The following is a 57671-nucleotide window of genomic DNA, read 5'->3' on the forward strand; positions in this document are numbered from 1 at the left end:
CCGGGCCGTTAATACCCCGTCCGGGCTTACATAGCCCCGCCATTGGCGCACAGAAATGCGCCACCGCGCGATAAGGGCCAGGGTAGTGGTCGGTAATGGACCGATGGCGTTTTCCACCCATGCCGCCAGGTGTTGGGCCGTGACCCAGGCATAGGGCTGGCCGGAAGATGCGGCGGCGAATGCTTTCCCCGCCCCCGGCGCGCCCCGCCCGCCCATACCCTGCTCCAGAATGTTTCGCAACCGTTTGGCCATGGGCAAAGGTATCGCCTGCAATATATTGCCAAGGGCCAACTGGTATTTTTTGCCGAAGGCTTCGCCGGTCTCGGGATTAAAACGGACATAAACGTCCTGGCCCGCCAGCTTATCGCCCCCGAGTTTTACCACCGGCAGTTCCTTGTCCAGCCCCGCCAGCCGAGCCATTATTACCGGTGTAGCGGGCGGCGCCATTACCGGCGGTAGACGCTGTTCAAGCCCCAGGCGTATTTTTTGCCATACCGGTAGTCGGCCGTTCATGAATTCGGCGATGGAGACCAGCTGTTTAAACGTCCGGGCGCCGGCGAAGCCCGCCAGTTCAACGCCGGGATCCATGGCCCTGATGGCCGTCAGGCCAAGCGAAATCATGGCCTGGCGGTTCAGCTCGCGCGACGCCGGCAGCACGGCGAAGTGGACGACATCCGTTCCGGCCCGGCGCAGCGTTTCCCTGAATGACGCGCGCACAACCAGGGCGCCGAGGCTGGCGCGCAGGGCAACTATGCCGCCCATGGCGCCGCGTTGTGCAAATCGGGCCGATAGCGCCACGCCCTGCCCAGCCAGGGGAACCAGGGAAAACGCGTCCGTCAGGCAGGGGATGATCGCCTCCCTGCGCCCTTCCTCGAGTCCCGTTAAGCAATCATGAAACGGAACCAGTGACAGCAGGAACTTTTGTGTTTTTTCCCATGACGTTTCTTCAAAACCGAATTGATGCAATTGGTCCATCAGCCGCTGCTTATGCCGCATGACCAAATTTTCGATCAACGGCCCCAGCGTATCGCCGGCACTTTTCATCAGCGGCGCATTGACGGCCTTCTCATAAATTTCCAACTGATAGTCCGGATCTTTTCTCGCCGTCGTGGGGTCCGTCATCAGCGCATAATAATGTGCCGTTATCTTATCCACGCGCTCAAGGCTATAACCCGCCTGCGAGGGTCGCAGGGCAAAAATCCGTATTTCGCTCCCCACGGACGCGGCCAGCAGGTCTACCTCGGGCAATAGCGCGATGGAATAAGCGTGTCGGGGAATATGCCTTGCGCCCATGAGATGCTTCAGGCTTTTAAAGGCGCTGAATTTTGCCGATATTAACCTCACCGCTGCGCCGGCGATAAATTCAGACGCCACCGACGCCCGATCCTCCAGCAACCGCGACAGCATTAATGCGTCCACCACGGCGTATTTAGCGGCAATATCCTCATTTTGACTCTGGAACAGCGCCGTAGCCTGCGCCAGATCCGGCGACAATGCGGTACGGGTTTGGTATTTCCCCAGCGCCGAGAGTAAAATTTCCGCCGGATTATGGTCGTTTTTATATTTTTCGCCGGCGGCAAAGAACGCCTCGAGGGCAACAGAGGAGGCATTCGTCCCATGGAAGATATTTTCCACCTGCCGCTCTGTCGCCGGCAACCTTTGTTGCCGGCTATAAAAAATCCTGGCCGGCGCGTCAAATAAAAACAACACTTCGGCATCAATCACCGCGGCGCTTAGCATCTCTTCCAGCGAATACCCTAGCTGGAGCAATTCTTCTTTCGACAGGAGAGAACCGTCCAGCGCCAGGCTGTCGGCATAACGCAGCCCGGCATGCAAATAGACCCATTCCACGCTGCCAACATCCATGCCGGCAAAAGGCGCGGTTTCGTTATAAAACCGCAAGGTCGGCATGTCGGCAAAGACCACATTGTCCAGGATATAGCGCTGGGCGGATTGGCTTAACGCCTGGCCCGCGTCCGGGGAAGCCGCGTCCTCTTGCGCCGTGGCGGGGGCCGCCAGCTCAGCTTCGATGGCGGAAAATAGGTGCCTTATGGCCGTGCGCGAGGGGGGATTTTCATCGTCGCCGGACCTGTCGCACACCAGGGCGCGGGCAATAAACTCGCCGATGCCGGGTTTAAAGACCACCGCATCCAGCCACTGGCTGAAAATACGCTGCTGCTGTTTTTCAGATAATAGCTCCGCGCGATATGATCCAAAATCACCCGACGGCTTGCTCAGTTCCCTGGCCAGGCTGGGTAATATGCCGGGATTATCCTGTAAAGAATCAATACATCGGTTGATCAAGGGGTAAATATGATTGGCGACATCGTCAACGGCGGCGAGACGTTCTTTTATCAGCCACGCCGTAATCCGGCGGGTTTGGGCTTTCACTTTATTGGCCGCCGGATCATCCACGCCGGACGGGCCGCGCAGGTTTATGCCATGATCATGCCTGGTTTTTAATGCCGCATGCCGACGCTGGCGCCGCGCGAGCGTGGAGCGGCCGGCGATTACGTCACCGCGCCCCATTTCGGCGTCGCCGGATTTTATCCACGCCGGGTTGACCATGGCGGGCAATATGCCCCCCTCACCCGCTTTCGCATCGGTTCGGGCGAGAATAAGGCTGGCGTGCCAATAATGGCGGCGATCGCCGGCGTTCCCCGTCTGGCGTTCAGCGGCGAGCGGGGCAGCCGGCGATACCGGCGAATGTGTGTTCTTTTTATGCGCCGCCGGCGGCAAAATGCGGGTCGACGTATGAGCCGTGATATTCGTTATAAATAGCAAACTTTGCAGCAGCAGATCCGCGCGCGCGCGTTTAAGCGGGTCGCCGGGGTGCTCGGATAAATAGCGAATGATTTGACGCTGATATTTTTGATCCGCAACGGTAATGGCGGTTTTATTATGATAAATACCAATGCAATTTCTGCTGGCAAGGGGACATTGCGGCATAATTAACTCCGGCAGCGGACATTAAAGAACCTTGGGATATTGATTATAACAGGGGGGAACCTCAATATTACCTAGCGGGACACTGTAAATGACGTGATTTCATTATCAGAGCCCATAAATAAAAATATTATATTTGTTTTAATGAAAGTAGTGTGAAGATAAGTAATTAATAAAATACCTCCCTAAGACGCTTCACGCCGTCATTCGCCTTTTACTGGCATCGGCGCGGCGCATTGATATATGCCGCGCGCCGATGCCTGCAAATATTGCACCAGGCGGGAGGCGCTAGGCTTTATTCGCCTCGTTTAGGCGCTTGCGACGATTCTCGCCCTGGCGCTCCAGCATCCAGCCGGGATATTCCGCCGGCAGGGCGCTGACCTTATCCAGCCGGGCCAGTTCATCCGGCGACAGGGTGATGGCGGTGGCGGCGATATTGTCTTCCAACTGCTCGATTTTTTTCGCCCCGATGATAACGCTGGTCACCACCGGCTGATGCAGCAGCCAGGCCAGGGCGATCTGCGCCACCGACACCCCTTTGGCATCGCCGATTTCGCGCATGACGTCAATACAGTCATACGCGCGTTCCTTATCAACCGGCGGAAAATCAAAGGTGGTGCGGCGGCTGCCTTCCACCCCGGCGGTATGGCGGTCGTATTTGCCGCTTAGCAAGCCGCCGGCCAAGGGGCTCCAGGTCAGCAGGCCGACCTTCTCGCTTTGCAGCAACGGCACCAGTTCCCGTTCCAGGTCCCGGCCGGCGATAGTGTAGTAGGCCTGCAGCGATTCAAACCTCGCCAATCCCAGGCGCGCGGAGATGCCCAGCGCCTTCATGATCTGCCACGCGCTCCAGTTTGAGACGCCGATATAACGCACATGCCCGTGCTGCACCAGATTATCCAGGGCATACAGCGTTTCCTCGATTGGCGTGGCAGGGTCGAAGCCGTGCACCTGGTAGAGATCGATATGATCAAGCTGCAGGCGCTTCAGGCTGGCCTTCACGCCCTCCATAATATGAAAGCGCGACAGTCCCGAGGAATTCACGCCCTGGGTGCCGCTGGCGCCGAAGACCTTGGTGGCCACCACCACGTCTTCCCGCGCCACCTTCAGGTTTTTCAGGGCCTGGCCGGTAATGGTTTCCGACCGGCCTTCCGAATAGACGTTGGCGGTATCGATAAAATTGATGCCGGCGTCCAGGGAGCGGCCGATAAGCCGTTCGGCGTCCGCCTGCTGCAGGTTGCCGATCTGTCCCCACATGCCGCCCTCGCCGCCAAAGGTCATGGTGCCCAGGCAGAGCTCGGAAACAAATAAACCGGTATTGCCGAATGTGCTGTAACGCATAATTCCTCCGAAAAAAAATCTCCCCGCCGTGGCCCGCCGCAACATGGACATCCGTGTTTAAATTAAACAAATGCGACGCGCATCAGCGGCAGGCACGGCAGGGAGGGAACAGAGAGGGGATGGATAACAGAACGCGGGGCCGGTGGTAGCGCGCCTACGCTTTGCCGATCCTGAGTATAGACCAGATTAATTTATACCGGATCACGCCGGTAAGCATGGCGGTTTAAGTAACTTTTTGTGTTTTTGTCAGGGGCGGTGCCGGCAGTGTGACGTCGATCCCTCTATTTTCCTTATTAATGACTATTCTGAAAATACTTTATATTCAATAGAATATATTTACCTGCATATAATTGGCATCGGTTTTTTTAGGAAAATATCAATGAAAAGAACACTCCCCGGTTATGCCCTTGGCCTGCTGGCGCTGCAATGTGCCATGTCTTCCGCCCCCCTGCGGGCAGCCGAAAACAACGCCCGGATCCCCGCGGGTTATACCCTGGAGCAAGTGGTGGCGCTCAGCCGCCACGGTATCCGCGCGCCGCTGGTGAATTATGGCGACGCGCTGGCGGAAGCGACGCCGCAAAAATGGCCGGTATGGCAAACCGACGGCGGACTGCTCACCCCCAAGGGCGGCGAAGTGGAACAACATGTCGGCCGCTATTTCCGGCAATGGCTGGCGCAAACCGGCCTGCTTCCCAGGGAGGGTTGCCCCGCGGACCAGCAGGTGTTTATCTATGCCAACAGCCTGCCGCGCACCATTGATACCGCAAAAGCATTTATCGCCGGCGCCTTTCCCACCTGCGGCATTGACGTTACCCATCAGGCCGCCGTCGGCACCATGGATCCGACGTTTAATCCGATCATCACCGCCGAGGTGACCGATAGCTTTAAGCAAAACGCGCTGGAATCGGTTAACCGGCACGCGGGGGACGGCGGCATCGACGGCCTGAACCAGCGGCTGCAGCCGAACTACCGCCTGCTGGAAACCGTATTGGATTATCGGCAAAGCACGGTCTGCCTGCGGGACCATACCTGTGATCTTGCCGCGCAACCGTCGTCGGTGACGCTGACCACCGGCAGGGAACCGGGCATCAACGGCCCGCTGCGCACCGCCACCGGCGCCACCGATGCGTTTATGCTGCAATATTATGAAGGCTTTCCGCTTAAGGATGTCGCCTGGGGCAAAGTGACCACCGATAAGCAATGGCGACAGTTGGAGACAATTAAAAACCTGTACCACGAAACGCTGTTCGGCTCGCCGGCCATCGCCGCCAATGCGGCCAAGCCCCTGCTGGGCTTTATCGCCGGCGCCCTGGATGTCCAGCCGGCGGCGGATGCCAATCAACAGGCCGCGCAGCGGGCGAAGCTGACGGTGCTGGCAGGTCATGATTCCAATATCGCCTCGCTCCTGGCGGCGCTGCGCACCGGCGATTATCAACTGCCGGGCCAGTTTGAACGCACCCCCATCAGCGGCGCCGTGGTATTTCAGCGCTGGCACGACGCTCGACACAATCGTGATCTGATGAAAATCGAATATGTGTATCCCACCGCCAGGCAAATTCGCAATACGCGTGCGCTGTCGCTTTCCGCGCCGCCGCAACGTGTCACTCTACATATTGCGGGATGTCCGGTGGATGCCCGCGGGTTCTGCCCGATGGCGCAGTTCAAACAGGCAGTACTCAAGGATTTACAGGGCTGACGCCGCAGGCGCGGCGGGAGGCAGTCACCCGGCGCCGCCCGGTGGCGCGGCGCCGGGATCGGTTTTAAGGGGGTAAGCATCATGGAAAACGCCAGACGCAAATCAACCGCGCCGCTGCTCTATGTTATCCGCAATCAACGCCTCACGCCCCCACCGCATTTGCTGGCCGGCGAGCGGGTGATCCTGTTTGACGGCGAATGCGTGTTATGCCAGCGGCTGGTGCGTTTTCTGATCCGCGCCGACCGGCGCAAAAAAATCCATCTGGCCACGGTGCAATCGCCGGCCGGCCAGGATCTTCTGCGCTGGGCCGGATTGCCCACCGATAACTTCAGCACCATCGCCTATATCGCCAACGGCGAGGTATCGACCCGCTCGACGGCCTTTTTCGCCGCCCTGGCCGAGCTTGGCTGGCCATGGCGCGCACTGCTGATCCTGCGTTTTTTCCCGCAGGTGATCAAAGACGGCATCTATAACGCCGTCGCCCGCAATCGCTATCGCTGGTTCGGCAAGCTGCCCGCCGGCACCCCGCCCCCCGATGACGGCCAGGGTCGTCGCTACCTGGATCACGGCAGGGGCTGAGGTGTTGCGCTTTACCCGTTGCCATGGCTGAACCCGGGCGCCGTAATGTCATAACAAGTTACCGGCATTAACATCCGCGCGCACTATTTATGAAGGATACCTTTGTAGTTTACCTGTATATCTGCTATTCATTCCGTTATGAAAACCCAATTGCTACCCAACGATGCCGATGCCGCGCGTACCTTGACCCTGGTCAGGGATTTTCGTGTCCTGATCGGCCAGCTGAAACGCCGGCTGCGCGAGGAAACTCGGCCGGGCGGACTGACGCCGGCGCAAACTGCCGTTATTATCCGCCTGGAGCGCGAGGGCCCCATGACCGTCACCGGCCTTGCCCGGTGCGAGGGCATGCGCCCGCAATCCATGGGCGCCACCGTGGCCGCCCTGCAAACGGCCGGACTGGTCGGCGCCACGGCGGACCCGGCCGACGGACGGCAGACCTTGCTCTCATTGACCGACGCCTGCCGGCAGTGGGTTGCCGACAATCGGGCGGCCCGGGAGGACTGGTTGTTCCAGGCCGTGCGGTCCAAATTCTCGCCGCAGGAACAGCGGGAACTGGCCAACGCGGTAGCATTGCTTCAACGCCTTGTCGACGACCCGCGCCCATGACCGGCCCAGGCGGTACGGCCACGGGGATGTTCCGTTCATTACGCAATGTCAATTACCGGATATGGGCCGGCGGCGCGCTGGTGTCCAATATCGGTACCTGGATGCAGCGCACCGCACAGGACTGGCTGGTGCTGACGCAACTTACCCATAATAACGCCACCGCCGTCGGGGTGGTGATGGCGCTGCAGTTTGGCCCGCAGATCCTGCTGCTGCCCCTGACGGGATTCGCCGCCGATTATGTCGACCGGCGAAAACTCCTGATCGCCACCCAGGCGTCCATGGGCATCTTGGCTCTGGCACTGGGTCTCCTGACGGTGACCGGGTTGGTGCAGTTATGGCACGTCTATGTATTTGCGTTCTTACTGGGCTGCGCCACGGCGTTCGACGCGCCGGCGCGCCAGACATTTGTCGCCGAGCTGGTGGCGCAAGCCGACCTGCCGAATGCGGTAGCGCTGAACTCCACCTCGTTCAACACGGCGCGCATGGTCGGCCCGGCCCTTGCCGGGATACTGATTGCCGTGGTGGGATCGGGCTGGCTGTTTCTTATCAATGCCGCCTCCTTTATCGCCGTGCTGGGCTCGCTGCATGCCCTGCGTCACGGTGAACTGTATGCGCGCGACCGGACGATGCGCGCGCCGGGAAGCTTCGCCGGGGGATTTCGTTATGTCTGGGCCCGGCCGGAACTCAAGACCATCCTGCTGATGATCTTTTTAATGGGTACCTTCGGGCTGAATTTCCCTATTTTTATCGCCACCATGTCGGTCAGCGTATTTCATACCGGCGCCAGCCAGTACGGATTGTTAACCTCGACGATGGCATTTGGCTCGGTTATCGGCGCGCTGCTCGCCGCCCGGCGCGCCACCACCGGCATCTCACTGCTGTTCACCCATACCCTCATCTTTGGTCTCGGCCTGGCGCTTGCCGCCGTTATGCCCAATTATCTGCTGTTCAGCGTCATGCTGGTGTTTATCGGCGTGACGGCGCAAACGTTAACCACCTCGGCAATCAGCCTGATGCAACTGACCACCGAACCCGCCATGCGCGGGCGCGTTATGGCCATTTTCCTGGCCATCGCCCTGGGCGGCACCCCCATCGGCGCCCCGGCGGTGGGCTGGGTGGCCGACAGGTTCGGCCCGCGCTGGGCAATGGGCATCGGCGCCGCCGCGGGACTGGCCGCCGCGCTGGTCGGCATGTACTACTTGGTTAAATATCGTCACCTGCGCGTGCGTGTCGAACAGCGGCGCCTGCGCTTTATCCTCGACGACGATCCCCTGGCCGCGCCGCGTTAACCCGGCCAACGCGTTTAGCGTACCTCGCCATAACCCACCGGCGTCCAACGGTATCCCTGTTGCCCGTTTTCGCTGACATAACCGATGCCGGGAAAGGTGATATGGGCGCCGGCAATCAGTGTTCTCTGATGCGCCATCAGTTTTAACAGGCCGGCACGGGTTTTCACCGCCTGGGCGCCGTCGGCGTCAAACCCCACCGCCAGCTGCGGATGGGCGAACTGCAGGGCGGAGTAGTGCACGATGTCGCCCCAGAAAAAAATACGCTGCCCGCTTTGTTCCAGGACAAAACCGCTGTGTCCCGGCGTATGGCCGGGCAAGGCAATGGGCTGCAGGCCGGGGAGCAGGTCTTTGCCGGCGGTAAAGGTTTTCAGTTTGCCTGCGTCTTTCAGCGGCGTCAGGATATCCCGCGCGCGCTGGAAACCCGCCTGCTGCGCCTGCGGCGCCTTGGCGGCCCGGCTTGCCGACAGCCAGTAGTCCACCTCCGGCTTAGCCGCCCAGACGGTGGCGTTCGGATAGGCCGGCCTGCCGTCGGCGGTCACCAGCCCGCCGATATGATCGCCATGCATATGGGTTAATAAAATAGTGTCCACTTGCTCCGGTGCGTATCCAGATGCCTTCAGATTGGCCATTACCTGACCGAAACCCGGGCCCAGCAGTTTGCCGCCGCCGCTGTCGATCAGGATCAGGTGTTCGCCGGTATTGATCAGAAAGCTGTTAACCGATCCGTTAACCACCTTGGGCGCGTCGCCGTCCACTTGCGCGACATAACGTTGCAATTCTTCAGGCGTGGCGTTTTTAAACAGGGTCAGGGGAAAGGTGGAGCTGCCGTCATACAGGGCGGTGACTTCCGCATTGCCGACCATAATCCGATAGTAGCCCGGGGCCTGGCTTTTGATCTGCGGCGTGGCGGCAGCCCACGCAAACGGCATCATTGCCGCGGCGCAGAGCAGGATAGCGGCGCGGGTAACGGCTTTAATCATCATGATAAGTCCTCCGGCGATGGGTTCAGGTAGTGAGAAGCCTTCCTACCTTACCTGCAATCGCTCACTTTTACATCAATATCATGACTAATCAATGCCCTATCCCTATGCCGGCGTGGCTTAGCGTGGGCCGACATCCCTAGGGAATACCGGCTTGCCATGCTGCCCAACGGCGCGCCTGCCGGGTGTACGGGCAACTATAGCCGGAAGGCCGCCCCGGTAAAGCGCCATGCGCGTGTTGCCTTCGCTACTGCGCCCGCTGTTGATGACTGGAGATAAACTGCCGGAAACGTTCGGACGGGTGGTGATTAAATAATTCCTCCGGCGTGCCCTGCGCCTCGATAGCGCCCTGATGCATAAACACCACTCGATTGGAAACGCCGCGGGCGAAACCCATTTCATGAGTGACCACCAGCATGGTGCGGCCCTCCTCCGCCAGCGCCCGCATGACCTTGAGCACCTCGCCCACAAGTTCTGGATCGAGCGCGGAAGTCGGCTCATCGAACAACATCACTTCCGGATCCATGGCCAGCGCGCGCGCAATGGCGACCCGCTGCTGCTGGCCGCCGGACATCTGGGACGGATAATAATTGCGGCGATCATATAACCCCACTTTCGCCAGCAGCTGTTCGCCCCGTTCGATACAGAGCTTGCGCGTTCGTTTCAGCACATGCTGTGGACCTTCGATCACATTTTGCAGCGCGGTCATATGGGGCCAAAGATTAAAATTCTGGAACACCATTCCGAGCCGGGCGCGGATCTTATCAATCTGGCGCCGATCGGCGGGCTGCTGATGCCCGCGCCGGTGTCGCTTCATGACGATGGTCTCGCCGCCAATGGCCACGGTGCCTTCATCCGGCGTTTCCAGCAAATTGATGCAGCGCAGAAAAGTGCTTTTGCCGGAGCCGCTGGCGCCCAATAGGGAAATCACCTCGCCCTGGCGCGCATCCAGCGATATGCCTTTTAATACTTCCTGGTCGCCAAAGGATTTGCGAATGCCGATCATCGACAGGGTTATGGGGGAAGGCATACGGCGGCTCCATCAGAAAATAACGCGAAGGTGGGACTTGTATAGACAAGAGCAAGCAATTACAGGGCCAATAATGAGCACAAAAAACACTCATGGTAACCGTATGATTAATCATGTTATTCGTGGATTTTTTCCAGGATGGCAAACGTACGCGGCGGCCATACTTCCGCTTTTGGTGCAAGAGAGGGGAGGAATGCACTACGGTGAGGCCCGGTCATAACGCATTGCGGCTCAGCGTGGCCCAAATGCCGCTGATCGGCCGCGCATCATGGCCCGGACGTTGAAAAAGGGCGGAGCTGCCCGCTCCGCCCTATGCGCTGCCGGTGCAAGCAACGCGGTTCCGTCAGCTCATCTGGCGGTCGTCGACATACTTACGCTTATCGGGAGGCGGCGGAAAATACTGGTACAGCCAGGTTTCGCTCAGCACATTGCCGCGCGTGCGCAGGAACATGCGCAGCTCCACCGGGTCAATCGAATCGCTGTCCGGCGTCCAGTCGAACAGGATACGATACCCGTCCATCGGTTCGACAAACAGGATCTCGATATTATCGATCTTGCCGCGCGTGGGGGTAATCACCGGTTCTATCCCCTGGGACGCTGCGGCCTTGATGTCGCCGCCGACAAAATCGATGGCGAAGCGGCGCGCCCAGGTGGCGGGATAGTGCTCGCCCGGCGCCCAGCCTTCAGGGAATCCGCCCATGCCGGTACGGGTGGCCTTAACCCGCGCCAGGGGACTGCTGACCGGCGGTTCGCCGCTCCAGTACAGACGATAGCTGAAGCTGAGCTCTTGCCCGGCCTGGATAGGCTCGGCGGGTTGCCAAAAGCAGACGATATTGTCCAGGGTTTCGCCGGTGGTCGGGATCTCCAGCAGGTTGACCGACCCTTTGCCCCAGTCGCCCACCGGCTCTACCCACAGGCTGGGCCGCTTATTATACCAACCGATCACATCCTGGTAATTGTCAAAATCATGATCGAGCTGCAGCAGGCCGAACCCCTTGGGATTTTCATCAAGGTACTCGTTAAACTGCAGTCGCTGGGGATTATTCAGCGGGCGGCAGATCCATTCGCCGTTGCCGCGCCACATCGCCAGGCGATCGGAATCGTGGATTTGCGGATGGATGGTATCGCAGGTGCGCCGTTCGTTGGTGCCGCAGCTGAACATACTGGTTATCGGCGTCACGCCGAGCTGCTTGATGGCCGTGCGGGCATGGATATGTTTCTCGATATCCATTACCACCCGTTCGGCCTCGCAATGGATGACAAAACGATAGGCGCCGGTGGCGCTGGGGCTGTCGAGCAGCGCGTACAACGTAAAGGTGGTATCGGCGGGCTGCGGTTTATCGAACCAGAAAGCGACAAAATCAGGAAATTCTTCCCGTTGATCGGTAAAGGTGTCGATGGCCAGCCCGCGCGCCGACAGGCCGTACTGATAGGTATCGTCCACCGCGCGGAAATAGCTGGCGCCAAGGAAGGAAACCACGTCGCGTCGGGTCAGCTCCGGCGCCTTATTGACTTTAAAACCGGCAAAACCCAGGTTATCGCGCCCCTGGAGCTGAGCGGTGTCCACCCCGGCGTTATGGTAGTTAAACAGCTCGGGCCGAAAATGGATCTCCTTGGCCAGATGGGCCTGCGGATCAACGGAATACATCCGCACCCGGCGCTTGAATCCCATGCCGACATGAAACAGATGCACATCCAGCTGACGGCCGGGGACGTCATGCCATAGCGAATGGTTGGCATCGTACTGGATATCGTTATAAGCCTGGGGAGTCAGTTCGGCCAGGGTCTTCGGCAGTTCTGCCGGAGGACCGCCAAAGGCCTGCCCCGCCAGATTGGCGGCCATGGTCTTCAGCCTGGAAAAATCAAACGCGGTTGCGCTGCCGTCGGCGACGGTGTCGGCGGCCTGCGCCGAGCGCACGAATAATGATGCCATGGCGGGCACGCCGCAATAGGCGGCCAGGGCCAATGAAGCTTTGATAAATGATCTTCGTTCCATGCCGGAAAAGGTTCCTATGACTGGCAGTATAGTGACCGCGCGGAGCCGTGCGCCGACAGGCGTCGCGGCGGGCTTCGGGCACTCGGCTCCTCCCGGGTTCGACTTTTTCGACAGCGGGCGGGATAAAAAATTCCACGGAAAAAAATTACAGCGCCAATGAGTTTACGGGAAATACGTCGCGGATGCGCGGGTTGGGCAAAAATATCTCTCTGCTTTGGGGTTAACGTAGCCATGAAGATAAATGAGACTTGGATCACTTTTTAAACCCCGGCGGCAATGTTAATAAAATGTTTTTGATTGCATGGGTTATTAATTATGTCTTCACCTGACTCCCACGCCGGGATTCACCAGGCCGGCATCATGACCGTCTTTCGCGTCACCAGCGGCAACTTCCTGGAAATGTACGATTTTATGGTCTTCGGCTATTACGCCAGCGCCATCGCCGCGGCGTTTTTCCCGAATAATAATCCGTTCGCCTCGTTAATGATGACCCTGATGACCTTCGGTGCCGGGTTCCTGATGCGCCCGCTGGGCGCCCTGGTGCTTGGGGCCTATATCGACCGCCACGGCCGCCGCAAGGGGCTGTTGCTTACCCTGGCGCTGATGGCGTTCGGCACCCTGACCATCGCCTGCGTGCCCGGCTACGCCACCCTGGGCGTGGCGGCGCCGGCGCTGGTGCTGCTGGGACGCCTGCTGCAAGGGTTTTCCGCCGGCGTGGAGCTGGGCGGCGTATCGGTTTACCTGGCCGAGATCGCCCCGCCGGGCAAGAAGGGCTTTTATGTCAGTTGGCAATCCGCCAGCCAGCAGGTGGCGGTTATCTTTGCCGCCCTGCTCGGCGTGGCGCTGCATCATCTGTTTGGCGAGGCCGTCATGGCGGCCTGGGGCTGGCGGGTACCGTTTTTTATCGGTTGCCTGATTGTGCCGGTGCTGTTCTGGATCCGGCGCATGCTGGAGGAAACCAATGCATTCAAACAGCGCCCCCACCATCCCCATACCGCCGATATCATGCGCTCAATGGCGGAAAACTGGCGGCTGGTGCTGGTGGGCATGTTTATGGTGACCACCACCACCGTGGCGTTTTATATGATCACCGCCTTTACGCCCACCTATGGCAAAAGCGTGCTGCATTTCAGCGAGCAGCAAAGTTTTATCGTCACGATGTGCGTCGGCGTTTCCAATCTGTTCTGGCTGCCGGTCATGGGCGCCATGTCGGATAAAATCGGCCGGCGGCCGCTGTTGCTGGCCTGTAGCGCCCTGATGTTGCTGACCGCTTATCCAGTGCTGCACTGGCTGGTGGTCGCCCCGGCGTTCGGCCGGCTGATGATGGCCCAGCTGTGGCTGTCTTTTCTCTACGCCAGCTATAACGCCGCCATGGTGGTCACGCTTGCCGAAGTCATGCCGGCCGACGTGCGCGCCACCGGTTTCTCCATGGCCTACAGCCTGGCGACGGCCATTTTCGGCGGTTTTACGCCGGCGGTTTCCAGCTATCTCATCCATGCCAGCGGCGATAAGGCCATGCCGGGGGCCTGGCTGTCGCTGGCAGCGCTGCTGGGCCTTATCGCGGCGCTGTTGTTGCCGAGGATGCGTCGCTACGGCGCGGTGTTCCGACGTGCACGGGCCATGCCGGCGGGCGTGGGACAAAATGACTAGCCGGGGCCAAAATGCGGCGGTACCCTGTTTTGCTTATGGCGTCGATAAGAGAAAGCGGCTACCCGGCGCGGAATTTCTGCATTATGCTGAACGCCTGATGTATTTGATTGACAGGCCGATAACGTGTCCATTACCCCCTTAAGCATCACCGACGCCACCGACGCGGATATGACCGCCATCCAGGCGATATACGCCTGGCATGTCCTGCACGGCATCGCCTCTTTCGAGACCGAACCACCCTGCCTGGCGGACATGGCGGCGCGGCGCGCCGGCGTGTTGGCGAAGGGATTGCCCTGGCTGGCGGCAAGGCTCGACGGTCGGGTGGTCGGCTACTGTTACCTGGGATTATATCGTCCGCGCCATGCCTACCGTTTTACCGTGGAGGACTCGGTCTATATTCATCCGGAAATGGGCGGCCAGGGAATAGGTTATGCCCTGCTGGCCGAGGCCATCGAGCGGGCGCAGCGGGGCGGCTGGCGCCAGATGCTGGCGGTTATCGGCGACAGCGGCAATATTGGTTCCATTCGTCTGCACGAAAAACTGGGATTCCGGCTTATCGGCACCCTGGCCGCCGTTGGGTTTAAGCATGGCCGCTGGGTCGACACGCTGCTGATGCAGCGGCCGCTGGGTGAAGGACAGGATACCTTGCCCGGGCCGGCCGCATAGCGGCCATGCCATAACGGATCCCCCGCCGCCGGGCGCCAGGCCCGTCATTGCCGACGCCGCGGTTTTAACGGGCTACTGGGCCGTGGTGTCCAGTATGCCCGGCGCCGACGGCGGCGAATTCTCGAAAATCATTTTCTGCGGCGTAGACAGCACGATGCCGGCGGCGCGCATGCGTTTAAGCATGTCAAACAACAGATCGCTTTTGGTGCCCGCCACGATACGCGGACTGCTGACGAACCCGGTTACGCTTAGCGTAATACCGCTGGGGCCAAGCTGGCTGAAGGTCACCGAGGGCGCGGGCGTATCCTGGATGGACTCATGATCGCGGTAGGTCTCAAGCAACAGATTACGCACCTGCTCCGGGTCGATATCCAACGGGAACGTCAGGGCGATGGTCGCCACGCCCTGGGCGTTGCCCATGGTGGCGTTACGCACGTTCTGGGAAATGAACTGTGAATTCGGCACGATAACGGTAGACCTGTCGCCCAGCTGGATTTCGGTGGCGCGCACGTTAATACGCCGGATGTCCCCCTCGACGCCGCTGATGGTGATCAAATCGCCTACTTTTACCGGGCGCTCAATCAGCAGGATAATGCCGGAAATAAAATTCTTCACGATTTCCTGCAAGCCGAAACCGATGCCCACCGACAGGGCGCTGACGATCCACGCCAGGTTGTTCCACTGGATGCCCAGCGTCGACAGCGTCAGCAGGGCGATCAGCACATACCCGATATTGCTGAACAGGATCACCAGCGAAGCGCGCATGCCGGGCTCCATCATGGTCTGCGGCAGGAAATCCTTATCCAGCCATCGCCTGGCCGAGCGCAGCACATAGATGCCGATGGCCAGGAAAATCAACGCGTTCATCACATGCGCCGGGACGATATTCAGCTTCTCCAGCCCCTTGCCGCCCCACATATCGATGGCCTTGTTCAGCAACGCCAGCGGGGTGGTGGAACCAAAGGTGCCGTTAAGCAACGCCACCGCGGCAAACAGGATCAGCACCGTTTTACCGATGGCCGACAACAGCGTGGAGGCCTGGGCCAGGTGGCGGTCGTCAAGGCCGAGGGAGTGTTTAATACGCTGGCCGACCAGGGTGGCAGGGGAAAACAGGCTATCGGACAGATCCACCACCAGGTGGATCAGCAGATAAAGGCAGGACAGGATAATGCCCACCCACACCAGCTCATATGTCAGGAACCGCGCCAGGGCGATATAGCCGATCAGCAGGGAAACAAGGATGGCGATGGCGGTGACGGTAATGCACAAGTGAATCAGCCCGGCCAGCGTCCTGCGCGCTTCCGGCTCCCCGCCTTCGGCCAGAAGCTTGCGCCGGGTACGGTTGGTGCGCAGCGGCGCGTAGCCTGCGGTCAGCGCCACCAGCAGCGCCGAAATGCCGTTGCCGAAAATCGTGGTGGCGACGCTGGTGCCGACCAGGTTATTCATCTGCTCCACCGCGCCGAACACCAGGATAAACGACGCCAGCATCGGCGGCAGCGAACGCATCGCCATGGCCACCGGATCGGCGATGGCCATCAGCCGCCACGAGGGGCGCTTGATGGAGAGCAATCCGCGGCCGAGCCCGGCAATCAACGCCGAAAACAGGGTGAGCTTAAAGATTTCGATGATAAAATCCGTCACCAGCTGCGAGACATCGGGATGGCGGAGAAACAGCAGCAAAATCAGCTGCGCCCCCAGCCCGACGCTGAATACGGTCACCAGCGCCGTGGCGCAGGCCAGGAAACTGCGCCGCAGGCGCCCTTCCGGCAGGATATTGATACAGAACCACGCCGTCAGCTTGTCCAATAACCGACTGGCCAACGCCCAGACGGCCAGCGCCATGATCAGCAGCGCGGCCGAGCCAAAGCGCCACTCGGGCTCCCAGGCCGCAAGCCAGGCCTCTTTTAACTGTTCTCCGAAATTGTCCAGACGCCGCTTGTCTTCCGGCGCGGTATTGAACAACGGCGACCAGAAGCTACCCGACAGGATGCTGCCCGAGTTCAGCGCCATCTGCGTGCGCAGCGCATTGCGGCGGATATCGACGATTTGCACTGATAAATTGGTGGCGCCGGTACTGATGGCCTTGGCATGTTCGAGCTGTCCGTCGATAAGCGTTTTGCTTTTATTCAGAGCATTGCGTTGCTGGGCGACCACGCTGGTCTCGGGCATCGCCCCCTCGGCGGGCGGCGGCCCCAGGATATCGAGCTGAGCCTGGACCTGGGCCCGATCCGGCTGGATGGCGGCCACCAGCGCGTCGGCGTCGGCGGCTAATTGCAGCGTCTCATCGTTCAGCGCGCTCAGCTGATTGTCATTGGTGGCGGCTGAGACGCGTTGCTTGATGCTGTCCAACTGCTTTTGCAGTTTGGGCAATTCCACGCTGGCCACCAGTTTCGGCGCGGCGGGGGCGGCGCCGGCCGGTGCGGGATCGGCGGCAAAGACAACATTGATGGGGGAAAAACCCGCCGCGATGATAAACACCATCAGGACGCAACGGTGCAAACATGTCCGAAAGAAAAAGTTATACATAGAGTAAATGATTCCGAAAATCAACGATGCCGTGGCCGCTACGCCGGTTGTTGTGCATGCGACGCTCACAGATAACTGCCGGTACTGATTATTATCTGCCGTCGTCCGCCGCTAGGCCGATAACGGTTTAATATTGTATGGCATTTTATTTGCCCACTAATATTACACTGAATACCATCAAGCGTGTTGCCGTCAGCGGAGGAAACTTGCACGATGGCTGCCGGTGACGGGGGCGTTGCCGACGGTATCGTAGGGCAAATCACGGATAAACGCGTTAAGACTTCTCTTGAACACGCCGGCGCCGGCAGGTGATAAGAATGCGTTAACGGCAAGGCGCGCGAAGGAAGGGATCGGCCGCCTATTCGTTTACCGCCGGATGAAATGCCGACTACGCTTAAGGAACCTGAACGTTAACCACCGCACGAGAAGTCGTTCACACGCCCGATGGCGTGCGCCTCTTCTGCGCAGTCACCGGCGGCTGTCCCCGAGCGTTAGAGCGCCAAGGCCACGGCCGCCTGATGGATGCCGATATTAGTACTTTATGACTAAACAAACGGAACTGAAAAAAATCAAACGGGTGGCTCTGCTGTTATTGGCCGTGGCCGCGGGCATATTTGTCGCGACGCTGTTTATACCGCCCGGCTTTTGGCGCGATGGAATCAAAGCCGTCGCCGAGGCGGCAATGGTCGGCGCCATGGCCGATTGGTTTGCCGTCGTAGCGCTGTTCAGGCGGGTGCCGCTCCCGTTCATCGCCGCCCACACCGCCATTATTCCGCGCAATAAAAACAAAATTGCCGATAACCTGGCGCTGTTCGTCCGGGAAAAATTCCTCAATACGTCGTCCCTTGCCGGCCTTATCAGGAAACACGATCCGGCGCAGACCATTGCCGGCTGGCTGACCGACCCCGCCAACGCCGATCGTCTGGGCGGCCAAATCCTGCAGCTGATGCGCGGCTTTCTCGACTTTACCGATGACCGGCGCATCCAGGGTTTTATCCGCCGCGCCCTGGACGCTGTGATTGATAAAATCGACCTGTCCGTTTCCGTCGGCGCCATCCTGGACAGCCTGACCAAAGACGGCCGGCATCAGGATTTGCTGGACGCGGGGCTGCGCCAACTGGTTAAACTGCTGAACAAATCTTCCACCCGCACGCTTATCGCCGATCAGATTATCCAATGGCTTAAACGTGAGCATCCGCTGAAAGAAAAGGTTTTGCCGACGGAATGGCTTGGCGAACACAGCGCCACGGCGGTGGCCAACGCGGTGAACGCCTGGCTGGATGAAATTGGCCGCGATCGCGGCCATGAGCTGCGCGGGCGGTTCGATCGGCTGGCGCAAAAATTGATCGAGCGGCTAAAACACGACCCCGCTACTGCCCGCCGGGCGGAGGAAATCAAACATTACTTGAAAAACGATGAGGTGTTGAATACCTATATCAGCGGCCTGTGGGGTGATGTGCGCGGCTGGCTGAAAGACGATCTGGATCGGCCGGACTCGGTATTGCATGGCAAGGTGACCGACGCCGGCCTCTGGATGGGCCGGACGCTGGCGGAGGATGCCAACCTGCGCGCTTCGTTAAACCAGCATCTGGAACAGGCGGCCCTGCGCATGGCGCCCGACTTCTCGGCCTTCCTGACCCAGCATATCAGCGATACGGTAAAAAGCTGGGACGCGCGCGATATGTCGCGGCAAATAGAACTGAACATCGGCAAGGATCTGCAGTTTATTCGCATCAACGGCACGCTGGTGGGGGGATTTATCGGCCTGGTGTTGTACCTGCTGTCGCAATTACCGGCTGTGCCGGCCATGCTGCGCCTATGGTTGCAATAACAATAAACAACGGCATTTTTTTGCGTTCGTTAGCAAGCGCTTTTTTATCACAAATACATTAACGAAAAATCCACTGTCCTTTCTTAATTAACATGCTCCAATATGCCTTATATAGCACGCCATAATATTATGGCGCCCCGCTTACTTTTCCCGCCGGCAAGCTGCACAGATGCCTATAAATCACTGGAGATACTATGTTAAATACAACTATCAGCCAATATAATTGCTTTTTAACAAAAGAATCCAACGTCGCTGTCGCAGGTCATGCCAACTCATCAACAATTAATAATTACTATCAAAAAATTAACAACGTTCAGAACCAACATGATACTAATCTGCCGTCAAAGCAGCGCGAATGCGTATCTAAACCACATAACGGTATTGACACTGAAGAAACAGCTGAACAAAAATTAAAAGCGGATCGGTTATACGCCTGCGTGGCTTTATTTAAAAAACATCCCGAAAGCGTATCCACGGCGACAACCGGAAAAAATATTACCATCACTATTGCCGATCAATCCCTTAGCATACCGACCCGCAAGATTGTCTTGCCTGGCGGCTATGGTGTTTATATCGCGGAAATGGACGGGCGGTGGCTGCTTTCCGATGGGGAGATCTATCATATTGACGATCTTGCCGGTCCGCCCCGCACCTGGATGGACAATTTGGTCAATCTGCTGGAGCATCTCGCGGGCGTGGTCAGCGGCTATTACGCGAGCCGGATTTTCCAGGCACAACCCCGGGGCACACCGGGGCCGCAACAAGCAAAAATCGCCGCATCGGGGCACCGGCCCAACGCGCAAGCACGCGATATCGGTCCTTCCCCGCTGCGTGCCTCCGGCATATTAACCACCCTGTGGCAATCCCGTCATAGGTTCTTTCTACCCACATTGTTACCTGGCGCCGGCGCGGCAGCGGTAGATGACATTGAGCGGCGGCATGACCACGCCTTGCCCTTGTTTTCCGACCCGCCGATAACAGAAAACGACGATAATGGAAAAAATCATATCTGTGAAACAAACTTACATATCGCTAATCATGCAGCCAAAGAATTATATACGGAAATTAAACAGCAATATATCCCATTGGCGAAAGGTAAAATTTACTCGCTAGAATGGATGTACGATCTCAATATTTTTTTATACGACAAAATAACTGAACTATTTAACGATATTTCATACCTTAACAATATAGTGCAGTTTACTGATATTATAATGATCAAAAAATATATCGAAAACAATATTGAAGATTGTATTAAATCATCAGCCAAAATAACAAAATATGAAAATTCCAGCAGAAACTATTTCAAAGAGCAAAGGATGGTGGCCGATTTTTATCCTCAGATTAGCCACCACATTGAAGAGGCGTTGGGAAAAATCAATTTCAAACTTTTGCGTGAATTGATAGATTTTAAAAATGGCATTTCGTATGCCGATGCCAAAAAAAACCTGCTGCAACTGATTAAAGAATCATCATTAGACGATGTTGAAATGTATAGAGAACAATATACAATGCTTATTTTAATGCAAGAAGCGCAGCATAAATACGAAAGATCATTATTTAGTGATTCAATCCCAACAATAGACAGACTCATCTATTACAATTCCCGGGAAATATATATTGACATGCTCGATGAACAGCCCAAAAATCTCAAGCGGATTCTTATTAAGCGTTTTTTTTATTATATTTTCGAGTATAGCAGGAACAATGGCCTAAGCATTCAGGGCAATTATCTTTTTATTCCAGGAGAGCTGACTGAATACAGAAATCTTTTTGACCAGCCGGTCCCACCGTTAAGCGAAGAGGAAATAGCCGAGCTGGTGGCAAAGCAGATCGTGGATTTTATCCACGGCAGTGATAAATATCATCCCCATATCGACCGGTTGCTGCGTGACATCGCTTTTTATCGTACCCGCCTAGCTACTCACAACGCAGGCCAACGCTGGCAGGATGAAAGTTTGCTACCCTACCAAGAGACATTACATTGCCTTGAGAAAAGCGCGGCCACCAATCTTGCGCGTATGGACGATCCTGCCTATGCGCATAATCCTCAATGGATTAATACTTTATTCGATCAAATTAAATATGACAAGGAATGCATTTTATTGTTGAGTTTCCTTGAAAAGCTGCAAACCTCCTTAATAATTATAGTCGACGAGCATCAGCACGAACAAGTGTTGTTAGGCAGTAACACGGATGAGCAACGGCTGGCGGAAGCAAAAATCATGGCGATGATAATGGCCTTCCCCGGCGACGCCAGCAACAAATCAAAGCAGGACATACTCAACCAATACTTCCACCGCGTTACTATGGGCGATATTGAACTGCTTTTGAGAGCGTCAATCTACTGGTACATGGATTATCATCGCGTCCGGCCGGATCAGTTAAGCGAACTCAATTCATTATTTATCATCAAGCAATTTCAAGATGCAAAAAAAATGGTCGCGCTTGATTTCGAGTCGCGATCCGTTGAAAATTTCAAAAAAATATTTGAGTTGAAACCCTCGAGTGAATTTGATTCAGCCAGGGATTTTTATAACCAATTTATCCATTATAAAGCTTATTCCCTACAACAGGAAGCACGGCAATTTACATATAAAATTCTTTCCCGTTCGCAATTAGATTATTTGGATATGATCTATCCCCCCAAGGAAGTACATACTTTTAAAATCTATTCTAGGAATTACGTCCAGAATTCATTATCTCCCAATACTGATATCTTCGCGCCAAATAATAACTTTGGCACTTTTTCCCTGATTAAAACTTACAGTCATAAACTCATTATGGCATGCACTCTTTTTAGCGCTCCATTTATCAAAGAGATATCGATATCTCCTGAGAATGTCATACTTAGTTTTATTCGGGCTGAACATAAAAAAACCAATTTCGACCTTAACTGGCTTAATCGCCGGAAAATATCTATAACAACGGATGATTTATTAGAGCTTTTTAATATTCATTTTGACAACTCTACGTTGCGTATGTCGCCATTGAGTCTTTTCCTGATTGAACCAGAAGAAAACATTGCCAGCATGCCCACACCGGATTATGTTCTGGTGGCGGGAAAAGAAAAAGATGGATATAAGACGCTGATGGAAATAATGGACTACTGGAATACGCAAATGCTAAAGGAGATAACAGATCAGTTAAAAATTTCGCTACGAGAAAGAAAATGGTGGCAAGAGTTGCTGGCGTTAATACCCTTTTATGAAATCTTGTGGAAGGAATGGCATGACGCTGACAACCAGCCCAATGGCATAGAAATCATATTCGATACTTTTGATCTGGCTTTTATGCTCGCGCAATTAACCGGTAGTGCGGCCAAAGGAACCGGGATATTATACAAACGTTTATTTAACATTGCCAATATCGATAACCTGCCCGTTAAGCAGCTGAATAGGGCTATTTCAAAAATACTGGTTGAAGAATTACCCACTATTGCAAGAAAAAGCTCGGGTTCTGTTGTTAGCAGCCTTATCGGTTATCTAAATCCGTTGCCGATACATTCCATATTCTCAAGGCAGGTAAAGCATCACTTATCTAAAAATATGGCCACGGTAATTTCATGGATGAGCAATTTTATTCTAAATAATATGGAGCAAAGAATGACTAATTTTATTCTTTGGTCCGCTAAAATTGATAAAAATTTGCTCTCTCAAAAAAACAACGATGGCACATTTATCCTTGATCAGGGACAGGGGACCACGCAGAAATTTATCGAGATTGACGATTATTTCTTTCAGGTTATTTGGGATGCCGCGATAAAATCCTGGCGTGTCGTCAAACCGACCGAGGTTATAAATTTCAATTACGCCATCCCTATGTATAAAAACGATAAAGGCAAATGGAGTGCCACCTATTTTTTGGATAATGACCGCTTCCCTATATACATGCGCTCCGGCCGTCGAACCCGGCATATAAATAAAGAAATTGATATTTTTACCATGGAACCATTACGCGCCATACAATTTACGAAAGACCATTACCGGGACAATAAATGGATGTACATTTACATGTTAGAAATCATGGTAAATGACTACACCACCCATATGAAAAATTTATTTGACCAAAACAGCGACATAAGTAATATGTTAACCGACTTTGTAGATTGTCTTGCCGACGAGCATAAATTCCGTGAGGTCTTTACGCAGGGATCCGGTGAGGAAAACATTATGCTGCGCCACTTTGTAACCGGTTTAGCACTGGATGGGGGAGTGGGCGTCGCCTACCGCATGCAGCGCTTATGGCAGAATGAGCACGATCGTTTGCCGGTAGATCATATTGTTTTAGTCTTAAAGATAAATGGGAATAATTATATTGTTGATATGACCTACCTTCGTCCGTACGGAGCCGGGCTCATTGAAGACCGGCAGGTTTTTAATGAACCCGAATGGGCATATCTGATTAAAAAAACCATCAGCAACGATTACCCCCTGATAAAATACAAAGATTTCAGTAAAATTAAATCGGCTATCGCCTTTCCCTATCGTGAGGCGGAACATCCGGGAAAATACGTCAAAGGCGCGTTCTTGCTACGTGAACCTATATGGTATAAAACCGCAGGGATTAAATATTATTATCGCTATGTCAAGGAAAAATTACCTGCTGAGTATGATGATACCCCTTCCGTTTTGTCGGCAGCGCGTAACATGACCGCTGAATATGATCGTATTGATCGAACAGATGAAAATCATCATATGAAAGTGACCTTTCCTTTTCTCATTTTGAAAGAGGCTAAACTTCTCAGCGCCCAGGAAACGGAAGATATGCAGCAAAAAACCACGCTGGCATTAGGTCAAAATTATCCCAGCCAGAGCTACATGTCAGCCGGTGTCGAACTGCTGGAAATCGATGATTTGTTAAAAATAAAGCCGGGAAAATTGCTCGCGGTATTCTATGATGATTTATATTTAAGCCATTTGTTACTCAGCGTCGGCGATGGCCGCTTTGCAGGCGTAGGCAATAATTTATTTAACCCGCTGTTCGAGACCGGGCCTTCGATTATCCTGGCCGAAGAAATGGGTACTTTTTCCGAAGGCAAGCTCACGATAAGAAACACGTCCGAACAATATACCCTGATCGCAGGTAATCTTTTTAACGCGCCGCCTGATGAACCCGTTATGTCGGACAGGCTGGCGTTTCAGAAGATTGTTAACACCACTACGTATGGTGAAGAGGCCATCGCAGAATTTCCTGTGGCCGCAAGGGAAAAAACGCTGACCCAAAATACCTGGACGCTGGCGGCTTCGGCTGATAATCCCGCGGTGCTGACGCTTAAAATGGAGGCTGTCCCACAAAATATTTATCCCTCCCGCCCCCGCGAAATGGCGCACATTATCCGCGGTCTGGTTTATGCCAACAGCAAGCTGCCCGACCTCGCGCAGGTACGATATATGGAATTGATCACCCTCTTTGATGGATTTGCGCCTCATTCCCAGCGGGGACAGGTGCTGGCTAATGATCTCAGGCTCAACATCCAGCTGGGCCCCTATCTGGCGACAGATAACATCAGGCAACGGCAGCCCCATTGGTTTACCCGCTTTTCACCCTCTACCGTCGAACCGGGTGAAGCATTGCCAGCGCCGGTAACGCACAGGCATGGCGCTACTGAACATCGCCGGGGCTATGCAAAAACCAGGCGCCTGGCTGATATGGTGGAAATGCTTATTACCATCAGAAAATCACTCAATAACGCCCGCATCAAACGAAACGTCACTTTTTTACCCGATATTTTGAGTGATTTAGCGCGACTTATCATTCGCGATATGAATTTCTATGATTTTACCGGCATCTACCGGCAGCAGTTGGATAAAGAGTCTGAAGAAAAAATTTATCATATTCTCAGGGAGTACCAGGACTATATTGCGGAAGCGGACGAATATTACCTGCAGTGTTTTTTCGATATCCTTTTTTCCGTCAAGAATTTCCGCCGTCTTACCGAATTGATTTATCCCATGCCCATAACTACCGCGAACCATACGTTGCCATTATGGCCCTACAGCTGATGAACATCACCGCCGCGATCCGTCGCGGCGGTAACAGGATGGATGCCAGGCCATAAGCGCCTTGAGATACTACCGGTTGTGCGGTTTTAATAAGTCTTCCAGGCCGATGCGGCGGAACAGTTCGGCGCGCACCCGGTCCGCCATGCCATTGACCACTTCGCAGCCGTCCCCGGACGGGTCGATATGCACCCGGAACGGCCGGGTGCCGAAGGGCATATCCACGACCCGGACGATAGCCCTGGCCACCTCGGCGACATCGGCATTCGCCGGCTCCAGCGAAGACAACCCCTTCAGGCTCTGCTCCGCCAGCCCGGCATAGGGCCCCTGATCGTATTCCGCGGCGCGCGGCGCATCGGCCGGCGCCCCGGCATGGGAGAAGTGATGGGTGCCGCGGGTAAACGCTCCCGGCACGATAATGCTGGTTTCTATTCCCCAGCGACTCAGTTCCGCGGCATAAGAGACGGCCAGTGAATCCATCGCCGCCTTGGCGGCGAAGTACGCAGACAGGTAGGGCGGCGTGCCTCCCCTGGCGCTGCTGGACGACACCCATACCACCAATCCCCTGCCCTGCTTGCGCAGCTGCGGCAAGGCAGCGCGGTTTATGCGCTGGGTGCTGAGCACGTTGATATCGTACAGTTGGGCAAATTGTTCCGGGGTAAACGCCTCCGCCGGGCCGAACGACATATGACCGGCATTATGGATCACCACATCCAGCCTGCCGCATTCCCTGATAATGCCGGCAGTGGCGGACTGCACCGATGCGTCGGACACGACGTCCAGCTCCACAGGGCGCAGATCGACGCCCTGTTCGGCGGCATAGCGCCGGGCTTCAGCCGCCTGCGGCGCGTTGCGCCCGGCGGTTTCACGCATGCCGGCGTAAACGGTATGTCCGGCTGCGGCCAGCGCCCGTGCGGTCAGGGCGCCAAAGCCGCTGGAGGCGCCGGTTATCACGATCGCGTGTTTCATGGCCAAACCTCTTTTCAAGATGAAATGAATCGACTGAAAAGGCGTTAGATCAGCCCGCCGTTGGCGCGCAGCACCTGGCCATTGATCCAGGCACCGTCGGCACCCACCAGGAACGCCACCACGGCGGCAATATCCTCCGGCGTGCCCAGGCGTTCCAGCGGCGCCATTTTGGCCATGCGGTCAACCACTTCCTGCGGTTTGCCTTTTAAAAACAGATCGGTTCCCGTTGGTCCGGGAGCGACGGCATTGACGTTGATCGCGCGGCCGCGCAGTTCCTTAGCCAGGATGGCGGTCAGGGTTTCCACTGCCGCCTTGGTGGCGGCGTAGACGCCGTAGGTTTCAAGCCGCAGGCCGACGACGCTGGTGGAAAAATTGACGATGCTGCCGCCAGTGCGCAGGCGCCGCGCCGCTTCCCGCAATCCGTTAAAAGTGCCTTTCAGGTTGATGGCGATCTGGCGATCAAACAGCGCGTCGTCACTGTCCGCCAGGGTGCTCAGGTTCATGATGCCGGCATTATTGACCAGGATATCCACCCCGCCGAACGCCTCTTCCGCCCGATCAAACAAGGTGGTAAAAGTCGCCGGGTCGCTGACGTCGCCCTGGGCGCTGAGGGCATGGCCGCCGGCCTGCGCGATCTGGCTGACCAGCGCGTCGGCCTCTTGCTGCTGGCGCGAATAATTAATGATAACGGTATAACCGTCATGGGCCAGGCGCCGGGCGATGGCGGCGCCGATGCCTCTTGAGGCGCCGGTAATGATGGCGACGCGCGATGTAGCGTTATTCATGCTGTTCTCCTGTCGGGTTGCCGGCCATACCCTGTCGGGGCCGGTGAAAACAGCATGGACCTTTTTCTTTTCCGGATAATCCCCTATTATTCGTCATCACTATCCGAAAATGAGAAACAATGCCTTGGACAGATACGATGCCATGCGGGTATTTACCCGGGTGGTTGAACAGCGCAGTTTTACGCTGGCGGCGCGGGATTTGGTCATTCCGCGTTCCACCGCCACCGACGCCGTCAAGCAGTTGGAGAACCGGCTGCAGGTAAGGCTGCTGCATCGTACCACGCGCCAGGTAAGCCCGACGCTGGATGGCGAGGCGTATTACCAGCGCTGCCTGCTGATCCTGGCGGCGGTGGAGGATGCAGAGACCGCCTTTAGCGGCGCCCGGCCGAAGGGATTATTGCGGGTAGACGTACACGGCACCCTGGCACGCCATTTCCTACTGCCCGGCCTGCCCGGCTTTCTGGCGCGGTATCCGGAAATCGAGTTTTTCATGAGCGAGGGCGACCGGCTGGTGGATCTGGTGCGAGAGGGCATGGATTGCGTATTGCGGGTCGGCAACCTGAAAGACAGCGATATGGTGGCGCGGCGTCTCGGCGCGCTGGCACAAATCACCTGCGCTTCGCCTGATTATATTCAGCGTTTCGGCCTGCCGGCTTCGCCGGCGGATCTGGCAGACCACAGGATGGTCGGTTTCCGCTCGTCCGCCACCGGTACCCTTATGCCGTTGGAATTCATGATCGATGGCACCCTGCACACGCGCACACTGCAGGCCACGGTCTCGGTTACCGGCGCGGAGAGCCTGGTGGCGGCGGCGCGGCTGGGCATGGGGATAATCCAGGTGCCGCGCTACCATGTGGCCGGCGATTTGGCCAGCGGCGCCCTGTTGTCGCTGCTGGCGGATTATCCCGCCGCGCCGATTCCGGTTGCGGTGCTCTATCCGCATAATCGCCAGCTAGCACCCCGGGTGCGGGTATTTATAGACTGGCTGGGCCAGGAGTTCACCAACCGCAATGTCTGAGCGCGGGCGGTATCGCCTTAACCGGGCGTGAACTCAATCCAAATGGCTTGATGCTGTTTCAGATAGGAGGCCGGCGGCGGAGAAATGGCGACCGGGACAATTTGTTTTTCGATAAAGGCGCACAACGCCTTATCACCGGAAAACGACTTTTCCGGGCGCGTACCGCTGAAATCCAGTTTCACCGAGCAGGTCCTGCCGGCGAACTGACCGAATTCCTGATGCCAGATACAGCTCATCATGGCGGAGGCGGTATGGGCAAGATAGGTGCTTAATTCATCATCCATCCCGGCGTCCAGATAGGCCTGCCTGGTGGATTGATAATAATCCATTTCCGCGCCCGCATCCGGTTTGCCGCAAAGGGCCGGCGCGCTCGCAGCCCTTTGCGATAGCGCCGGCGCCTCGCGGTGCGGCGCCGGCGCGCAGGCGCTTAGTACGGCGCACAGCGCCGCCATAGAGAAGCTTTTATTGATGTCCATATCTCTACCTTAGGCTGAGCGAGGGCGCCCGGATGACGGTGAACCCATGAATCCGGCAATCATAGCAGCGATTTACGCTGCGGTCAGCGGCAAATTATGGATCCGGCCGGCGGGTGATGCCGGGTTTACTTTCCCGCGCCGCCGGCCTGAAAACATCCGCGCCGCTAACCGGGAAATGTCAGACCTGGCGCCAATGGTTCGGGCAGGGTCAATTGCTCGCTTTCCAGCGACGCCATGGGCCAGGCGCAATAATCCGCCGCGTAAAAAGCGCTGGGCCGGTGGTTGCCGGATGCGCCGATGCCGCCGAAAGGCGCGCTGCTGGCCGCACCGGTCAGCGGTTTATTCCAATTGACGATGCCGGCGCGGGCCTCAAGCAATAGCCGGTCGAAATGATGGCGATGGGGTGATATCAATCCCATGGCCAGCCCGAAACGGGTATTGTTGGCAATATGCAGGGCCTGGTCAAAATCGTCATAGCGGATAACGCTTAACAGCGGGCCAAAGTATTCTTCATCCGGGGCGTCAGGCACCGCGGTGATATCGATAATGCCCGGCGTCAGCAGGCTGCTTTCCGCCCGCGGCTGAGTCAGGGCCAGCAAGGCTTTGCCGCCCGCAGCCAGCAGTTGTTCCTGCGCCACGATAAGACTGGCCGCCGCCTGCAGGCTTATCACCCCGCCCATAAACGGCGGCGGTTGGCTATCCCAGGCGCCGATACGCAAGGCGGCGCTTACCTTTACCAGCCGGCCGAGCAGGGCATCCCCCGCCGCACCGCGCCTGACCAGCAGACGGCGGGCGCAGGTACAGCGCTGGCCTGCGGAGATGAACGCCGAGTGGATAATAACATTTACCGCCGCGTCCACGTCGTCCGCCTGTTCAACAATCAGGGCGTTGTTACCGCCCATTTCCAGCGTCAGCATTTTTTCCGGCCGGCCGGCCAATTGCCGGTGCAGTTGATAGCCGGTATGGGCGCTGCCGGTAAACAAGAGCCCGTCGGTCTCAGAAGATTGAGCCAGGGCCATGCCGGTTTGCCGGCCGCCCTGCACCAGGTTGATAACCCCCGGGGGCAGTCCGGCTTCTTGCCACAAACGCAAGGTCAGTTCGGCGGTCATCGGCGTCAGTTCGCTGGGTTTAAACACCAGGGTATTGCCCGCCAGCAGCGCGGGCACGATATGGCCGTTGGGTAAATGCCCCGGAAAGTTATACGGGCCGAATACCGCCAGCACGCCGTGCGGCCGGTGGCGCAAGCTGGCCTGGCCGTCGCCCTGGGCCGCGACGCTTTCTGCGGTGCGGGCGTGGTAAGCCGTCAGGGAAATAGCCACCTTATTGATCATGGCCTGCACTTCGGTCTGGCTTTCCCACAGCGGCTTGCTGGTCTCGCGGGAAATGACGCTCGCCAGCTCGGTTTTATGCTGGGCAAGCAAACCGGCGAATGCCTGCAGCAGCTCGACGCGTCCTGACAACGGCCGCCTGGCCCAGGCGGGAAACGCAGCGCGCGCGGCCCGACATGCCTCGTCGACCTGAAGCGCATTCGCTTCGTTACCCTGCCATAAAAGCGCGCCGCTGACAGGGCAAAGCTTGGTAAAAGGATCGCCTTTACCGCTGCGCCAGCTGCCGTTGATAAAATGGGTCATGACAATCTCTCCATGGCGAAAATTGACTCCCAGCGCCGGTACGCCGGGCGGTAAACACCGGTGGTATGGGTCAGATTGCCCACTACTATTCCATAAAACAGGCCGCGGGAATGGGATAACCCACCCTCATTTTATTAATATCCCTATTAGAAATATTAATAACAAGCCGGGCCCCCCAATGCAATACAGCCTGGAACGGCGTTTCCGGTAAGAGGATCAAAAAGCAGGCCGCCATGGGCGCGCCGAACGGCGCAGCTAGAAAAACGCACGATGCGTGTAGCTCGATTCGGCATTGCCTACCTTTGTTAATGACTTAACATTCTTGTTAATATATTGACGTTCCTTAGGCCATATTATCCCGCTGGCCAAAATATTGCGATAGGCCTCGTTCATACTGATTTTTTCGCTATCAAGCAGCAAAGTCTGGCCGACATAAAGATCTTCAGGCAAAGCGGTAATATTGGTACCCTGGATGTTCAGATAACCCCCTACGCACAGATTACTCGGTAACGTTCTTATCGGCGTATTTTCAAGATCCAATCCGCCGTCAACCTCGAAATTGTCCGGCAGCTCGCTCAACTGCGAATTTTCCAGGAAGATACTTCCGCCAACGTGCAGGTCCTGCGGTAATCGCTTGATCGGCGTGTTTTTCAAGTCCAGGTCATCAAAGACCTGTAACCCCTCGGGAAGATATTCAATGTCGCAATATCTCATAATAAGCGAATTAACAATTATCAATTTTTGCGGAATATGCCTGATTCCCGTATGGGTTAAATTCAAGGCGCCAAAAATTATTGTATTTCCATCAGGCTTCCTAATGAACTCAACATGACTATCAAAAAGGAACTCATAGAAGCAGGGGCTGAATTTACACATGCGTCTTCTCCTGCACCGGCAAATGTATAGTGTTATGTTGTTAAAATAGCTGCGTATTAAAACATATTTATTATCGAGTAGAAAGTACTCTACCACGTGGATTAGTGGACAGCGGCTAATTGTGATATACCAGTGATTAACAACGGGGCACATTGTGGCATAAAGCCCGGTATTGTCATGGCGCTGGCAGATTACGTTAAATCTTACCTGAACGATATATTCATTTTCCTTAAACACATAAAGAATTATTTTGAATATCAAAGAAGCGATCAGGATATCCGCCTTTTTCCGGACGCTGATACGCTTCCTGTTAATGTTATGGCATTTTACTTTACCAGGGGAGGGTTATTGTACATCGGCAACGCGCCTTGATTTAAGAGTACATATTATCCAATAGACAATAATGGAAACCATTAACGAATTAAGGGCCGCGATCCCCGCATCAAAGAGAAGGCCGGCCAGGATCCCCGTTACGCAGGCTATAACGGCCCGCCAGCCGATGACAGGCGTCAATGCCGGGTCCGGCAGGGCATGGTTGGCGCGCGTTTGGTCGAGGAGCCGGCGGCTGGTTCGCAGCAGATAATAATCACAAACCATAACGCCTGCCACCGGAGGGAAAACCACACCCATCAGGATAAGGAAATGCTGATATTGCTCCAGAATGCCGATTAGCGTCAATATCGTGCCGCAGGCACCCAAGATAATCGTCAGCCGGCGATAGCTTAACTTCCTGCCGGTAATGCCTTCGAAAGCGTTGGCCAGCGCCAGGGAAGACGAATACAAATTGGCGTCATTGATTTTCACCGCCGACAAGATCACCGCGGATACGCCTACCCATCCGGCGGTCTGCGTCATCACCGCGACCACGTCCGACGTTCCCAGCGCATGCGCTATCAGGATGGCGATACCGTTAACCACGAATTCGCCGATGATAATCGAGACGGTGATCATCCAGAAAACATGCCGGCCGTTTTTACAATAACGGCTGATATCCGCCGTGGTGACAGCGCCGACGATACAACCGCCCGCTACGCTGGTGGCCGCCATCCCCAGGGTCATGGGTTCGCCGATAGGCGCGGCGGCGACCAGGGCGGCAACATCATGGCCGGCCAGCAGCTCCAGCGCGATCCAGCCGACCACCAGGAAGAAGAGCGGTACCGATATCATGGCCGTCCAGCCCAGGGCGCGAAAACCGCAGGCGACCAGGGCGGTAAGCGCCATGCCGGTAATAACCGCGGAGCAGCCGAAACCGAGCCGCCCTCCCAGCATATAATCAACGCCATGGGCAAAAATGGCGTTCTGCACGCCAAACCACCCTAACAGGCTAAGGGCGATGACAACGCCAATCAGCACCGATCCCGCCTGGCCGAAACCGCACCAGCGGGCCAGCAGGCTGGTGGACAACCCCTCCCTGGCGGCGGCCAGTCCCAGCCCCAGGCCGACGAATTCCAGGATCAGGCTTCCCAGAAAGGTCGCGAACAGCGCCTGGTAAAATGTCATGGCATGGCCAAGCATCGCCCCAAGCAAAAATTGCCCGAGGGTGGTGGTAATGCCGATGCGTATCATGGTCACGGTGAGAAAGCCGGAGCGCCGCGCGTCCGGTACGCGCGCGCAGGCATAATCATTGGCGGCGATATTGATTTTTTCCATCACAAATATCCTTATAGTGTAAATAGCGCCAGATGCGGGATCGGCGGTTTATACGTTGGTTATATATCTAATTTTATAATTTACGTTTAATTAAAATTAAAAAAATGAAGGTGTAAGCTACACGGGCGCCTTCGGCTTAACGGCCTGCATTCTATAATGACAATGTATTTTTATCAGTTATTAATATCTTTTTTACCCCTCTGGACAGTACTATGTTTAAACATTATGATGGGGATATGGACAAGTTGTGATTAATTAGGTGGCACACTAATGGAAGTTAATATGAAATGCGCTGCTGGGATAGCCGAGCGATTTGCAATTGAAATATCACCACAGCTTTTGATGTTCTGGGATAATTCCAGCGAGCCGTGGGGCGTTAAAGATACAGAATCTCGTTATGCCTATGCAAATAAAGCTTATTATGACCTTATTAATGTAAAGCGCTCGTTACACAATATTGAAGGCTGCCTGGACGATCAGTTGCCCTCCTCCATTGCCGAATTCGCCTGGCATTTCAAAGAGCATGACCGCAGCACGCTGCAAGTCAAAGATCGGCTCTGTTCCCTGGAAATTCATCGTTATGGCGGCGAACAGCTGCTACAGCCCTATTATTTTGATAAATTCCCTTTATTTGACCATAGAATCGGCAAATGTATCGGCACCGTTTTCCATGCCCGCAAGTTTGAGCATTTTTCCCTGCTGAAACATATTAACGGCGAGCGTCCCACGTTCTTCTCTTTTTTCCCGCCGGAACAGCTGTTTTCCGAAGGCGAGTTGGACGTGATCTTTTATGCATTGCAATCCATGAGCAGTAAAATAATAGCCAAAAAACTTAACCTCTCGTTCAGGACCGTCGAGAATAGATTGCTTATTGTGTATAAAAAAGCCGGCGTGCACTGTTTAAGCGGGCTAGTGGATTTTTGCCGTGCCAAGGGGTTCGATCGTTACATTCCGCAAAAATTTTTCTGCGCCGGCAGCCAGCTGATCAACATCAATGCCAAAACCCGGCTCTCCGTGCCTGCCGCCTGAAATCATCCCTGCATAAACCCCATAGACTGGCGCGCATGAACGCGGATGCAAAGGCCAGGCCATTCATCCTGCGCTATAGTTAGTACTACATTGACTCAATCCAGCGGCATACGCGCCTTTTCAGGAAATCAGGGACATGGCTGACTTACCTCAAACCGACGCGATACGACGCATTGGGGAACACGGCATCATCGGCGATTTACAGACCTGCGCACTGATCGCCGTTGACGCCAGCATTGACTATTTCTGCTGGCCCGACCTTGACAGTCCGTCCGTGTTCAGCGCGCTGCTGGATACCGACGCGGCCGGGGTTTTCACCTTATCCCCCGATTGGCCGGATGCCCGCAGGCAACAGCTTTACCTGCCCGACAGCAATATCCTGCAAACCCGCTGGCTGGACACTACCGGCTTGGCGGAAATCACCGATTTTATGCCGATCTGCGACGATGAAAACCGCATGCCGCGCATTATACGTCGCCTGAAGGTGCTTCAGGGCGAAGCATGCTTTACGCTGCGCTGCGCGCCGGTGCACGACTATGCCCGCGCGGCCACCCGCGCCCGCCTGGACCATGAGACGGTGGTGTTTACCGCTCCCGGCCAGCCCAGCCTGCGCCTGGTGTCCAGCGTCCCCCTGCATACCGCCGCGGGCACCGCCGCCGTGGCCCGTTTTACGCTTAAAGCCGGTGAACACGCGGAATTTATCTTCGGCAGCGCCCGCGACCCGCAGGTCAATCTGGATAATACCCGGGTATGCTTCGATACCACGCTGCGCTATTGGCGGCGTTGGAGCGCCGCCAGCAGCTATAAAGGGCGCTGGCGGGAAATGGTCAACCGATCGGCGCTGGCGCTTAAGCTCCTGACCTCCTGGAAACACGGCTCCATTGCCGCCGCCGCCACTTTCGGCCTGCCTGAGCATCTGGGCGGCGCGCGCAACTGGGACTATCGCGCCTCCTGGATCCGCGACGCCTCGTTTAGCGTTTATGCCCTGATGCGCCTGGGTTATATCGAGGAAGCCGGCGCCTTTACCACATGGGTGGGCCGCTGCATGGAAAACAGTCAGTTTGAGCCGGATAAACTGCAGGTCATGTATCGGCTGGACAGCGGTACCGAACTGCCGGAGGCCAGCCTGCCGCATCTGTCGGGCTATGCCGGGTCGGTGCCGGTACGCATCGGCAACGGGGCTTACCGGCAGCTCCAGCTCGATATTTATGGCGAACTGATGGATGCCGTTTACCTGGCGAACAAATATGGCGAGGCTATTTCGCACCGCGGCTGGCAGCATATCGTCAGGATGATCGATCATGTCTGCAACAGCTGGAACCAGCCGGATGCGGGCATCTGGGAAATGCGCGGTGAACCCCAGCATTTCCTGCACTCCCGGCTGATGTGCTGGGTGGCCATCGATCGCGCGCTGCGCCTGGGGATGAAACGCTCCCTGCCCATGCCCTACGATCGCTGGGATCAGGCGCGCACCGATATCCGCGCGGATATCTGGACGCATTTCTGGAATGATGAGCTAGGCCATTTTACCGCCACGCGGCACGGTCAGGACCTGGACGCGTCCATGCTGCTGATGCCGCTGTTCCGTTTTGTCGGCGCCACCGATCCCGACTGGCTCGCCACCCTGGACGCCATCAGGGATACGCTGGTCCAGGACGGCCTGGTGCGGCGCTATAATAACGAAAACACGCCATCCGATACCTTGCCCGGCAGCGAGGGCGCCTTCGCCGCCTGCTCGTTTTGGTATGTAGAGTGCCTGGCGCGCGCGGATCGCCTGGAGGAAGCGCATTTCGAATTCGAAAAACTGCTCAGCTATGCCAATCCGCTCGGCCTGTACGCTGAAGAATTCGACCAGCGGGGCTACCCGCTGGGCAATACGCCGCAGGCGCTGACCCATCTGGCACTGATCAGCGCGGCGTTTTTCCTTGACCGTAAGCTCAGCGGACAGGAACCGCTATGGCAGCCCTGACCGCCCGCCGTTTATGCCGGGAGCTTACGCCGTCTCCGGCAGCAGGCCGATAAAGGTGGTCTTCTTGCGCGGTTCGGTCATCAGCGGCGCCAATTGCTCAACGCAGCGCAGGTAGTGCGCGGTTTTTTTATGCGCCGCCACCGCCTGTTCATCGCGATACGCCTCGTAAATATAAAATCGGGTCGGCACCTGCTCGTCCTGCAGCACGTCGAAGCGTAAATTGCCTGGTTCCTGAATCGAACCAAGATGATTTTGCCGGAAAACCGCAATAAAATCGTCTATCTTGTCGGCTTTGACATTGATCTCCACCAGCGTCACATGCATTACCTGCCCCCTTCTATCGGGTGTTGCTCGCTTTTGAACAGCGCATACGCGCGCTCGGCGTTTTCGCCGTGGTGCACCACCGCCTGCACGGCTTTCAGCATCGCCACCGGCGCCTCGGACTGGAAGATATTCCGCCCCATGTCGACCCCGGATGCGCCCTGGTCAATGGCGCGATAGCACATCTCCAGCGCCTCCCGTTCGGGCAGTTTTTTGCCGCCGGCAATGACGATCGGCACCGGACAGCCCGCCGCCACGCGTTCAAAACCGATATCGGTATAATAGGTCTTGATCACCTGCGCGCCGATTTCGGCGGCAATGCGTGTCGCCAGCGAAAAATAGCGCTGATCGCGCGCCATATCCTTTCCCACGCCCGTGACCGCCATGGTCGGCATGCCGTAGCGCGTGCCCTGGTCAATCAGCTGGATAATATTTTTTATCGACTGATGCTCGTATTCGCTGCCTATATACACCTGCGCCGCCATCGCCGCCACGTTCAGGCGCAGCGCATCTTCAATGGATACCGCCACCGCCTCGTTCGACAGTTCACCTAAGATGGAGTTGGCGCCGGACGCGCGCAGCACCACCGGTTTATTTACCGCCGGCGGCACCTGGCTGCGCAGGATGCCGCGCGTGCACATCAGCACGTCGGTATGGGCGAACAGCGGCGCGATGTGCAAATCGATCCGCTCAAGACCGGTGGTCGGCCCCTGGAAATAACCATGGTCGAACGCCAGCATTACCGTACGGCCGGATACGGGATTGAAAATCCGCGCCAGGCGCGATTGCATGCCCCAGTCAAGCGCTCCGCTGCCCTTGAGGAAAAACGGCACATTGCGCTGCGCCACGCCGATGCCGAAATCCTTGCCGTCCTTGATATCGTCCAAATCAGCCATCATCATGTCTCCTACGCAGACCGGTTAAAAATCGTATTTATCGATATTGTCTTTATTGAACTGCACGCGTTCGGGCAGCAGGACGATGCCGTTGTTCTTGGCCTCATATTGATATCCCTGCACGCTGTTGGCGGAGACCTCCACCGCGCCCACCTGCGGGATATTCAGCTTATCGCCGACATTGAGGTCGCCCTTTTGCAGCATTTCATGCGCCACATACACCGCAATCTTGCCCTGCTGTACCACATCCCACAGGCCAAAGGTCTTCACCGTGCCGCGTTGCACATAGGGACGCATGACATTAGGCGTGCTGAAACCGACGATGGTCACGCCCTTACGGCCAAGATTCTCCGCGGCCTGCGCGGCGGCGGGCAGCGCGTTGGCGTCAGGCGCGATAATCGCATCCAGGTCCGGGTAGGCCTTCAGGATACCCTCGGCGGTTTGCAGGGATTTGGTGGCGTCGTTATAGCCGAACTGCGTGGTAACGATAGTCCAGCCGGGATGATCGGCGCTGATTTTGGCCTTTGCCTCTTTGACCCATTGATTTTGATCGGTAACGGTCGGGCTGGAGTAAAAAAACGCCACCTTGGCCTGCTCCCTGGTGATCTGTTTCGCCGCCATATCCACCAGCAGCGAGCCGAGCTGTTTCGGCGTACCCTGGTTGATATACACCGAACGGCACTCCGGTTTGGTATCGGAATCCCAGGTCAGCACCTTTACCCCGCGTTGCATGGCCCGCTTGAGCGCCGGACACAGGCCGTCGGGCGACACCGCCGATACGATGATGGCGTTGTAGCCCTGGTTGACAAAATTGTTGATTAACTGTACCTGCCCGGAGACGCTGGGCTCGGTAGGGCCGTCATAGGTAACGTCGACGCCCAGTTCCTTGCCCGCCGCCAGCGCGCCGTTGCCGCCGCTGGTAAAAAAACCCACGCCCACCAGCTTGGGGATAAAGGCGATGCGCTCGGCGGCCTGGGCGGTGGCGAACCCCGCGGCCGCCAGCAGGAACGCGCCCGCCATTGCTCTATTGCGCCAGATACTGTTATCCATGTTCGACTCCATTGATCTCAGAGATAGTCATCATAAGGAAACCCGCGGGCGCAGCCGGCGAGTCAGGAAGCGGGCCAATAGTTCCCGATGCAGGCTGGCGGAGCGGCCGATAACCACCAGGATCAGCAGCGCGCCCGACAGGGCGCTGGAGACCTGGTTGGCGACGCCCGCCATTTGCAGGCCCTGCTGCAAAAAGCCCACCAGCAGGGTCGCCAGCGCGGTGCCGAGGATGGAACCGGAGCCGCCGTAGATATTGGCCCCGCCGAGGACCGCGGCGGTAATCGCCGGCATCAGCAACGCGCCGCCGAGGTCGGACCGGGCGGAGCCGAAATAAGACACCAGCAGTACCGCGGCCACCGCCGACGCCAGGCCGGTCAAGCCATATACCGCGCACAGGGTGCGCCCGACCGGTACCGCGCTATAACGCGCCACGCGCGCGTTTTGGCCGATAACAAAGCAATTGCGGCCGAGCCGCGTGCGGTGCATCAGCAGCCAGAACCCGAGAAGCGTCAGCAGGAACAGCAGCAGCGGCATCGGCAGGCCGCCCGGCGCCAGGTTGGCGAAATCGCTGAAGGCCGCGGGAAAACCGCCGATGCCTTCAAACCCGGTGGCGCCCGCCAGGCCTGACAGCAGCAGGGCGCTGCCGCCGAACAGATACAGCGTGCCAAGGGTTATCACCAGCGGATTCACGCCGGTATAAAGAATCAGGGCGGCGTTAAGCAGCCCGCACGCCAGGCCAAGCAGCAGGGTCAAGGGGATCGCCAGGGACAGGGGCACCCCGCCCTGGAACAGGACCCCGAGCGCGATGGCGCACAGCCCGACGGTGGCGGCGAAAGAGATATCAATCCCGCCGCTGACGATAACCATGGTCAGCGGCAGGGCGACAATGCCGATGGCGATAAAATCACTGGTGCTGAACAACAGCATATTGAGATCCAGCATGCGCGGGTTGATGACGCCGAACAGCAGGATTTCCGCTATCAGCAGCACTATCAGCGCGCCTTCCCAGCCATAGCCTTTTAGTTTTGCCGGTTTCATCAGGCCACCCCGCTGTTCTTTTTAGTGGTGCCGGACGCCGCCGCGCGCGCGCCGCCGCCGGGGCGTTTTTTAGCGTCTTTGGCCTTCGCCGCCGGCGCCGGCATAAAACGGGCGTATTTCTGGCGGCGGCGGTTCAACTCCAGCGCCCGGCGCAGGCGGCCGTCGAAAATCAGCACGCCGAGCAGCACCAGGCCGGCGATAAAATCATTCCACCATGCCGGCAGACGCAGCAATACCAGCACGGTGTCGATTTGCGTCAGGAAATAGGCGCCGAGGATGGCGCCTATCACCGTACCGGTGCCGCCCAGCAAACTGATGCCGCCCAGCACGCAGGCGGCGATAGCCTTCATTTCCAGTCCGCTGCCGGTCTGGTTGGGGACAAAACCGATCTGCGAGGCAAACACGATGCCGGCAAGCGATGCCATCGCCCCGTTAACGGCAAACGCGGCGATACGGATGGCGTTTACCGGCACGCCTAATTGGCGCGCGCCCTGCAGATTGTCCCCCACCGCATAGAAGTTGCGCCCGAGCGCGCTGCGCGAGCATAGCCAGAACAGGCCGGCCAGCAACAGTATGATCACCCAGCCGATGGGCGAGACGCCAAACCAGGACGGATTGGACAAAGACTTTAACCCGGACGGCAGGCCTTCAATCCATTTGCCGCCGGTCAGCAACAGCATCAGTCCCCGGTACAGCCCCAGGGTACCAAGCGTGGCGACAATGGCGGGTATCCGGCACCAGGCGACCAGCACACCGTTAAACAGCCCCGCCGCCAGCCCGGTCAAAAGGGTAAACACAATGGCGGTGGCCAGCGGCCAGCCGGCATTGAGCAACAATCCCAGCGTTACCGCGCAAAGACCGGCGATGGACCCCACCGACACATCGATATTGCGCGTCAGCATAACCAGTGCGGCGCCCATCGCCAGCAGCATCAGGATCTGCGCGCTGCTGAAAATCATCAGCAGCGTCTGGAAACCGATATAACCGCGATCAAGCGCCCCCAGCAGCACAAACAGCACCAGGATGGCCAGCAAGGCGGTAAATTCACGGTTATTCTGCAATAGTCTAAGCATCCGCGATCTCCTCATCCGGGGCATGGGAGCCAAAGGCCATGCGCATCATGTGTTCTACGCTTACGCTGCCGCCCGTCATGGGCGCGCTTAATTGCCCCTGATGCATGACAAAGACCCGGTCCGCCAGCAGCGCTATCTCTTCCGGATCCGAGGAAATCAGCAGCAGCGCCACATTCTGCGCCACCACCCCGCGCAGCAGCCGGTAGATATCGGCGCGCGCCGATACGTCGACGCCGCGCGTCGGTTCGTCGACGATCAGCAGACGGGGCTGCGCTTCCAGGCATTTGGCGATCAATAGCTTTTGCTGGTTGCCGCCCGAGAGGGTGCGCGCCGGCTGATCGGGATCGGCATATCTGATGCCCAGCGCGCGATGGTAGCGTTCCAAGGTGGCTTTTTCCCGCCGGGGATGCAGCCACCAGCCGCGGCGGCCGGCGGTCAGCGCGGCGGTATTCCAGTACAGCGGCGCATCCAGGTACAATCCCGACGACTGCCGGTCCTCCGGCAGGTAGACCAGCCCGGCCGCCAGCCGCTGGGCCAGCGTCAGCGACCCGATATCGCGTCCCTCCAGCCGTAGCTGCCCGCCGCGGACCGGGCGCAGGCCGTAGAGTGTTTCCGCCAGTTCAGTCCGCCCGGCGCCCACCACGCCCGCCAGGCCGATGATTTCTCCGGCATTAACCGTGAAAGAGACGTCGCTAAATCCTTCGCCGGTAAGGCCCGACACGTCCAGTACCGGCCCGCGGGCGGCGAAGGTATGGCGCCGTCCCGGCAATTCCAGCCACATCTTCTGCTCCACCGGCAGGCTATCCACACGCGCCACGGGGGCGATCGCCTGGATAAGCGCGTCGGTGGTAAACGCACCGATGGCGCCGCTGAGGGTAATCGCGCCGTCGCGCATAACGCTGACCCGGTCCGCCAGGGCATGGACCTCCGGCAGTTTATGGGAGATAAACACCACTCCCACCCCTTGACCGGACAGGCCGCGCACCTGTTGAAACAAACGTTGGGTTTCCACGGGGGTCAGCGACGCCGTGGGTTCGTCGAGGATCAGGATACGCGCGTCGCGCATCAGGCCGCGCAGGATCTCGACTAACTGCTGGTCGGCCACTTCCAGCGTGCCGGCCGCGGCCTGCAGCGGCAGATCGCAGCCCAGGCGGTGCAACAGCGCCTGCAATTTCCGGCTATCGGCCTGATGGCGCGGCAGGCGGAACAGGATATTCTCCTTAACCGTCATGTTGGGAAACAGCATCGGCTCCTGGGGCACCAGATAGATACCCAACTGATGCGCCCGGGCGGGCGTCAGCGACGGGCAGGGCTCGCCCATGATGCTCAGGGCGCCGCTGTCCGGCGCCACCACGCCGGCGATGATTTTCATCAGCGTCGACTTACCCGCGCCGTTGCCGCCGAGCAAGGCATGCACTTGCCCCGGCATCAGGGTAAAGGCGATATCTTTTAATACCGCCACGCCTGAATAGTGTTTGCTGACGTTATGCACGCTGAGCAACGGCGTGGGGTCCATCGGGGATGGTAGTATCATGCTGCCTCGACGCGTATGAACAAATGAATTTAAAATTCAAAACTGTTCATAATCCTAGTTGGGCCGTTATAATAAAACCGCCAGATCGATCACATTTTGTGCATCACGGGGTTATTAACCGCCGTACCAGATGGCGGAAAGGTCTTTTTGTCGTCTCCATCACAATTTAGCGTTGTGAATAATTGAACAATTGATTTAAATTTTAATAAGTGTTCTATATGAAGAAAAATAATCCGGATCATTTCAACCCAGCGGACAGCAGCATGGCCGAGCAGGAACTGTTAGCGCGTATAGCGTGGTTTTATTATCACGACGGCATGACCCAGGGAGAGATTGGCGAGCAGCTTGGGCTGACCCGCCTCAAGGTGTCGCGTCTGCTGGAAAAAGGCCGCCAGTCGGGCGTCATCCGCGTACAAATTAACTCCCGTTACGAGGGATGCCTGGAGCTGGAAAACCAATTGCTGGAGCGTTTCGATTTGCGCCACGCGCGGGTGTTGCCGGCCTTGCCGCAGCGGGATATGAGCCAACGCATCGGCATCGGCGCCGCCCAGGAGATCATGAAGCAGCTTCAACCGCAGCAACTGCTGGCGGTGGGTTTTGGCGAAACCGCCATGAGCACGCTGCAGCATCTGAGCGGTTTTATCACCTCGCAGCAGATCAGGCTGGTGACCCTTTCCGGCGGGGTCGGTCCCTATATGACCGGCATCGGCCAGTTGGACGCCGCCTGCAGCGTCAGCATTATCCCGGCGCCGCTGCGCGCGTCCTCGGCAAGCGTGGCGGAAATTTTCCGCCAGGAGCGCAGCGTACAGGATGTCATGCTGACCGCCTGCGCCGCGGATATCGCGGTGGTAGGCATCGGTTCGCTAAGCCAGCGGCGCGAGGCCACCATCATGCGTTCCGGTTATATCAGCGAGGGGGAACAGCTGCTGTTCGGACGCAAGGGCGCGGTGGGCGATATTCTTGGCTATTTTATGCAGCGAAACGGCGAATTGACGGCGGCCATGCCAATCCACCAGGAACTGATCGGCATATCGCTGCGGGATTTGGACAATATTCCCTTGGTGATCGGCGTGGCGGGCGGCGTGGAAAAAGCCGAGGCCATCCTGGCGGCGCTGGCGGGCAAACATATCAACGCCCTGGTCACGGAAGAAAGTACGGTGAGGGCCATGCTCGATAGGCTGTAATCCATACCCATAACGCGCCCCGGCGCGGATAAAACAGAGATAAAACCATGACATCACTCTGTAACCCTACGCACAATGACCCCGCCCCCGGCGGCGATTATCTGATGGCGATCGATGCCGGCACCGGCAGCGTGCGGGCGGTAATTTTCGATACCGCAGGCAATCAGGTGGCCGTGAGCCAGGCTGAATGGCGGCACGTCTCCGACCCCGCCATCCCAGGGTCCATGGACTTTGATCTGGACAACAACTGGCAGCTGGCCTGCGGATGCATACGCCAGGCGCTGCAACGCGCCGGGCTTCCTCCCCTGGCGATTCGGGCGGTGGCCGCCTGCTCCATGCGCGAAGGCATCGTGCTCTATGATCGCCACGGCAAGCCCATCTGGGCCTGCGCCAACGTCGATGCCCGCGCCAGCCGCGAAGTGGCCGAGCTGAAAGAACTGCACGATTATTGTTTTGAGCGCGAGGTATATGAGTATTCCGGGCAAACCCTGGCGCTGAGCGCCATGCCGCGCCTATTGTGGCTGGCGCACCACCGGCCGGACGTGTATCGCCGGGCGGCGACGCTGACCATGATAAGCGACTGGCTGGCCTATATGCTTTCCGGGGAACTGGCGGTCGATCCCTCGAACGCCGGCACCACCGGCATGCTGAGTCTCTCCAGCCGCGACTGGCAACGCAGCCTGCTGGATATGGCCGGCCTGCGCGCCGACATGCTCTCGCCGGTGCGCGAGACCGGCACCCTATTGGGCGAGGTCACGCGCCTGGCCGCGCATGCCTGCGGACTGGCGGCGGGCACCCCGGTCGTCATGGGCGGCGGCGATGTACAGCTCGGCAGCCTGGGATTAGGCATCGTGCAGCCGGGACAAACCGCGGTGCTGGGCGGCACCTTTTGGCAGCAGGTGGTTAACCTGCCCGCGCCGATGACCGATCCGGATATGAACATCCGCATCAATCCCCATGTCATCCCCGGCATGACGCAGGCCGAGTGCATCAGCTTTTTTACCGGGCTTACCATGCGCTGGTTTCGCGACGCTTTTTGCAGCGAGGAAAAATCCATCGCCGCGCGCATGGGCGTGGACACCTATAGCCTGCTGGAGGAAATGGCGGCCCGCGTACCGGTGGGATCCCATGGCATCATGCCGATATTTTCCGACGCCATGCATTTTAAATCCTGGTATCACGCCGCCCCCTCGTTTATCAATTTGTCCATCGATCCCGATCGCTGCAATAAACAGACGCTGTTCCGCGCCCTGGAAGAAAACGCGGCCATCGTTTGTGCCTGCAATCTGGAGCAGATCGCCCGCTTCTCAGGCGTACAGGCGCCCTCGTTGGTTTTCGCCGGCGGCGGATCCAAAGGTAAGTTATGGTGCCAGATCCTCAGCGACGTTACCGGCCTGATGGTTAAAGTACCCGAGGTCAAGGAAGCCACGGCGCTGGGCTGCGCCATCGCCGCCGGGGTGGGCGCCGGCATCTATCCGGCGCTGGCCGAAACCGGCGAGCGCCTGGTGCGCTGGGAGCGTGAATACCAGCCCGACATGGAAAACCATCAGCGCTACCAGGAAATGAAAATCAATTGGCAGGCGGTGTACGCCGACCAGCTGGGCCTGGTGGATCATGGCCTGACCACCTCGATGTGGAAAGCGCCCGGGCTGTAAACGGCGGGGAGTGCCGGCCGCGTTGCAGGGATGGCAACGGTATGGCGCAGGTTATATCTCTTAACGGCAGTCATATAAAAAAGGTTGTGGCCTGATAGGTTGCGCCGAACTCCAGGATGTTGAACCCGCGCTTATTTTCCGTGAGTAGTGTTCTGGCGCCGTCTTGCCATTGAAACGAGGTCGCCGGGCATACGCTTATCATGCAATTATTTTGTATTTCCTGATATTCTGTATGCGCATGGCCGCAGCACAGCGCCTTGATTTCATCGTGAGCCTGACAGAGGGCGATAATGTCTTCGCCGTTAAGCAGCATGCAATCATCGACCAAAGGTATACCTACGGCAACGGGGTGATGATGCATAAATAATGCGATATTATTTTTTTCACCGCCGGCGATTTTCCTGCGCAATGTCTCCTGCGCCTGCGCGGACAGGAAACCGCTGTCCTGGTTATTTTGTACGGTGTCGACGCAGATAAATTGCCAATCGTCGCATAACAACGCCTCTATCTTGCCGACGTTTTTTTCCGCGCCGAATACCGCAGCCAGATTTATTGCGTTATCATGATTACCACCCAAATAATAAATCGGCAGACTCAGCCTTTTCATCTGTTGCAGCGCGAGCCGATAAGACGCGTGAGAACCGTCATCAGAGATATCACCGGTAACCAGCAGTGCTTCGCATGCAAAATTATGATGGTCAATAATAACGTCTATCACCGAGGTTAACCCCTCATAGGTATTATAGCCATGGATCGTCGCGCCAGGCGTTGAACGCAGGTGGCTGTCGGTGATCTGGATGATTTTCATTTCTTATCTCCGCTAATATTAATTCATATAACATTATCAAAACTTTTGAATACTATCTTATCGATGACATTATTATCGGATCGAATGACGGGTCATCCATCATGCGCCGATTAACAGGTCGGCCGGCACTTTTACCGCCAAGCGTCAACATATACGATTCAATAATCTATTAAGAATGGCATAATATATTTTATTTTAAAATCATATTATTAAATTCATTATAATTGAATAAAATGACATTTTCATGACCAGACCGGATCAAACAGCAGGTGGCGAAAATAATCCCGCGGTAATTGCCGCCGCAATATAAATCCCGGCCTGACGCTGGCTATTGAGACTGAATAGCGTGGATTATCACGGTAGTATTTTTCATAATCAACCGCTAGAAAGATATTTTCTTAACGCCATGCATTGCGTTTAGATTAACGTATCCTGTCCGCTCCGTGGCGCAGGCCCCATCCCAGACCGGGTTATGCGATGCCTGGGATGTCCGCGCGCTGAGTTGCATCCTCACCCATTTCTGGCGGATGATGGGGTTCTTCACTATTTAACAATAAGAAGGGAATACTATGCGGATCTTAGTTGTCGGCGCAGGCGCTACCGGAGGTTATTTTGGCGGCAGGCTGGCCCAGGCCGGACGCGACGTGACTTTTTTGGTGCGCGGCAAGCGTGCCGATGTGCTGCGCCATCACGGCCTGCGGTTAGTCACTCCCACAGGCGAGACGTCATTGCAACCGCAGCTGATAACCGCTGCGCAAATCAACCGCCCCTTTGACGTCATCCTGTTAACGGTAAAAGCCTTCGGCCTGGAAGCGGCGCTTAACGATATTGCCCCGGCGGTGGGCGCCGATACGATTATCATGCCGATACTCAACGGCATGAAGCATCTGGAGATCCTCATCGACCGCTTCGGCGGGCAGGCGGTTATCGGCGGGTTGTGCAAAATAGCCGCCACCCTTGACGAACAGGGACGGGTCGTGCAATTAAGCCCGCTGCATGAATTCACCTACGGCGAACTGGACGGCTCGCTGTCCGATCGCATCAGCCGGCTTGATGCGCTGTTCAAGGATGCGGGTTTTACCTCCCGGTTATCCACCACCATCATCAACGATATGTGGGAAAAATGGCTGCTGCTGGCAAGCCTCGGCGCCATTACCTGCCTGATGCGCGGCAATATCGGCCAGGTGGCCGCGGCCCCGGGCGGGGAACAGTTCGCCCGCGCGATGATAAACGAGATACTGGCGGTGATAACCTCGGCGGGCTATCAGCGGCGCGAAGACTATATCGCGCATACCACCGCGTTATTGACTCAGAAAAATTCAGCGCAAACCTCGTCCATGTACCGGGATATGAACCAGGGTTACCAGGTGGAGGCGGAGCAGGTGCTGGGCGATCTGGTGGCAATAGGCCAGCGCGCCGGGCTCGCCACTCCCCTGCTTTGCGCCGCCTATACCCATCTGGCGGTCTATCAGCGCGGCCGGGAGCACGCCGTAGCGTCATAGGCCGGTGAGAAAAATAATTTATAAAAAGCGAATAAATTGCCACGATGAGGTGTTTACTCTGTATTCCAACCAGGCAATCAGGATACAGGTATGTCAACCACACCTTCCGCGTCGGAAAAAACGCCCTCGCGACGCTATGATAAATGGACCATCACGTTGCATTGGGCAACGGCGTTAATCGTTATTTTTCTTTTTGCCAGCTCGCAGATATGGGAGCAACTGGAGCGCGGTACGCCCTGGCGTAAAGGGCTCCAGTCGCTGCACATCTCCTTCGGTATCATGCTCGCCGCTCTGATTGTCGCCCGGCTTATCTGGCGCGGTACGGCCGGGAAACGATTACCCGCCGCCTCGTCGTCATTATGGCTGCACCGTATCGCCAAGCTGACCCATTGGGCGCTATACCTGCTGCTGATCGGGCAGGTTACCCTGGGCTTTCTGTTCCGGTGGGCTCAGGGCGAACCTTTTCTGTTTTTCGGCCTGTTTCCTGTTCCTGATATTTTCGGCGTCGATCCCATGCTGCGCCGTACGTTCGGCATGCTGCATTTCTATACCGCGTGGACCATTATCATCCTTGCGGGCCTGCATGCCTGCGCGGCGTTATTCCATCACTACGTACTGCGCGACGATACGCTGAAAAGAATGTTCCCGCCGGCAGAATAACGTCCGGATATCCGCCCCTTAACCACCGGAGTACCAACCATGACTTACGCAGCGACTGTAAGGGTATTAAAAAAACGCGTCCTGCCGCTGGCGGGCGGCGTCATGCTGCTGCTGTCCGGCGCGGCGAACGCCATGGGCGACAGTTCGGCCACGACGCCCACCTGTCCCAAGGGACAGATCTACGATTCACGCACCAAAAGCTGCATGGTGGATAAAGGCGGCATGCTATCCGACGCCGATCGCGCCCGGTATGCCTATTCCCTGGCCAAGGCCGGGCGTTATGACGAGGCGCTGGGAGTATTGAATACCCTCAGGCAGCCCAATACCGCCCAGGCCTGGAATTATCGCGGTTACGCCACCCGCAAGCTGGGGCGCACCGACGAGGGCATCGGGTATTATCAGAAATCGATCGCCCTCGATCCGCATTATGCCCAGGTACGCGAATATCTTGGCGAAGCCTATATGATCAAGGGACGTCCGGACCTGGCCAGGGAACAGCTGGCCACGATCAAGACCCTGTGCGGTACCGGATGCGAGGAATATCGCGATCTGGCGGCGGCCATTGACGGCCACCCCGAGCTGTAGGCAGCGCATCCGGCAGTGAGAGGATAAGTGTGAAAGCAGACGAGATCAGAGGCGAACTGGAGCACCATCTGGCGCGCCTTTGGCGCTACGGCATAGTGTTATCGCGCAAACCGGATATCGCCGATGATTTGGTGCAGGCGACCTGCGTGCGCGCCCTGGAGCGTGCGGGGCAGTTTACCGCCGGCACCACCCTGGATCGCTGGCTGTTCACGATTCTGCATTCAATATGGGTCAATGAGATCAGGTCACGGTTAATCCGCCAGGGCCAGGGATTTGTTGATATCGATGGCGCCGATGTTCCAACCGACGACCATAGCGCGGTGAATGCTATTTGGGCGAATCAAGTCATGGCGCGGGTCAACCGGTTGCCGGAGGCGCAGCGCAATGCGGTATTCCTGGTTTATGTGGAAGGTTTTACCTATCAGGAAGCGGCACATACCTTGTCCGTACCTATCGGCACTATTATGAGCCGACTGGCGACCGCCCGGCAACGGTTGGCAAACGACACCGCCGTCGCGTCAGGACGGATCGTGGCAGAGGGGGATTTTTAATGACACAACAACACCCGGCTCCGCCGTTTTCCGATGAAACCCTGGTGGCTTACTTGGATAATGAAATCAGCGCGGCACAACGCCGTCAGATAGAGGAGCAGGTCAGCCGGGACCCACGGCTGGCGGCGCGTCTGGCCCATCTGGATTCCGCCAGCCTGCCGTTTGGCGCGGCTTATGCCGGCCTGCTGGAACAGGCGCCGGTGGCCCGCTTAAAGGCCGGGCTGGCAACGCTGTACGCCGGGTCTTCACCATTGCCGGCGTCGTCTGCGCGCGGGAATGGCGTCAGCCGGCGCCAGCTGATCGCGGCGGCGATAGCGTGCCTGGCGGTGGGCGGCGTGGCCGGACGGCTGTCGGCGGGGCTGGGAGACGGCGAAGCGCCCGAGGGCAACTGGCGCGGCCTGGTTGCGCAGTATATGTCGCTTTATACCAATGAAACCTTTGCCGACATGCCCGAATCCATGGCGCTGCAACACCGGCAACTGCGCACTATCGGCGCCAAGCTGGGCCTGGCGCTTGAGCCTTCACGCCTGTCCCTGCCGGGGATAGAGCTGAAGTTTGCCCGGATGCTGCGTTACGATAGCCAGCCCATTGCGCAAATCGCCTATCTGGACCCTAGCCATGGCCCACTGGCGTTCTGTATTACCACGGCCGATCGCGCGGGTAACCGCGGCGCGCAAAGCGAAGTCCGCCTGGAGATGAACGTGGTGTACTGGAGCGCGCAAAAGCACCATTTTATGCTGATCGGCCATAATCCGGCGGCGGAAATGCGTACGCTGGCGCAAAAATTAATGCTGGGGTAATCAGTGGTATCACGCAGGCAGCCGTGTAAAACGGACCAGCGCACGGCGGGGGATGTACACGCCCCCTGGCCGGCGCGCCAAGGGGGTGGGGGGCCAGGCTGCGCCGACGGGCCGCCGGGGGTAAAAGTCAGGCTTCGACGGCGGCAAGCAGCCTGAAGTCCGCGCCGATGCGGATTAATTCCGGCCAGACCGCCATAAGCGTGGAAACGATACTGTCCAAATCTTCCTGGGTTGCGCCGTCCCGGGCCTGGACCGACATGCCTTGCAGCGTGCAGGCCAGATATTTCGCCAACGCCGGGATGTTGGTGCCGGCGGGCAGTTCGTCCTGGGCCTGGCGGGCCAGCAGGAATTCCCGCAGCGTATTTTCCTGCAAATGGTGGCGCGTGCGCAGCAATTCGGCGACATCTTCCGAGGAGGCGGACAACGCCGCCGACGTGCAGATGATAAAGCACCCTGAAGGCAGGCTCTTATCGGTAAAGGTGGCCGCCGCGGCGCGGAAAAAACCTTCCACGGCTTCGGTGATGGAACTGCCGGGGCGTGTCAGCAAGGCTTTGCCTTTCTCGGCGAATTTGCTGACATAGCGTTCCACCGCCGCGCGAAACAACCCTTCTTTATTACCGAACTCGGCATACAGCGTCGGCGCCTTGGCGCCGGTGGCCTCGACCAAATCGGCCATTGAGGTGGCTTCATAACCATGCCGCCAGAACATTTCCAGCGCCTTGTCCAAAGCGATGTCGCGGTCAAACTGCTTAGGGCGTCCACGACCCTTCTTCAGACATGCTGCTTGTTCAATGCTCATGACATCCTCTCTGGCCCAAACTGCGGTGATTGAATAATTAATGGCCATTATAAAAAATCGCGACGCCAGTGTCGAGGTGGTTTTCAGATTTTGTCAAGGCTGTTGCCCCAGGGACATCCCGGCGCGAGGACCGCTTTCGACAGCGGAGAGCGGCAATAATGGTCGAAGGCGGAGGCAAGGTCCTCTCAACCGCGGCCGGGGCATGGAATATAATGCACAGACGTCATCTTTTTTTTAATTCAGGCAATAGCGGTTAATTATAAAAAATAATCGAATTTCATGCCGACACCCTCTCTTGTTACATACATTACTTAATACTTTAATAAGCAATTTTATGAACATGCATTACCAAGAAGTTCAATTTAACCCGGTGATTTTTATTTATTCTTTCTCAGTGTAACGTTTCGTTTAAAATTCTCGCCCTCAAACACGTTATTATACTCACGCGTTATAACACTATTGAACAATTGCATATATTTAATTTATAAATTAATTAAGGATGAGATAATGAAAAAAATATGCCTTGCGCTGGCCGCTTGCGCGACCCTGGGAACCAGTTTTGCCGCCGCCGCTAACGAACATACCCTGTCTTTGGGGTATGCGCAGAGTAAAATTTTAGACTCCCGTCCCAAAGGCGCGAATCTCAAGTATCGTTATGAAGGGGAGAGTCCGGTCGGTATTATTACTTCCATGACGTTTATGGGCTCCAATGATTCTTACTCCGCATTTGATCCTAAACAGAACTATCGCACCGGCGAAGAAAAAGAAAAATTCCGTTATCTGTCTCTTGCCGCCGGCCCGGCTTTCCGATTCAATGAATTTATCAGTATTTATGGCCTGGCTGGGGTTAACTTTAATAAATTGGACTATAACCGCAAGGCTTATGATAAAACAGGAAAGGTAATAAGAGAAAGCCAGGCTAACTATAAAAATACGTCCCTGATGTATGGAGCCGGTGTGCAGTTTAACCCCACTTCAAACCTGACGCTGGACGTGGGATATGAAGGCTCCCATTTCAAAGCCAGCGATAATCATAAATCACTGGCAATCAATGGGTTTAACGCGGGCGTGGGTTATCGCTTCTGATTAGCGCTGCCCGCCGACGGCAAGAATGATTGCCGGCGGCGGGCAGATGTCTTATCCGGACAGTGTGATTCACGCCCGTCTACGCGGTGGCTATCGGCATCCTCTTGAGCGGCTATGGACGCAAAGCCGCGTGGAGGGAATCATAGCAAGGCAAAGGCAATCATGCCCACCACCGCGCCGGTGGTGCCGAGAATGGTTTCCATAACCGTCCAGGTCTTTAACGTTTGCAGTTCGGTGGCGCCGGTCAGCTTGCCGAACAGCCAGAAGCCGGCATCGTTGACGTGACTGCAGACAATGGAGCCGCCGCCGATGCATACCGACAGCGCCGCCATCTGCGCGCCGCTGAATCCCAGCGGCGCGACCACCGGCATAATCAGGCCGACGGTGGTCAGGCAGGCAACGGTGGCGGACCCCTGGATAATGCGGATAGCGGCGGCCAGCACAAAGCAGGCCACGGCAATCGGCAGTCCGGTGCTGATCAGGGCATTGCCCAGCGCCGGCCCTACGCCGGAATCCACCAATACCTGTTTGAATACCCCGCCGGCGCCGGTCACCAGCAGGATGATGCCCGCCGGCTGCAACGCCGCCGAGCAAATCTCCATCACCTTATCCTTACTCATGCCCTGGCGATAAGCCAGACCGTAGATGGCCACCAGGCAGGCGAGCAGGATGGCGATAAACGGGTGACCGACCAGTTCCATCCAGCGATACATGGTTCCGCCCTGGGCCACAAAGCGCACGCCGATGGTTTTCAACCCCACCAGGATCAGCGGAAACAGCACCAGCGAGACGCTAAAACCAAACGACGGCAGCTCGCCCGTTTTCAGCTGCGGTTCAGCGACATCCGCCGGCACCGGGATAAAAACAGACTTGCTGATAAAGCTGCCGAATACCGGACCGGCCAACAGCATGCCCGGGATTGCCGCCATCAGGCCGATGGCAATCATCCAGCCAAAATCCGCGTGCATCTGCGAGGCGAGCAGCATTGGCGTCGGACCAGGCAGCAAAAATGCCGCCGCCGCCGCAACGCCGGCAAATAACGGCACCAATAACTTAACCAAATTACCGTCGGTACGACGGGCGACGGCAAAAACCACGCCAATCAGCAGCATGACCGCCACTTCAAAAAACAGCGGCAACGCGCAAATTAATCCCACGATACCCATAGCCAAAAAGGCGCGGCTTTCACCAAAGCACTTCACCATTTTACCGGCGATTTGATCCAGCGCGCCGGTCTCATGCAAAACCTTGCCAAACATCGACCCCAGAGCGACGACGATGGCCAGGAAGCCCAGCGTCCCGCCCATGCCCGCCTGCATGGTATCGGCAATTTTTTCCAGCGGCATTCCGGAGAAGATACCTGTGCCCACGGAAACCAACAGCAGGGCGACAAACGCGTGCATACGCGCTTTCATCACCAGGAACAGCAGGATAAGCACCGACCCGATGGCGGTGATAATCAATGTTAAGGTACTCATATTGCCTTATCCGCCATACCGGTCATGGCGCCGCCGGTCCTGACGGTAGTTCTTTTTTGTGCGATCACGCGCTGACTCCTAAAGAAAAAATGTTACCGGTAACAATAGTCCTTCCTGACTATAAAAAAGGCAAGAACTTAGAAGCAGATCACACTAAAAGTGTGATGTACCTCCAAAAAATGGGGTTATATCACATTTTTTTTGTAACGAATGTTGCTTTGCCCCAGACCGGGTCGAGTCACAGGGTGAATAAATAACTCACGGGTAGATTATGTAATGTTACTCATGGATTTAAGCAGATATTATTGCAAGATATGCCAAACCCTATTTAATTTATGACAGAGTTACTATTAAAATTAAAATTAATTGAACTTACCAAAATAAAAACCCTCCAAGGACAAGCTCATGGAGCATTTGGTATAAACGCCATTTAAGTAACATATAAAATTATTTAATTTAACTTGGCGATAAAAATGGCATACCCTGTTCTTCTGGCCGCTCCGTTTTGCCATCAGCATTTACGAATTTAACGATTTCCTGGCAATAATAGCGAATATTTTTTGGCCAGGTTATGTTATTATGCCTTTAATTCTCTTATTAATAAAATAACGCTATGAAAAGAAATAAGATCAATATTATCAACAAGATACTCTCTTGCTACACTTTTTTTAGCGGCTATAAAAAAGGCCGGGCGGACGAGTGCAACAATAATGACATTAGTTGTATTGTCATCTATTCCACTACTGCGCTAGGCGATTTAATTCTTAATACCCCTGCAATTCATGCGCTCAGGAAAAAATTCCCCCATGCCAGGCTGGTGCTGGTGTCCAGCCCGAAAAATAAGGAACTGGTACATAACAGCGCGCTGTTTGACGAGGTCATATACTGGAACAATAAGTTCAATAATATTATCTATTTTATCTATAAATTACGTCGCCTGCGTCCGCAATTGGCGGTGATCCTGCACTCCTATTTTCCTTACGATATCCTAAGCGTGGTACTGGCCGGATGCCGTTACATCTTTCGCGATCATTACGGCAGCGAAAGCCCGGCGCTCAACCCCTGGCTCACCGCCTACTCGCAAAAATTCGAGGGACATACCGTGCAACGCAAGCTGAATCTGCTGCAACCCCTGGGATGCGATACGACCGCGGTGCGGATGGCGATTCCAGTGGTCATCCCGCATCAGGCAAAACCCCTGGATAGGGTTCGCGTCGGCTTCCAGCTTGGCGCCTCGCGGGATTTCAGGCGCTGGCCGCCGGCGAGCTTCGCCGCGTTAAGCCGCAAACTGATGGATCAGGATTCAACGCTTGACGTGGTGCTTATCGGCGGCAAGAACGAGTTATCCCTGGTCGATGACTTCATGGCCCTGATACCGGCTGATAACCGGCGCCGGGTAATTTCACTGGTGGGTAAAACCAGCCTGCTGGAACTTGCCGCCGCGATAACCACTTTTGATACGCTGGTAACCGGCGATACCGGGCCACTGCATCTGGCGATTGCGCAGCAGGTGCGGACCGTAAGCCTGTTCGTGACCGCCAATCCCTTGTATACCGGGCCCTACCAGGACCAGCACCTGCACCATGTGTTTTATAAACCGCTGCACACGCTGGCGCCGGACCTGGCCAACAGCCCGTTCCCGATGACGGCCATTACCGTCGATGAAGTTTTTGCCGCCGTGCGCCGGAGTTACCGCCGCGGCCAGGACAACACGCCGGATCTGGCAATGAGCGAATACCATTATGGAACCTGATTTGCGCCAGCAGGTATTCGATTTTATCAGCCCGTTTCGCCAGCCCGATATCTGGGGCCGGAGCAAGCCCCTGTGCCCGGCCTTTTCCCTGCGCGAGGATCTGAATTTATCCCAAGACGAATTCGATCACCTGATGAACGACTTTTTTCTGCTTTTTCAGGTCGACGCCAGCCACTACGACCATTTGGCCTATTTCCCGGAAAACAACCGCCCGATCCCCATCAGGATAATGCAGCATTTGGGCCTGAGCATCGGTGCTGCGCCGCCAGACGGTCCGCGGCCATTAACCCTGGCGATGCTGGTCTCGGCCGCCCGCGCCGGCAGATGGCCGCGGCAGGAAAACTAGCGCGCTTCCGGCCTGAGCCCGCGCAACGCCTGATACACCCGTTCGGGTGTCAGAGACGCCACATTGTTATCCTCTGCCAGCAAAACCGTATGCGGCACCCGCCAGGGGGCCCAGCATATCGGATCGCTGTCGCCGAATAACGCGACAATGCCTTTGCCCAATCCGGCCGCGATATGCATCGCCCCGCCGTCGCTGGTCACCACGCTGTCGCACAGCTGCATGGCCGCCGTCAGCTCATCCAGCGATCGGGTGGCGATAGGGATCAAACCAGGTAAACGGCAGGCGGCCACAATGCGCGCAGCCAACGCGTCATCACCCGGATGCGTGGGATTATCCGCCGCGCCCGGCGACCAGAGCAGGATGATCCTGCCGGGACCGGCGGCGGCGATGAGCCTTGCCAAGGCGACAAAATGAGCCTCGGGCCAGCGCTGCAGAATTCTGCGGGCGCTGATTTGCAGCCCGATGACCGGCTGGCCGGGCTCGATGCCGTAACGTGCCGACAGCGCGTCGACCGCGGCCGGATCGGCGTTAAGCACCAGGGGTCCGGCGGGAGAACGTAGCCCCAGGGGGGCCAGCATACGGTGAAATCGCTGCACCAGATGTTCCCGGCTCCCTGGCGGCGGCGTGACCAAATCGGTAATCATCGGATGGGAAAGTTCGCCCAGGGCCAGGATCCTGGCGGCCCCCGACAATGTGCCCCATTTTAATACCCGCCGGTCCCAGCGACTTTTGGCAATCACGGCAATATCGTAATGCGTACGGCGGATAAGCCACATGATTTTTATCCGGCGCAGGAGAATACCGAGACGGGATGCGCCCGCGCCGCGATGGTGGCTTTTCTGATAGACGTAGATATTGCCGATATCGGGATTGCGCGCCAGCACCCCGGCATTGTAGCTGTTTGCCAGGACATCGACCTGGTAGCCGCCTTCCCTGGCCAGGGCGCGGATGAGCGGAGTGGTCAACAACGTATCGCCGATATTATCCCGACATACCACCAAGGCTCTCATGGCGTTGCTCCGCTGATAGAATTAACAGTCAGGTTAAAACCCCACCGGGCCACATAAGGATGGTTTATGACCGGTTATAGGACACCGGCGAATTAGACACGTTCAACCATTTGAAGATAAATGATAAGGCAATAAATGATATCAGCCCTGGACCAGGGCTGAAAGAGGGGGGTAACCGGCCGGGTCGCCGGCCAATTATTTCATCAGAAAGCGGTCCAGGCGCTGATGCAAACGCCGGTTCTCCGTTCTTAAGCGGGAGATTTCGTCAAGCAGGTTCACCGCCAGCGCAATGCCCGCCCAGTCCAGCTCCAAATCCTGGCGCAGGCGCTGCGCCCGCTTAAGCTCCCGCAACGCCGCCGGCTCGAAACGCCAGTCGTCGGTTGAGTTATCCTGCGGGGCAATAATGCCCAACGCCACCACTTCTAACAGTTCGTCCCGGGAAATACTGGCTGTTTGGCAAATTTCCGTGATTTCCAGGGTAACCCTGACATCGGTCATGGCCTTTTACTCCCATTCCGCACGAGGATTAAACGCACATTGCGCGGCGAGCTGCGTCCACAGGTCACGGGCCCGATCGTCGGCCTGCGGCGGCATCACCACTTTAATCAAAGCATATAAATCGCCGGTTCCCTGCTTATTCACCAGGCCCTTGCCCTTGACGCGCAGGTGCTGGCCGGTCTGGCTGTTGGCCGGCACGGTAAGGGTAATCTTGCCGGTGAGCGTGGGCACCGTGACTTTAGCGCCAAGCGCCGCTTCCCAAGGGGCCAGGGGCAAAGTGACCAGCAGGTTGTTGCCGTCGATGTCAAATAACGGATGCGGGGCGATGCGGATAACCAAATAAAGGTCGCCATTGTCGCCGCCGTTGCTGCCCGCGGGCCCCTGTCCTTTGATGCGGATGCGATCGCCGTCGCTGACGCCGGCGGGGATCTTCACCTTCAGCGTTTTGCCGATCGGCGCGCCCTGCCGCCCGCGCTCAACCGGGGCCGACAGTTGATAACTGATGGTGCGCTGGTGCTCCTCAAGGGTTTCCTCCAGGAATACCGCCACCTCAATTTCAGCATCCTGGCCGCGCCTGGGCGCGCGGGCGCGCTGTCCGCCACGGGCCTGGCCGCCGAACACCGATTCAAAAAAATCGGAATAGTCACGCGGCTCGAAATCGTTTTGCGCCTGGCCGCCGGCGCGCCCGCCGGGCTGCCAGCCGGGGGGTGCCTCGAAGCGCCCGCCCTGACCATATTTACGCAGTTCATCGTATTCGGCGCGACGGGCGCTGTCCTTGAGCACCTCATAGGCTTCTGCGATATCTTTGAATTTAGCTTCGGCATTGGGCTCGGTGCTGACGTCGGGATGATATTTACGCGCCAGCCGGCGATACGCGGTTTTGATCGTTTTAATATCGGCCGTGGGTTCGACACCCAGAGCGGCATAATAATCTTTAAAATCCATACAGCCCTACCGCCATATTTGATGTAGTGAATTGCGGCGTTTAAACCCACCGCTGACGGAAATACCTGCAATTTGATTAACTTTAGCACTTCGGCCAGTGCATTAAAAGTCTGTCCGGTCGCCGGCGCGCGGCATAAAAAAAGCGGGCAATCGTAAAGCTGTTTTATCCATTTTGTAGGGATTAACCAGCTAATAAATGTGATACACCTATCACAAATACCAGATAAGTAGCAGGACTCTCTATATCTTTAGCCGACCAAGTCTCACGCTGAACGGCAATGGGTTCCATGTTAAGCACCTGTCCGGCTGACCGCCGTTGTTATGCTTTGTATGGAGACTTCATGTCACACTCTGGCGAATACCCCTCCCCGGCCGCCGCTACCGGCATTCCGTTGGCCGGTAACGCGCGCTTTATGAATGCGTTTATCGCCTTCTCCGCCGCCATGGCCGGCCTGTTGTTCGGGCTGGATATCGGCGTGATTGCCGGCGCCCTGCCGCTTATCGCCGAGCATTTTTCCCTGAGCAATCAATTGCAGGAGTGGATAGTCAGCAGCATGATGC

The 57671-nt window shown here is 56.8% G+C and carries 46 protein-coding genes (2 of these 46 running past the window's edge); 22 read left to right on the forward strand and 24 right to left on the reverse strand.

Annotated elements, in window-relative coordinates; genetic code table 11:
- Positions 1–2949, reverse strand: partial view of a hypothetical protein gene (locus ACL2XM_RS18570; RefSeq protein WP_413731363.1) — the 5' portion only. The gene continues 1278 nt to the left of window position 1, outside the view; 2949 of the gene's 4227 nt are visible here — the first part of the coding sequence; the start codon lies at positions 2947–2949; its stop codon lies beyond the left edge, outside the window.
- 285 nt (positions 2950–3234) lie between these two features.
- Positions 3235–4284 (reverse strand): aldo/keto reductase, encoded by a 1050-nt coding sequence (locus ACL2XM_RS18575; RefSeq protein ID WP_410012308.1) that lies wholly within the window; start codon positions 4282–4284, stop codon positions 3235–3237.
- Positions 4285–4663: 379 nt separating this feature from the next.
- Here ACL2XM_RS18575 and agp point away from each other — a divergent pair, with 379 nt between their 5' ends.
- The 4 genes from agp (at position 4664) to ACL2XM_RS18595 (ending at position 8454) form a co-directional block, all read left to right on the forward strand.
- Positions 4664–5980 carry a bifunctional glucose-1-phosphatase/inositol phosphatase gene (gene agp, locus ACL2XM_RS18580; RefSeq protein WP_413722016.1) on the forward strand — a complete coding sequence of 439 codons (1317 nt, stop codon included), beginning with the start codon at positions 4664–4666 and terminating at the stop codon, positions 5978–5980.
- Positions 5981–6061: 81 nt separating this feature from the next.
- Positions 6062–6559, forward strand: a complete 498-nt coding sequence (locus ACL2XM_RS18585; protein WP_410012311.1) for a thiol-disulfide oxidoreductase DCC family protein — start codon at positions 6062–6064, stop codon at positions 6557–6559.
- Between the two features lie 138 nt (positions 6560–6697).
- The gene (locus ACL2XM_RS18590; protein WP_410012312.1) at positions 6698–7165 is read left to right on the forward strand and encodes a MarR family winged helix-turn-helix transcriptional regulator; all 468 of its coding nucleotides are present in this window, start codon (positions 6698–6700) and stop codon (positions 7163–7165) included.
- A 26-nt stretch (positions 7166–7191) separates the two neighbouring features.
- A complete protein-coding gene (locus ACL2XM_RS18595; RefSeq protein ID WP_410012313.1) occupies positions 7192–8454 on the forward strand; it encodes an MFS transporter in 1263 nt (420 codons plus the stop codon).
- 14 nt (positions 8455–8468) lie between these two features.
- On the opposite strand, the gene ACL2XM_RS18600 is transcribed toward ACL2XM_RS18595, so the two are convergent.
- From ACL2XM_RS18600 to ACL2XM_RS18610, 3 genes are all read right to left on the reverse strand, one after another.
- Positions 8469–9437 carry an MBL fold metallo-hydrolase gene (locus tag ACL2XM_RS18600; RefSeq protein ID WP_413722013.1) on the reverse strand — a complete coding sequence of 323 codons (969 nt, stop codon included), beginning with the start codon at positions 9435–9437 and terminating at the stop codon, positions 8469–8471.
- Positions 9438–9681: 244 nt separating this feature from the next.
- On the reverse strand, positions 9682–10464 hold the full coding sequence (locus tag ACL2XM_RS18605; protein WP_410012315.1) for an ABC transporter ATP-binding protein: 783 nt from the start codon (positions 10462–10464) through the stop codon (positions 9682–9684).
- Between the two features lie 343 nt (positions 10465–10807).
- Positions 10808–12460: a glucan biosynthesis protein D gene (locus ACL2XM_RS18610; RefSeq protein WP_413731364.1), complete on the reverse strand. Its 1653-nt coding sequence runs from the start codon at positions 12458–12460 to the stop codon at positions 10808–10810.
- A 315-nt stretch (positions 12461–12775) separates the two neighbouring features.
- Between ACL2XM_RS18610 and ACL2XM_RS18615 the strand changes: the two genes are divergently transcribed.
- Together ACL2XM_RS18615 and ACL2XM_RS18620 are read left to right on the forward strand one after the other, a co-directional pair.
- Positions 12776–14110 (forward strand): MFS transporter, encoded by a 1335-nt coding sequence (locus ACL2XM_RS18615; RefSeq protein ID WP_413727248.1) that lies wholly within the window; start codon positions 12776–12778, stop codon positions 14108–14110.
- Between the two features lie 123 nt (positions 14111–14233).
- Entirely contained in the window at positions 14234–14776 is a 543-nt protein-coding gene (locus ACL2XM_RS18620; protein ID WP_410012318.1) for an N-acetyltransferase family protein, read from the forward strand.
- Positions 14777–14848: 72 nt separating this feature from the next.
- Here the strand turns inward: ACL2XM_RS18620 and ACL2XM_RS18625 are convergent, their stop codons facing one another.
- The gene (locus tag ACL2XM_RS18625; RefSeq protein ID WP_413731366.1) at positions 14849–17257 is read right to left on the reverse strand and encodes a DUF3772 domain-containing protein; all 2409 of its coding nucleotides are present in this window, start codon (positions 17255–17257) and stop codon (positions 14849–14851) included.
- A 586-nt stretch (positions 17258–17843) separates the two neighbouring features.
- Between ACL2XM_RS18625 and ACL2XM_RS18630 the strand changes: the two genes are divergently transcribed.
- Complete coding sequence (locus ACL2XM_RS18630; protein ID WP_413731368.1) at positions 17844–19133, forward strand: DUF445 domain-containing protein; 1290 nt, start codon at positions 17844–17846, stop codon at positions 19131–19133.
- Between the two features lie 194 nt (positions 19134–19327).
- The gene (locus ACL2XM_RS18635; protein ID WP_413731369.1) at positions 19328–25138 is read left to right on the forward strand and encodes a hypothetical protein; all 5811 of its coding nucleotides are present in this window, start codon (positions 19328–19330) and stop codon (positions 25136–25138) included.
- Between the two features lie 69 nt (positions 25139–25207).
- On the opposite strand, the gene ACL2XM_RS18640 is transcribed toward ACL2XM_RS18635, so the two are convergent.
- A complete protein-coding gene (locus tag ACL2XM_RS18640) occupies positions 25208–26104 on the reverse strand; it encodes an SDR family oxidoreductase (protein ID WP_413731370.1) in 897 nt (298 codons plus the stop codon).
- A 44-nt stretch (positions 26105–26148) separates the two neighbouring features.
- Entirely contained in the window at positions 26149–26889 is a 741-nt protein-coding gene (locus ACL2XM_RS18645; protein ID WP_413731371.1) for an SDR family oxidoreductase, read from the reverse strand.
- Between the two features lie 124 nt (positions 26890–27013).
- Between ACL2XM_RS18645 and ACL2XM_RS18650 the strand changes: the two genes are divergently transcribed.
- Complete coding sequence (locus ACL2XM_RS18650; protein WP_410012326.1) at positions 27014–27907, forward strand: LysR family transcriptional regulator; 894 nt, start codon at positions 27014–27016, stop codon at positions 27905–27907.
- Positions 27908–27924: 17 nt separating this feature from the next.
- Here ACL2XM_RS18650 and ACL2XM_RS18655 read toward each other — a convergent pair whose 3' ends face one another.
- The 4 genes from ACL2XM_RS18655 to ACL2XM_RS18670 all read right to left on the reverse strand — a co-directional run bounded on the left by ACL2XM_RS18655 (position 27925) and on the right by ACL2XM_RS18670 (position 32540).
- Positions 27925–28383 (reverse strand): hypothetical protein, encoded by a 459-nt coding sequence (locus tag ACL2XM_RS18655; RefSeq protein WP_410012327.1) that lies wholly within the window; start codon positions 28381–28383, stop codon positions 27925–27927.
- Positions 28384–28547: 164 nt separating this feature from the next.
- Positions 28548–30014, reverse strand: coding sequence for a succinylglutamate-semialdehyde dehydrogenase (gene astD / locus ACL2XM_RS18660; RefSeq protein ID WP_413731372.1), 1467 nt, complete (start codon positions 30012–30014; stop codon positions 28548–28550).
- A 255-nt stretch (positions 30015–30269) separates the two neighbouring features.
- Complete coding sequence (locus ACL2XM_RS18665) at positions 30270–30890, reverse strand: hypothetical protein (protein ID WP_413722006.1); 621 nt, start codon at positions 30888–30890, stop codon at positions 30270–30272.
- 345 nt (positions 30891–31235) lie between these two features.
- Positions 31236–32540, reverse strand: coding sequence for a purine-cytosine permease family protein (locus ACL2XM_RS18670; protein ID WP_413722005.1), 1305 nt, complete (start codon positions 32538–32540; stop codon positions 31236–31238).
- Between the two features lie 270 nt (positions 32541–32810).
- On the opposite strand from ACL2XM_RS18670, the gene ACL2XM_RS18675 reads away from it, so the two are divergent.
- Both ACL2XM_RS18675 and ACL2XM_RS18680 read left to right on the forward strand, forming a co-directional pair.
- The gene (locus ACL2XM_RS18675; RefSeq protein ID WP_410012331.1) at positions 32811–33569 is read left to right on the forward strand and encodes a helix-turn-helix transcriptional regulator; all 759 of its coding nucleotides are present in this window, start codon (positions 32811–32813) and stop codon (positions 33567–33569) included.
- Between the two features lie 136 nt (positions 33570–33705).
- Complete coding sequence (locus ACL2XM_RS18680) at positions 33706–35538, forward strand: glycoside hydrolase family 15 protein (protein ID WP_413722004.1); 1833 nt, start codon at positions 33706–33708, stop codon at positions 35536–35538.
- A gap of 24 nt (positions 35539–35562) precedes the next feature.
- On the opposite strand, the gene lsrG is transcribed toward ACL2XM_RS18680, so the two are convergent.
- From lsrG to lsrA, 6 genes are read right to left on the reverse strand one after another with little or no spacing between them, the layout of a single operon-like run.
- Positions 35563–35862 carry a (4S)-4-hydroxy-5-phosphonooxypentane-2,3-dione isomerase gene (lsrG, locus tag ACL2XM_RS18685; protein ID WP_410012333.1) on the reverse strand — a complete coding sequence of 100 codons (300 nt, stop codon included), beginning with the start codon at positions 35860–35862 and terminating at the stop codon, positions 35563–35565.
- Complete coding sequence (gene lsrF / locus ACL2XM_RS18690) at positions 35862–36755, reverse strand: 3-hydroxy-5-phosphonooxypentane-2,4-dione thiolase (RefSeq protein WP_410016641.1); 894 nt, start codon at positions 36753–36755, stop codon at positions 35862–35864. Before lsrF ends, lsrG begins: the two co-directional genes overlap by 1 nt.
- A 24-nt stretch (positions 36756–36779) precedes the next feature.
- Positions 36780–37805 (reverse strand): autoinducer 2 ABC transporter substrate-binding protein LsrB, encoded by a 1026-nt coding sequence (gene lsrB / locus ACL2XM_RS18695; RefSeq protein ID WP_413731374.1) that lies wholly within the window; start codon positions 37803–37805, stop codon positions 36780–36782.
- Between the two features lie 30 nt (positions 37806–37835).
- The gene (gene lsrD / locus ACL2XM_RS18700) at positions 37836–38843 is read right to left on the reverse strand and encodes an autoinducer 2 ABC transporter permease LsrD (protein WP_413731375.1); all 1008 of its coding nucleotides are present in this window, start codon (positions 38841–38843) and stop codon (positions 37836–37838) included.
- Positions 38843–39916: an autoinducer 2 ABC transporter permease LsrC gene (gene lsrC, locus ACL2XM_RS18705; protein ID WP_413731376.1), complete on the reverse strand. Its 1074-nt coding sequence runs from the start codon at positions 39914–39916 to the stop codon at positions 38843–38845. The genes lsrD and lsrC overlap by 1 nt, the downstream gene beginning before the upstream one ends.
- Positions 39909–41450 (reverse strand): autoinducer 2 ABC transporter ATP-binding protein LsrA, encoded by a 1542-nt coding sequence (lsrA, locus tag ACL2XM_RS18710; protein WP_413731378.1) that lies wholly within the window; start codon positions 41448–41450, stop codon positions 39909–39911. Before lsrA ends, lsrC begins: the two co-directional genes overlap by 8 nt.
- A 218-nt stretch (positions 41451–41668) precedes the next feature.
- On the opposite strand from lsrA, the gene lsrR reads away from it, so the two are divergent.
- Together lsrR and lsrK are read left to right on the forward strand one after the other, a co-directional pair.
- Positions 41669–42634 carry a transcriptional regulator LsrR gene (gene lsrR / locus ACL2XM_RS18715; protein WP_410012339.1) on the forward strand — a complete coding sequence of 322 codons (966 nt, stop codon included), beginning with the start codon at positions 41669–41671 and terminating at the stop codon, positions 42632–42634.
- Between the two features lie 47 nt (positions 42635–42681).
- Positions 42682–44289, forward strand: a complete 1608-nt coding sequence (lsrK, locus tag ACL2XM_RS18720; RefSeq protein ID WP_410012340.1) for an autoinducer-2 kinase — start codon at positions 42682–42684, stop codon at positions 44287–44289.
- A gap of 70 nt (positions 44290–44359) precedes the next feature.
- Here lsrK and ACL2XM_RS18725 read toward each other — a convergent pair whose 3' ends face one another.
- The gene (locus tag ACL2XM_RS18725) at positions 44360–45097 is read right to left on the reverse strand and encodes a metallophosphoesterase (protein ID WP_413722000.1); all 738 of its coding nucleotides are present in this window, start codon (positions 45095–45097) and stop codon (positions 44360–44362) included.
- A gap of 569 nt (positions 45098–45666) precedes the next feature.
- Here ACL2XM_RS18725 and panE point away from each other — a divergent pair.
- The 5 genes from panE (at position 45667) to ACL2XM_RS18750 (ending at position 49195) form a co-directional block, all read left to right on the forward strand.
- The gene (gene panE / locus ACL2XM_RS18730; protein WP_413731379.1) at positions 45667–46599 is read left to right on the forward strand and encodes a 2-dehydropantoate 2-reductase; all 933 of its coding nucleotides are present in this window, start codon (positions 45667–45669) and stop codon (positions 46597–46599) included.
- A 90-nt stretch (positions 46600–46689) separates the two neighbouring features.
- A complete protein-coding gene (locus tag ACL2XM_RS18735; RefSeq protein WP_410012344.1) occupies positions 46690–47259 on the forward strand; it encodes a cytochrome b in 570 nt (189 codons plus the stop codon).
- Between the two features lie 102 nt (positions 47260–47361).
- Complete coding sequence (locus ACL2XM_RS18740) at positions 47362–47844, forward strand: tetratricopeptide repeat protein (protein WP_410016642.1); 483 nt, start codon at positions 47362–47364, stop codon at positions 47842–47844.
- Between the two features lie 23 nt (positions 47845–47867).
- Positions 47868–48395, forward strand: a complete 528-nt coding sequence (locus ACL2XM_RS18745) for a sigma-70 family RNA polymerase sigma factor (RefSeq protein ID WP_413733237.1) — start codon at positions 47868–47870, stop codon at positions 48393–48395.
- The gene (locus ACL2XM_RS18750; protein WP_413731380.1) at positions 48395–49195 is read left to right on the forward strand and encodes an anti-sigma factor family protein; all 801 of its coding nucleotides are present in this window, start codon (positions 48395–48397) and stop codon (positions 49193–49195) included. Before ACL2XM_RS18745 ends, ACL2XM_RS18750 begins: the two co-directional genes overlap by 1 nt.
- A gap of 127 nt (positions 49196–49322) precedes the next feature.
- On the opposite strand, the gene ACL2XM_RS18755 is transcribed toward ACL2XM_RS18750, so the two are convergent.
- Positions 49323–49994 carry a TetR/AcrR family transcriptional regulator gene (locus ACL2XM_RS18755; RefSeq protein ID WP_410012346.1) on the reverse strand — a complete coding sequence of 224 codons (672 nt, stop codon included), beginning with the start codon at positions 49992–49994 and terminating at the stop codon, positions 49323–49325.
- A 507-nt stretch (positions 49995–50501) separates the two neighbouring features.
- Between ACL2XM_RS18755 and ACL2XM_RS18760 the strand changes: the two genes are divergently transcribed.
- Entirely contained in the window at positions 50502–51080 is a 579-nt protein-coding gene (locus ACL2XM_RS18760; protein ID WP_413731381.1) for an Ail/Lom family outer membrane beta-barrel protein, read from the forward strand.
- Positions 51081–51220: 140 nt separating this feature from the next.
- On the opposite strand, the gene gntU is transcribed toward ACL2XM_RS18760, so the two are convergent.
- The gene (gene gntU / locus ACL2XM_RS18765) at positions 51221–52558 is read right to left on the reverse strand and encodes a gluconate transporter (RefSeq protein ID WP_410012348.1); all 1338 of its coding nucleotides are present in this window, start codon (positions 52556–52558) and stop codon (positions 51221–51223) included.
- Positions 52559–53171: 613 nt separating this feature from the next.
- On the opposite strand from gntU, the gene ACL2XM_RS18770 reads away from it, so the two are divergent.
- Together ACL2XM_RS18770 and ACL2XM_RS18775 are read left to right on the forward strand one after the other, a co-directional pair.
- Positions 53172–54311, forward strand: coding sequence for a glycosyltransferase family 9 protein (locus ACL2XM_RS18770; RefSeq protein ID WP_410012349.1), 1140 nt, complete (start codon positions 53172–53174; stop codon positions 54309–54311).
- Entirely contained in the window at positions 54301–54657 is a 357-nt protein-coding gene (locus ACL2XM_RS18775) for a DUF1493 family protein (RefSeq protein ID WP_410012350.1), read from the forward strand. The genes ACL2XM_RS18770 and ACL2XM_RS18775 overlap by 11 nt, the downstream gene beginning before the upstream one ends.
- Here the strand turns inward: ACL2XM_RS18775 and ACL2XM_RS18780 are convergent.
- The 3 genes from ACL2XM_RS18780 to cbpA form a co-directional block, all read right to left on the reverse strand.
- Positions 54654–55667, reverse strand: a complete 1014-nt coding sequence (locus ACL2XM_RS18780; protein ID WP_413731382.1) for a glycosyltransferase family 9 protein — start codon at positions 55665–55667, stop codon at positions 54654–54656. The two genes, ACL2XM_RS18775 and ACL2XM_RS18780, sit on opposite strands and share 4 nt — an antisense overlap.
- A gap of 195 nt (positions 55668–55862) precedes the next feature.
- The gene (locus ACL2XM_RS18785; RefSeq protein ID WP_410012353.1) at positions 55863–56165 is read right to left on the reverse strand and encodes a chaperone modulator CbpM; all 303 of its coding nucleotides are present in this window, start codon (positions 56163–56165) and stop codon (positions 55863–55865) included.
- A gap of 6 nt (positions 56166–56171) precedes the next feature.
- Positions 56172–57110, reverse strand: a complete 939-nt coding sequence (gene cbpA / locus ACL2XM_RS18790; protein WP_410012354.1) for a curved DNA-binding protein — start codon at positions 57108–57110, stop codon at positions 56172–56174.
- A gap of 341 nt (positions 57111–57451) precedes the next feature.
- On the opposite strand from cbpA, the gene ACL2XM_RS18795 reads away from it, so the two are divergent.
- Positions 57452–57671, forward strand: the start of a protein-coding gene (locus ACL2XM_RS18795) for a sugar porter family MFS transporter (protein ID WP_413731384.1). 1211 nt of this gene lie beyond the right edge of the window; the window shows 220 of its 1431 coding nt (coding positions 1–220); it begins with the start codon at positions 57452–57454; the stop codon falls past the right edge of the window.

Source organism: Sodalis sp. RH20, assembly GCF_047324205.1.
Lineage (GTDB): Bacteria > Pseudomonadota > Gammaproteobacteria > Enterobacterales > Enterobacteriaceae > Acerihabitans.

Bases quoted from the DNA above. Each gene is read 5' to 3' on its own strand.
- ACL2XM_RS18575 (WP_410012308.1), bottom strand. From the start codon at position 4,284: ATGCGTTACAGCACATTCGGCAATACCGGTTTATTTGTTTCCGAGCTC.
- agp (WP_413722016.1), top strand. From the start codon at position 4,664: ATGAAAAGAACACTCCCCGGTTATGCCCTTGGCCTGCTGGCGCTGCAA.
- ACL2XM_RS18585 (WP_410012311.1), top strand. From the start codon at position 6,062: ATGGAAAACGCCAGACGCAAATCAACCGCGCCGCTGCTCTATGTTATC.
- ACL2XM_RS18590 (WP_410012312.1), top strand. From the start codon at position 6,698: ATGAAAACCCAATTGCTACCCAACGATGCCGATGCCGCGCGTACCTTG.
- ACL2XM_RS18595 (WP_410012313.1), top strand. From the start codon at position 7,192: ATGTTCCGTTCATTACGCAATGTCAATTACCGGATATGGGCCGGCGGC.
- ACL2XM_RS18600 (WP_413722013.1), bottom strand. From the start codon at position 9,437: ATGATGATTAAAGCCGTTACCCGCGCCGCTATCCTGCTCTGCGCCGCG.
- ACL2XM_RS18605 (WP_410012315.1), bottom strand. From the start codon at position 10,464: ATGCCTTCCCCCATAACCCTGTCGATGATCGGCATTCGCAAATCCTTT.
- ACL2XM_RS18610 (WP_413731364.1), bottom strand. From the start codon at position 12,460: ATGGAACGAAGATCATTTATCAAAGCTTCATTGGCCCTGGCCGCCTAT.
- ACL2XM_RS18615 (WP_413727248.1), top strand. From the start codon at position 12,776: ATGTCTTCACCTGACTCCCACGCCGGGATTCACCAGGCCGGCATCATG.
- ACL2XM_RS18625 (WP_413731366.1), bottom strand. From the start codon at position 17,257: ATGGTGTTTATCATCGCGGCGGGTTTTTCCCCCATCAATGTTGTCTTT.
- ACL2XM_RS18630 (WP_413731368.1), top strand. From the start codon at position 17,844: ATGACTAAACAAACGGAACTGAAAAAAATCAAACGGGTGGCTCTGCTG.
- ACL2XM_RS18635 (WP_413731369.1), top strand. From the start codon at position 19,328: ATGTTAAATACAACTATCAGCCAATATAATTGCTTTTTAACAAAAGAA.
- ACL2XM_RS18640 (WP_413731370.1), bottom strand. From the start codon at position 26,104: ATGAAACACGCGATCGTGATAACCGGCGCCTCCAGCGGCTTTGGCGCC.
- ACL2XM_RS18645 (WP_413731371.1), bottom strand. From the start codon at position 26,889: ATGAATAACGCTACATCGCGCGTCGCCATCATTACCGGCGCCTCAAGA.
- ACL2XM_RS18655 (WP_410012327.1), bottom strand. From the start codon at position 28,383: ATGGACATCAATAAAAGCTTCTCTATGGCGGCGCTGTGCGCCGTACTA.
- astD (WP_413731372.1), bottom strand. From the start codon at position 30,014: ATGACCCATTTTATCAACGGCAGCTGGCGCAGCGGTAAAGGCGATCCT.
- ACL2XM_RS18665 (WP_413722006.1), bottom strand. From the start codon at position 30,890: ATGTGTAAATTCAGCCCCTGCTTCTATGAGTTCCTTTTTGATAGTCAT.
- ACL2XM_RS18670 (WP_413722005.1), bottom strand. From the start codon at position 32,540: ATGGAAAAAATCAATATCGCCGCCAATGATTATGCCTGCGCGCGCGTA.
- ACL2XM_RS18675 (WP_410012331.1), top strand. From the start codon at position 32,811: ATGGAAGTTAATATGAAATGCGCTGCTGGGATAGCCGAGCGATTTGCA.
- ACL2XM_RS18680 (WP_413722004.1), top strand. From the start codon at position 33,706: ATGGCTGACTTACCTCAAACCGACGCGATACGACGCATTGGGGAACAC.
- lsrG (WP_410012333.1), bottom strand. From the start codon at position 35,862: ATGCATGTGACGCTGGTGGAGATCAATGTCAAAGCCGACAAGATAGAC.
- lsrF (WP_410016641.1), bottom strand. From the start codon at position 36,755: ATGGCTGATTTGGACGATATCAAGGACGGCAAGGATTTCGGCATCGGC.
- lsrB (WP_413731374.1), bottom strand. From the start codon at position 37,805: ATGGATAACAGTATCTGGCGCAATAGAGCAATGGCGGGCGCGTTCCTG.
- lsrD (WP_413731375.1), bottom strand. From the start codon at position 38,843: ATGAAACCGGCAAAACTAAAAGGCTATGGCTGGGAAGGCGCGCTGATA.
- lsrC (WP_413731376.1), bottom strand. From the start codon at position 39,916: ATGCTTAGACTATTGCAGAATAACCGTGAATTTACCGCCTTGCTGGCC.
- lsrA (WP_413731378.1), bottom strand. From the start codon at position 41,450: ATGATACTACCATCCCCGATGGACCCCACGCCGTTGCTCAGCGTGCAT.
- lsrR (WP_410012339.1), top strand. From the start codon at position 41,669: ATGAAGAAAAATAATCCGGATCATTTCAACCCAGCGGACAGCAGCATG.
- lsrK (WP_410012340.1), top strand. From the start codon at position 42,682: ATGACATCACTCTGTAACCCTACGCACAATGACCCCGCCCCCGGCGGC.
- ACL2XM_RS18725 (WP_413722000.1), bottom strand. From the start codon at position 45,097: ATGAAAATCATCCAGATCACCGACAGCCACCTGCGTTCAACGCCTGGC.
- panE (WP_413731379.1), top strand. From the start codon at position 45,667: ATGCGGATCTTAGTTGTCGGCGCAGGCGCTACCGGAGGTTATTTTGGC.
- ACL2XM_RS18735 (WP_410012344.1), top strand. From the start codon at position 46,690: ATGTCAACCACACCTTCCGCGTCGGAAAAAACGCCCTCGCGACGCTAT.
- ACL2XM_RS18740 (WP_410016642.1), top strand. From the start codon at position 47,362: ATGCTGCTGCTGTCCGGCGCGGCGAACGCCATGGGCGACAGTTCGGCC.
- ACL2XM_RS18750 (WP_413731380.1), top strand. From the start codon at position 48,395: ATGACACAACAACACCCGGCTCCGCCGTTTTCCGATGAAACCCTGGTG.
- ACL2XM_RS18755 (WP_410012346.1), bottom strand. From the start codon at position 49,994: ATGAGCATTGAACAAGCAGCATGTCTGAAGAAGGGTCGTGGACGCCCT.
- ACL2XM_RS18760 (WP_413731381.1), top strand. From the start codon at position 50,502: ATGAAAAAAATATGCCTTGCGCTGGCCGCTTGCGCGACCCTGGGAACC.
- gntU (WP_410012348.1), bottom strand. From the start codon at position 52,558: ATGAGTACCTTAACATTGATTATCACCGCCATCGGGTCGGTGCTTATC.
- ACL2XM_RS18770 (WP_410012349.1), top strand. From the start codon at position 53,172: ATGAAAAGAAATAAGATCAATATTATCAACAAGATACTCTCTTGCTAC.
- ACL2XM_RS18775 (WP_410012350.1), top strand. From the start codon at position 54,301: ATGGAACCTGATTTGCGCCAGCAGGTATTCGATTTTATCAGCCCGTTT.
- ACL2XM_RS18780 (WP_413731382.1), bottom strand. From the start codon at position 55,667: ATGAGAGCCTTGGTGGTATGTCGGGATAATATCGGCGATACGTTGTTG.
- ACL2XM_RS18785 (WP_410012353.1), bottom strand. From the start codon at position 56,165: ATGACCGATGTCAGGGTTACCCTGGAAATCACGGAAATTTGCCAAACA.
- cbpA (WP_410012354.1), bottom strand. From the start codon at position 57,110: ATGGATTTTAAAGATTATTATGCCGCTCTGGGTGTCGAACCCACGGCC.